The organism is Streptomyces umbrinus (assembly GCF_030817415.1).
Taxonomy (GTDB): Bacteria; Actinomycetota; Actinomycetes; order Streptomycetales; family Streptomycetaceae; genus Streptomyces; species Streptomyces umbrinus_A.
Genome location: NZ_JAUSZI010000002.1, coordinates 11370507 through 11426644, shown reverse-complemented (window position 1 = coordinate 11426644; position 56138 = coordinate 11370507). Strand labels below are relative to the sequence as shown.

General features: G+C 69.7%; 55 protein-coding genes and 2 pseudogenes (2 of these 57 cut by a window edge). 31 read left to right on the top strand and 26 right to left on the bottom strand.

Annotated elements, in window-relative coordinates; genetic code table 11:
* Positions 1-55: the 3' portion of a hypothetical protein gene (locus QF035_RS50685; RefSeq protein ID WP_307529466.1), read on the top strand. 566 nt of this gene lie to the left of the window's left edge; 55 of the gene's 621 nt are visible here — the last part of the coding sequence; its start codon lies beyond the left edge, outside the window; it ends in the stop codon at positions 53-55.
* A 24-nt stretch (positions 56-79) separates the two neighbouring features.
* On the opposite strand, the gene QF035_RS50680 is transcribed toward QF035_RS50685, so the two are convergent.
* Complete coding sequence (locus QF035_RS50680; protein ID WP_307529463.1) at positions 80-226, bottom strand: hypothetical protein; 147 nt, start codon at positions 224-226, stop codon at positions 80-82.
* A gap of 76 nt (positions 227-302) precedes the next feature.
* The gene (locus tag QF035_RS50675; RefSeq protein WP_307529461.1) at positions 303-479 is read right to left on the bottom strand and encodes a hypothetical protein; all 177 of its coding nucleotides are present in this window, start codon (positions 477-479) and stop codon (positions 303-305) included.
* A gap of 842 nt (positions 480-1321) precedes the next feature.
* On the opposite strand from QF035_RS50675, the gene QF035_RS50670 reads away from it, so the two are divergent.
* Positions 1322-1849 carry a hypothetical protein gene (locus QF035_RS50670; protein WP_307529459.1) on the top strand — a complete coding sequence of 176 codons (528 nt, stop codon included), beginning with the start codon at positions 1322-1324 and terminating at the stop codon, positions 1847-1849.
* A gap of 135 nt (positions 1850-1984) precedes the next feature.
* Here QF035_RS50670 and QF035_RS50665 read toward each other — a convergent pair whose 3' ends face one another.
* Positions 1985-2467: a DUF6069 family protein gene (locus tag QF035_RS50665; protein WP_307529457.1), complete on the bottom strand. Its 483-nt coding sequence runs from the start codon at positions 2465-2467 to the stop codon at positions 1985-1987.
* A 186-nt stretch (positions 2468-2653) separates the two neighbouring features.
* On the opposite strand from QF035_RS50665, the gene QF035_RS50660 reads away from it, so the two are divergent.
* The gene (locus QF035_RS50660; RefSeq protein WP_307529455.1) at positions 2654-3505 is read left to right on the top strand and encodes a class I SAM-dependent methyltransferase; all 852 of its coding nucleotides are present in this window, start codon (positions 2654-2656) and stop codon (positions 3503-3505) included.
* A 95-nt stretch (positions 3506-3600) separates the two neighbouring features.
* A complete protein-coding gene (locus QF035_RS50655; protein ID WP_307529453.1) occupies positions 3601-4146 on the top strand; it encodes a hypothetical protein in 546 nt (181 codons plus the stop codon).
* 29 nt (positions 4147-4175) lie between these two features.
* On the opposite strand, the gene QF035_RS50650 is transcribed toward QF035_RS50655, so the two are convergent.
* Genes QF035_RS50650 through QF035_RS50640 form a run of 3 tightly spaced genes read right to left on the bottom strand, consistent with a single transcriptional unit; the run spans position 4176 to position 7594 of the window.
* A complete protein-coding gene (locus QF035_RS50650; RefSeq protein ID WP_307529451.1) occupies positions 4176-4898 on the bottom strand; it encodes an ABC transporter ATP-binding protein in 723 nt (240 codons plus the stop codon).
* Positions 4895-6283 (bottom strand): ABC transporter permease, encoded by a 1389-nt coding sequence (locus tag QF035_RS50645; RefSeq protein ID WP_307529449.1) that lies wholly within the window; start codon positions 6281-6283, stop codon positions 4895-4897. The genes QF035_RS50650 and QF035_RS50645 overlap by 4 nt, the downstream gene beginning before the upstream one ends.
* A gap of 36 nt (positions 6284-6319) precedes the next feature.
* Positions 6320-7594, bottom strand: coding sequence for an ABC transporter permease (locus QF035_RS50640; RefSeq protein WP_307529448.1), 1275 nt, complete (start codon positions 7592-7594; stop codon positions 6320-6322).
* A 144-nt stretch (positions 7595-7738) separates the two neighbouring features.
* Between QF035_RS50640 and QF035_RS50635 the strand changes: the two genes are divergently transcribed.
* Positions 7739-8401: a response regulator transcription factor gene (locus QF035_RS50635; RefSeq protein ID WP_307529446.1), complete on the top strand. Its 663-nt coding sequence runs from the start codon at positions 7739-7741 to the stop codon at positions 8399-8401.
* A complete protein-coding gene (locus QF035_RS50630) occupies positions 8392-9594 on the top strand; it encodes a sensor histidine kinase (protein ID WP_307529444.1) in 1203 nt (400 codons plus the stop codon). The genes QF035_RS50635 and QF035_RS50630 overlap by 10 nt, the downstream gene beginning before the upstream one ends.
* Before the next feature lie 157 nt (positions 9595-9751).
* Here the strand turns inward: QF035_RS50630 and QF035_RS50625 are convergent, their stop codons facing one another.
* Positions 9752-12352: a PA14 domain-containing protein gene (locus QF035_RS50625; RefSeq protein WP_307529442.1), complete on the bottom strand. Its 2601-nt coding sequence runs from the start codon at positions 12350-12352 to the stop codon at positions 9752-9754.
* A gap of 158 nt (positions 12353-12510) precedes the next feature.
* Here QF035_RS50625 and QF035_RS50620 point away from each other — a divergent pair, with 158 nt between their 5' ends.
* The 5 genes from QF035_RS50620 (at position 12511) to QF035_RS50600 (ending at position 18289) form a co-directional block, all read left to right on the top strand.
* A complete protein-coding gene (locus tag QF035_RS50620; RefSeq protein ID WP_190231241.1) occupies positions 12511-13524 on the top strand; it encodes a LacI family DNA-binding transcriptional regulator in 1014 nt (337 codons plus the stop codon).
* Between the two features lie 165 nt (positions 13525-13689).
* Positions 13690-14787, top strand: a complete 1098-nt coding sequence (locus tag QF035_RS50615) for an ABC transporter substrate-binding protein (RefSeq protein WP_307529439.1) — start codon at positions 13690-13692, stop codon at positions 14785-14787.
* Between the two features lies 1 nt (position 14788).
* The gene (locus QF035_RS50610; RefSeq protein WP_307529437.1) at positions 14789-16306 is read left to right on the top strand and encodes a sugar ABC transporter ATP-binding protein; all 1518 of its coding nucleotides are present in this window, start codon (positions 14789-14791) and stop codon (positions 16304-16306) included.
* The gene (locus tag QF035_RS50605; RefSeq protein WP_307529435.1) at positions 16299-17261 is read left to right on the top strand and encodes an ABC transporter permease; all 963 of its coding nucleotides are present in this window, start codon (positions 16299-16301) and stop codon (positions 17259-17261) included. The genes QF035_RS50610 and QF035_RS50605 overlap by 8 nt, the downstream gene beginning before the upstream one ends.
* The gene (locus tag QF035_RS50600) at positions 17258-18289 is read left to right on the top strand and encodes an ABC transporter permease (protein WP_373466873.1); all 1032 of its coding nucleotides are present in this window, start codon (positions 17258-17260) and stop codon (positions 18287-18289) included. Before QF035_RS50605 ends, QF035_RS50600 begins: the two co-directional genes overlap by 4 nt.
* Positions 18290-18402: 113 nt before the next feature.
* On the opposite strand, the gene QF035_RS50595 is transcribed toward QF035_RS50600, so the two are convergent.
* Positions 18403-21612, bottom strand: a complete 3210-nt coding sequence (locus QF035_RS50595; RefSeq protein WP_307529433.1) for an alpha-L-rhamnosidase — start codon at positions 21610-21612, stop codon at positions 18403-18405.
* A gap of 287 nt (positions 21613-21899) precedes the next feature.
* Here QF035_RS50595 and QF035_RS50590 point away from each other — a divergent pair, with 287 nt between their 5' ends.
* Positions 21900-22388: a carboxymuconolactone decarboxylase family protein gene (locus QF035_RS50590; protein ID WP_307529431.1), complete on the top strand. Its 489-nt coding sequence runs from the start codon at positions 21900-21902 to the stop codon at positions 22386-22388.
* Here the strand turns inward: QF035_RS50590 and QF035_RS50585 are convergent.
* Positions 22348-23316: pseudogene (locus tag QF035_RS50585) on the bottom strand (ion transporter). The gene QF035_RS50590 and the pseudogene QF035_RS50585 sit on opposite strands and share 41 nt — an antisense overlap.
* Positions 23317-23494: 178 nt before the next feature.
* Here QF035_RS50585 and QF035_RS50580 point away from each other — a divergent pair.
* Positions 23495-24361, top strand: a complete 867-nt coding sequence (locus QF035_RS50580; protein ID WP_307529429.1) for an AraC family transcriptional regulator — start codon at positions 23495-23497, stop codon at positions 24359-24361.
* Between the two features lie 137 nt (positions 24362-24498).
* Positions 24499-25434, top strand: coding sequence for a hydroxymethylbilane synthase (gene hemC / locus QF035_RS50575; RefSeq protein WP_307529427.1), 936 nt, complete (start codon positions 24499-24501; stop codon positions 25432-25434).
* 13 nt (positions 25435-25447) lie between these two features.
* Here hemC and QF035_RS50570 read toward each other — a convergent pair whose 3' ends face one another.
* The gene (locus QF035_RS50570) at positions 25448-26044 is read right to left on the bottom strand and encodes an MBL fold metallo-hydrolase (protein WP_307529425.1); all 597 of its coding nucleotides are present in this window, start codon (positions 26042-26044) and stop codon (positions 25448-25450) included.
* Positions 26045-26150: 106 nt separating this feature from the next.
* Positions 26151-26453: a muconolactone Delta-isomerase family protein gene (locus tag QF035_RS50565; protein ID WP_307529423.1), complete on the bottom strand. Its 303-nt coding sequence runs from the start codon at positions 26451-26453 to the stop codon at positions 26151-26153.
* Between the two features lie 170 nt (positions 26454-26623).
* Between QF035_RS50565 and QF035_RS50560 the strand changes: the two genes are divergently transcribed.
* From QF035_RS50560 to QF035_RS50550, 3 genes are all read left to right on the top strand, one after another.
* Positions 26624-27547: a LysR family transcriptional regulator gene (locus tag QF035_RS50560; RefSeq protein WP_307529422.1), complete on the top strand. Its 924-nt coding sequence runs from the start codon at positions 26624-26626 to the stop codon at positions 27545-27547.
* Between the two features lie 223 nt (positions 27548-27770).
* Positions 27771-28484 (top strand): SDR family NAD(P)-dependent oxidoreductase, encoded by a 714-nt coding sequence (locus QF035_RS50555; protein WP_307529420.1) that lies wholly within the window; start codon positions 27771-27773, stop codon positions 28482-28484.
* 61 nt (positions 28485-28545) lie between these two features.
* The gene (locus QF035_RS50550) at positions 28546-28917 is read left to right on the top strand and encodes a YybH family protein (protein WP_307529418.1); all 372 of its coding nucleotides are present in this window, start codon (positions 28546-28548) and stop codon (positions 28915-28917) included.
* 98 nt (positions 28918-29015) lie between these two features.
* Here the strand turns inward: QF035_RS50550 and QF035_RS50545 are convergent, their stop codons facing one another.
* The 4 genes from QF035_RS50545 to QF035_RS50530 form a co-directional block, all read right to left on the bottom strand.
* The gene (locus QF035_RS50545) at positions 29016-29882 is read right to left on the bottom strand and encodes an RNA polymerase sigma-70 factor (protein ID WP_307529416.1); all 867 of its coding nucleotides are present in this window, start codon (positions 29880-29882) and stop codon (positions 29016-29018) included.
* On the bottom strand, positions 29879-30457 hold the full coding sequence (locus QF035_RS50540) for a carboxymuconolactone decarboxylase family protein (protein ID WP_307529414.1): 579 nt from the start codon (positions 30455-30457) through the stop codon (positions 29879-29881). The genes QF035_RS50545 and QF035_RS50540 overlap by 4 nt, the downstream gene beginning before the upstream one ends.
* Positions 30458-30563: 106 nt before the next feature.
* The gene (locus QF035_RS50535) at positions 30564-31541 is read right to left on the bottom strand and encodes an SMP-30/gluconolactonase/LRE family protein (protein WP_307529412.1); all 978 of its coding nucleotides are present in this window, start codon (positions 31539-31541) and stop codon (positions 30564-30566) included.
* 101 nt (positions 31542-31642) lie between these two features.
* Positions 31643-32539 carry a helix-turn-helix domain-containing protein gene (locus QF035_RS50530; protein ID WP_307529410.1) on the bottom strand — a complete coding sequence of 299 codons (897 nt, stop codon included), beginning with the start codon at positions 32537-32539 and terminating at the stop codon, positions 31643-31645.
* A gap of 116 nt (positions 32540-32655) precedes the next feature.
* On the opposite strand from QF035_RS50530, the gene QF035_RS50525 reads away from it, so the two are divergent.
* Together QF035_RS50525 and QF035_RS50520 are read left to right on the top strand one after the other, a co-directional pair.
* Complete coding sequence (locus QF035_RS50525) at positions 32656-34086, top strand: hypothetical protein (protein ID WP_307529409.1); 1431 nt, start codon at positions 32656-32658, stop codon at positions 34084-34086.
* A 93-nt stretch (positions 34087-34179) separates the two neighbouring features.
* Positions 34180-34740: a GNAT family N-acetyltransferase gene (locus QF035_RS50520; RefSeq protein ID WP_307531967.1), complete on the top strand. Its 561-nt coding sequence runs from the start codon at positions 34180-34182 to the stop codon at positions 34738-34740.
* 49 nt (positions 34741-34789) lie between these two features.
* Here the strand turns inward: QF035_RS50520 and QF035_RS50515 are convergent, their stop codons facing one another.
* The 3 genes from QF035_RS50515 to QF035_RS50505 all read right to left on the bottom strand — a co-directional run bounded on the left by QF035_RS50515 (position 34790) and on the right by QF035_RS50505 (position 36822).
* Entirely contained in the window at positions 34790-35617 is an 828-nt protein-coding gene (locus tag QF035_RS50515; protein ID WP_269647106.1) for an SAM-dependent methyltransferase, read from the bottom strand.
* 84 nt (positions 35618-35701) lie between these two features.
* Entirely contained in the window at positions 35702-35953 is a 252-nt protein-coding gene (locus QF035_RS50510; RefSeq protein WP_055614220.1) for a DUF397 domain-containing protein, read from the bottom strand.
* Positions 35950-36822, bottom strand: a complete 873-nt coding sequence (locus QF035_RS50505) for a helix-turn-helix domain-containing protein (RefSeq protein ID WP_307529405.1) — start codon at positions 36820-36822, stop codon at positions 35950-35952. The genes QF035_RS50510 and QF035_RS50505 overlap by 4 nt, the downstream gene beginning before the upstream one ends.
* A 306-nt stretch (positions 36823-37128) precedes the next feature.
* On the opposite strand from QF035_RS50505, the gene QF035_RS50500 reads away from it, so the two are divergent.
* From QF035_RS50500 to QF035_RS50490, 3 genes are all read left to right on the top strand, one after another.
* Positions 37129-37575: an ATP-binding protein gene (locus QF035_RS50500; RefSeq protein ID WP_307529403.1), complete on the top strand. Its 447-nt coding sequence runs from the start codon at positions 37129-37131 to the stop codon at positions 37573-37575.
* A 383-nt stretch (positions 37576-37958) separates the two neighbouring features.
* Positions 37959-40040, top strand: coding sequence for a SpoIIE family protein phosphatase (locus QF035_RS50495; protein ID WP_307529401.1), 2082 nt, complete (start codon positions 37959-37961; stop codon positions 40038-40040).
* A 13-nt stretch (positions 40041-40053) separates the two neighbouring features.
* Positions 40054-40596: a hypothetical protein gene (locus QF035_RS50490; RefSeq protein ID WP_307529399.1), complete on the top strand. Its 543-nt coding sequence runs from the start codon at positions 40054-40056 to the stop codon at positions 40594-40596.
* Between the two features lie 50 nt (positions 40597-40646).
* On the opposite strand, the gene QF035_RS50485 is transcribed toward QF035_RS50490, so the two are convergent.
* The gene (locus QF035_RS50485) at positions 40647-41006 is read right to left on the bottom strand and encodes a nuclear transport factor 2 family protein (protein ID WP_307529398.1); all 360 of its coding nucleotides are present in this window, start codon (positions 41004-41006) and stop codon (positions 40647-40649) included.
* Between the two features lie 38 nt (positions 41007-41044).
* The gene (locus tag QF035_RS50480) at positions 41045-41830 is read right to left on the bottom strand and encodes an SDR family oxidoreductase (protein ID WP_307529396.1); all 786 of its coding nucleotides are present in this window, start codon (positions 41828-41830) and stop codon (positions 41045-41047) included.
* Positions 41831-41958: 128 nt separating this feature from the next.
* On the opposite strand from QF035_RS50480, the gene QF035_RS50475 reads away from it, so the two are divergent.
* Complete coding sequence (locus QF035_RS50475) at positions 41959-42468, top strand: winged helix-turn-helix transcriptional regulator (RefSeq protein ID WP_307529395.1); 510 nt, start codon at positions 41959-41961, stop codon at positions 42466-42468.
* A 227-nt stretch (positions 42469-42695) separates the two neighbouring features.
* On the opposite strand, the gene QF035_RS50470 is transcribed toward QF035_RS50475, so the two are convergent.
* Both QF035_RS50470 and QF035_RS50465 read right to left on the bottom strand, forming a co-directional pair.
* Positions 42696-43478, bottom strand: a complete 783-nt coding sequence (locus tag QF035_RS50470) for an SDR family NAD(P)-dependent oxidoreductase (protein WP_307529393.1) — start codon at positions 43476-43478, stop codon at positions 42696-42698.
* Positions 43479-43547: 69 nt separating this feature from the next.
* Complete coding sequence (locus QF035_RS50465; protein ID WP_373467031.1) at positions 43548-44699, bottom strand: sigma-70 family RNA polymerase sigma factor; 1152 nt, start codon at positions 44697-44699, stop codon at positions 43548-43550.
* Between the two features lie 55 nt (positions 44700-44754).
* Between QF035_RS50465 and ligA the strand changes: the two genes are divergently transcribed.
* The 3 genes from ligA to QF035_RS50450 are packed head-to-tail and all read left to right on the top strand — an operon-like array spanning position 44755 to position 47929.
* On the top strand, positions 44755-46881 hold the full coding sequence (gene ligA, locus QF035_RS50460) for an NAD-dependent DNA ligase LigA (RefSeq protein WP_307529391.1): 2127 nt from the start codon (positions 44755-44757) through the stop codon (positions 46879-46881).
* Between the two features lie 57 nt (positions 46882-46938).
* Positions 46939-47445 (top strand): hypothetical protein, encoded by a 507-nt coding sequence (locus QF035_RS50455; protein WP_307529389.1) that lies wholly within the window; start codon positions 46939-46941, stop codon positions 47443-47445.
* A gap of 1 nt (position 47446) precedes the next feature.
* Entirely contained in the window at positions 47447-47929 is a 483-nt protein-coding gene (locus tag QF035_RS50450; protein WP_307529386.1) for a pyridoxamine 5'-phosphate oxidase family protein, read from the top strand.
* Between the two features lie 15 nt (positions 47930-47944).
* Here the strand turns inward: QF035_RS50450 and QF035_RS50445 are convergent, their stop codons facing one another.
* Complete coding sequence (locus QF035_RS50445; protein ID WP_307531965.1) at positions 47945-48817, bottom strand: endonuclease/exonuclease/phosphatase family protein; 873 nt, start codon at positions 48815-48817, stop codon at positions 47945-47947.
* 423 nt (positions 48818-49240) lie between these two features.
* Between QF035_RS50445 and QF035_RS50440 the strand changes: the two genes are divergently transcribed.
* On the top strand, positions 49241-49531 hold the full coding sequence (locus QF035_RS50440; RefSeq protein ID WP_189841982.1) for a zinc-ribbon domain-containing protein: 291 nt from the start codon (positions 49241-49243) through the stop codon (positions 49529-49531).
* A gap of 442 nt (positions 49532-49973) precedes the next feature.
* On the opposite strand, the gene QF035_RS50435 is transcribed toward QF035_RS50440, so the two are convergent.
* Positions 49974-50150 (bottom strand): hypothetical protein, encoded by a 177-nt coding sequence (locus tag QF035_RS50435; RefSeq protein WP_014182178.1) that lies wholly within the window; start codon positions 50148-50150, stop codon positions 49974-49976.
* Between the two features lie 466 nt (positions 50151-50616).
* On the opposite strand from QF035_RS50435, the gene QF035_RS50430 reads away from it, so the two are divergent.
* Together QF035_RS50430 and QF035_RS50425 are read left to right on the top strand one after the other, a co-directional pair.
* On the top strand, positions 50617-51309 hold the full coding sequence (locus QF035_RS50430) for a response regulator transcription factor (RefSeq protein WP_307529382.1): 693 nt from the start codon (positions 50617-50619) through the stop codon (positions 51307-51309).
* Complete coding sequence (locus QF035_RS50425) at positions 51306-52757, top strand: HAMP domain-containing sensor histidine kinase (protein ID WP_307529380.1); 1452 nt, start codon at positions 51306-51308, stop codon at positions 52755-52757. The genes QF035_RS50430 and QF035_RS50425 overlap by 4 nt, the downstream gene beginning before the upstream one ends.
* A gap of 229 nt (positions 52758-52986) precedes the next feature.
* Here the strand turns inward: QF035_RS50425 and QF035_RS50420 are convergent.
* Positions 52987-55138 (bottom strand): annotated as a pseudogene (locus QF035_RS50420) (MMPL family transporter).
* A gap of 81 nt (positions 55139-55219) precedes the next feature.
* The gene (locus QF035_RS50415) at positions 55220-55675 is read right to left on the bottom strand and encodes an aromatic-ring hydroxylase C-terminal domain-containing protein (RefSeq protein ID WP_307529378.1); all 456 of its coding nucleotides are present in this window, start codon (positions 55673-55675) and stop codon (positions 55220-55222) included.
* 5 nt (positions 55676-55680) lie between these two features.
* On the opposite strand from QF035_RS50415, the gene QF035_RS50410 reads away from it, so the two are divergent.
* Together QF035_RS50410 and QF035_RS50405 are read left to right on the top strand one after the other, a co-directional pair.
* A complete protein-coding gene (locus tag QF035_RS50410; RefSeq protein WP_307529377.1) occupies positions 55681-55920 on the top strand; it encodes a DUF2568 domain-containing protein in 240 nt (79 codons plus the stop codon).
* Between the two features lie 34 nt (positions 55921-55954).
* Positions 55955-56138, top strand: the 5' end (the start) of a protein-coding gene (locus tag QF035_RS50405) for a hypothetical protein (RefSeq protein WP_307529375.1). The gene runs 188 nt beyond the window's last position; only the first 184 of its 372 coding nucleotides appear in the window; it begins with the start codon at positions 55955-55957; the stop codon falls past the right edge of the window.

The window sequence follows — 56138 nt, the reverse complement described above, 5'->3', positions numbered from 1 at the left end:
GCGCATGGCACGGGAGGCCCAACACCCCACGGCCCAGGCCCGGGTGGCGGTCTGAAGACGCAGACCACCGTGGTCGCCGTCACGCGCAGGGCCGTCCCGGCCGGCTCGGTGAGGTCAGGCCACGCTCAGGGCGGCGCTCCAACAGCAGCAGTCGCACATTCGCGAAGTCCGCGGTGCGTACCGTACGGAACTCCTCCCGCAGCAGTCCCGACTTCGGTTGCCCCATCCCGGAGAACGGGTCCTTGCTCCGACCGGCGGACACGAGCCGGATCCGCCGGTATCCGGCGGCGCACGGGCGGGGGTCAGGGCACTCCCCGGCCTCGTGGTGGGCGCGCTGCTGCGGGGTTGTCGTGCAGGAGGACGTCCTTGGGCCTGGGACCTTCGCGCAGTTCGAAGTCCAGGGCGCGGCGCGGCTTGAGGCGATGGGTGTAGGCGATGCCGTCGCCTGGGCGCTGGTCGGCGAGAACCCTGAGGGCCACAGTGGTAGTCCGGTTCGCGAGGGGTGTTGCGGGTGACCGTGCTCCGGACGAACGGGGCGAACGCGGCGATGACGGCGACGAGCGCGGCGGCGACGCGACGGGCCGACCGGGGCCGGGCGGTGAGCCGGTGAATGCCGATCGTCGCCAGCAGGATCCAGGCCGGGACGGTGAACAGCAGATAGCGGTCGAGGAAGAGATGCAGCCAGCGTGCCGTTGCCACGGTGAGCAGGAACGGCGCCAGGGCCCACAGCGCGAGTGGCGCGAGACGGGTCCGCGGGCCCGCGTCGGGGCCGGGCTCGAATCTGGGTCGTGGCCCGAACCGGGGCCGGGAGCAGGCTCGTTGCCCCGCCGCCGGCGAAACGCCGCGACCAGCGCCACGGTCGCACCGCCGAGCACGACGGCGGTGGCCACCGGGGACCGGAACAGCATGCATGGCATGGCGGCGATGTCGTTCCGGGCCGGCGCGTTCCAGGCGATCTGCTGAGCCTGAGTGCGGGCCGGGACGACCAACGGCACGACCAGCGCCAGCCCTCCGCCCGCCGCGATCGACCGAAACTGTCGTCGCGTCGCACGCGGGGGTGCTCCTTCAGCGGCGCACGACGCATCCGGTATCCGCCATTACCGCCACGCCGCCCCCTTCCCATCCAGGGAGCCGTCCGGCATGGCGAACCGCGCTCATCGGGCCCTCGATCCCGCATTGCCGTGCGCGAATGCAGGAAGTGGCCATTCATGGAGGCGCCTTCACGACGGCATCACCGGACACACGCTTCCGGCCGAGGGTCGCCTCTGGTGTGTCCGTTGGGGAAGACGGTGCGTTCACGGTTTGCCTAGCCTCCCGGGTCATGCGATCAACACAGACGAGACGCATCGGTCTCGCCGGCATCCTCGCCCTCGTCCTCGCACTGTTCGGTCTCGCACCCACCGCGAGTGCGGCCGAACCGGGCCCGGCCGATCTGACCTTCACCACCGACAGCGCCACCACGACCCCGGGCGGCACGGTGAATCTGTCGATGACGCTCACCAACAACAGGACCTACGACGTCTGGTTCATCCACCAGACGATCGAGCCGACCTGGCTGACCACCCAACGGCCCGATCTCAAGTACGGCTTCACCGGTTGCAGCCTGGCCACGGCGGCCGGCAGCGTTCCGTGTACCGGCACCGGTCCCGCCGACCTCGGCACCAACTACGGCGCCACCATCCCGCCCGGTCAGAGCCGGACCGTCACGCTCACCCTGCAGGTCGCCGCCGACTCCGGCTGCAACGGGAACATCGGCTTCTACTCGTACTTCTACGCGGAGTTCAGCGACAGCTCGAACACCAGCGGCGGTCCGGTCTACACGCCCGAGACCCGCGTCCTCTGCGCCTGACCGCGTAGCCGGCGCCACCTCGGGGTGAGCCCGCCCGAGGCTGAGCCTTGGCACACCGCCGGCACCACACGACATCAATGGCGGCCGGCCCACATGGGCCGGCCGCCACAGCTGCTGCACGTCTTCCGACGCGGGTCACGGGCGCCGGTGGGAGAGCCGACGCGCCACCACGGGAATGATCACGGCGGCGGCGACCAGATGGGACACCGCCAGGACGATCTGGGTGGAGGTCGCGGTGTGCGGGGCCACCGCGGGACCGGCCATCGACAGGGCGGTGAGCACGACGGTGGTCACCACGAAGATGCGGGCGGGCCGCTTCGCCCAGCGGGCCAGGGCCACCGCGAGGACGATGCCGACGACCGACCAGAACAGCACACCTCCGAAGAAGCCGCCCACTGGGATCTCCGCCGCTTCCGTGGCGCCGGGACTTGCCACCTCCATCGGTACCCCGACGCCTCGGGCGATGAGCCCGAACGCCTCGGTCACGACGGCGCCGGCGAGCGTGGCGAGTACGCCGACCAGCCACACGGGGCGCGTGTCGAGCAGCCGCGCGGACCGGGTGGACCGGGCGGAGGACAGGGACGAGGTGGGACGGGTCTGGGGCGTGGTTGCGCTCATGGCACTGACTCCTGCTTCGTTGTGGGGTGTTGATGCCTTTCGCAGGGGTAGACCGCGGCCCGCCCGACAACTCATCGGTCGCCGGGAAACTTCTTTCGCGGTGCGTGCCAAGGGACTTCGCGAAGGGGCTTGTCGAGATCCACTGAGATGCTTCGGCAGGAACGGATTTCAGGGTTGGATGGCTCCATGACTGAGGCTGCCGAGCGGTTCGATCCCGTGGTCCGGGAGATGATGCAGGCCAACCGGGCGAACTGGGACGCGCGGACTCCCGTACACCTGGCCAGCCGTTTCTACGGCGTGGAGGAGCAACCCGATCCGTTCCGCTGGTTCGCTCCCTTCGAATGGGAGGACCTCGGCGAGTTGGCCGGGCGGGAGGTCGCGCATCTGCAGTGCCATCTGGGCACGGAGACCCTCGCGTTCGCGAGGCGTGGAGCGCGCACGGTCGGCCTGGACATCTCCGGGGCGTCGGTGGCGGCGGCCCGGGACCTCGCGGCGAAGGCGGACTGCGCCGTCGACTACGTACGCGCCAATGTGTACGACGCGGTGGACGCGCTCGGCGAGGGACGCTTCGACATGGTCTACACCGGCAAGGGGGCGCTGTGCTATCTGCCGGATCTGGACCGCTGGGCGGAGGTGATCGCCCGTCTCCTCAAGCCGGGCGGACGGCTGTACCTCGTCGAGTTCCACCCCCTGCTCAACGCCCTCGGCCCCAAGCCCGCCCCCGACGAGGGCCCGGACCTTCTGCTGCGTCACGACTACCTCCAGGGGCGCGGTGCCATCCGCGGCAACTCCACCCACACGTACACCGACGGCCCGGCGGTCGACGGCGCGACGGAGAGCTTCGAGTGGAGGCACGGCCTGGACGAGGTGATCAACGCGTTGGCCGGAGCCGGCCTGCGCATCGTCCGGCTCCGTGAGAGCGAGGAACTCCCCTGGCCGCGCTTCCCGCAGATGATCCGCACCCCGTCCGGCTGGTGGCGACTGCCGGACAGCGCGCCGCGCATCCCTCTCCTCTACGGGCTGCTCGCCTCCCACTAGGCGGGTTCGGCCCCGCGGAGACGGTCGGTTCGCTGCCGAGAGGCACCGGGACCTCCCGGCCGACGTGCGATCCGGTCCACCTACACTGTCCGCCCATGATGCCTTTGGACGACCCGCGCTGGCCCGCCCTCGACCACCGGGGTTGGTCCAAGGGGCAGGGCAGTGCGCCCGATTCCCCCTTCGTGCCCGACGAGTTGCGCCATCTGATGGCCGACCCCACGAACGGCGGGCACTTCAACGATCTGTGGCCGTATCTGTGTTCCGAGGGCACCGCCTGGCCCGCCGCCTACGCGGCCGTGCCGTACATCGTCACGATCGCGCGCGGGCTCCCTCCGGCCAAACGGGACGACTACCTGTACGTCGTCGGCCTCGTGGCCATGTGTTCCGGCGAACTCGGCGACACTCCCGCCGACCTGCCCGACGACATCGCGGACGCCTATCGTCAGGCCCTCCCCGAGGCCATGACCCTGCTGGCGGACACGTTGGCCACGGCGGAGCACGACCAGATCACCACCCGCTACCTGCTCGCCGCCGCGGCGGCCCTCAAGGGTCACCCCGAGTACGCCGAGATACTCAACGATCTCGATGTCTTCGCCGAATGCCAGTCCTGCGGTGAACCCATGCTGGAGCTTCCGGAGTAGCCGCACACGGAGAGCGAGCCGCCCAGGAGTCACTCCGTCAACTTGCCCTTGCGCAGGGTGAGGACGCGATCCGACTGGGACGCCAGGCGCTGGGAGTGGGTGACGACCACCACGCACTTGTCCTGCTCATGGGCCAGTTCGCGGAAGGTGTCGATGATGCCCTGGGCGGTGTCCTCGTCGAGGTTTCCGGTGGGTTCGTCGGCGAAGAGGATGTCGACGTCGCAGGCCAGGGCTCGGGTGATGGCGACGCGCTGCTGCTGGCCGCCGGAGAGCCGCATGACGTTGCGCGTCGCCATGTGCTTGTCCAGGCCGACCCGCTCCAGGAGTTCCAGTGCGCGCGCCCTGCGGCCGCCACTGCCCGGCTTCACTCCAGTGATCTCCATGGCGGTGGTGACGTTCTGAAGGGCGGTCATATAGGTGAGCAGGTTGTAATGCTGGAAGATCGTGGCGGAGTGCTTGTTGCGGTAGCGGCCGAGGCCGAGCTTCGTCAGGTCCTGGCCGTTGAAGCTGATGGTGCCCCGGGTGGGTGCGTCGAGGCCGCTCGCGAGGCTGAGCAGGGTGGTCTTGCCGCTGCCCGAGGGTCCTAGGACCGTGTAGAAGGTGCCGCGCCGGAAGCTGTAGTCGATGTTCTTGAGCACGGTGGTCCGGCGACGCTGGCCGATGTAGGTGTGGCTGACGCCGTCGAGCCGGAGGACGGGCGGGGGTTCGGGGGCGGTCGCGGTGCTGGTGGCGGTGGTCATGGTGGCTGTCACTTGCCCTTCGTGAGGATGGTCCGCGGGCTGAGCCGCACTACGGAGGCGGCCGGGATGGCGGTGGCGAGCAGTCCGAGGCCGAGGCCGACCGCGCCCACGGTGGCGAGGGCCGCGGGGTCGAGGCGTATGTCGATCCTGTCGATGGGGTCGGCGTTCTCCACCGGCTGGTCGTCCGGGTCGATGCCCTGGTCGATGCCGGTGGTGCCGGGAGCCGGGGGCTGCCAGGATTCGAGCTTGTGCCGGGCTTCGGCGGCCTCTTCGCCGAGCAGCGACCGGCTCGCGCTCTGGGTCAGGTTCTGGGTGAACAGGGAGCTCAGGCCGATGGCGAGGGCCGCGACCGCGACGATCTCCAGGGCCTGCTGGGCGACGAGTTTCCACTTCTTCTCGCCCATGGCCAGCAGTACGCCGTACTCCTTGCGGCGCTGCTTGACCGCGAGGTTGACGAGGAGGACGAGTACGGCGGCGCCCGCGATGCCGATCAGCCACATCGCGAGGGTGGCGGTGGAACCGATGCTGTCCAGAGGGCCCGTCATCTGCCGGATCGCCTTGTCGTTCGCGTCCAGTTCGAAGCCGTCGAGCTCGGACCCCGCGATCCGCTCGGCCACCGCCTTGAACCGCTCCAGGTCTCCGGCGTCCTGGAGGAGGAACATCGCATTCCTGGCCTGGAGAGACGTGCCCTTGGTGGAGTTGAGCCCGGCGAAGCCGCCGATGGACGCGTACAGCATGTTGGCCGGGTCGACGAAGTACTCGGGCTCGGGCTCGGAGCTGGGACGCGGGTCGCGGTAGATCCCGGCCACCGTGAACTCTGCCGTGGCCTTGCCTTCGTTCGCCCCCAGGGTGATCTTGCCGCCAATCTTGAGTCCGTTCTTCCGGGCCAGCCTCTCCTCGATCAGCAGCAGGTGCTTGTCCTTGTCGGCGGCGGTGAGGTGCGCTCCGGACAGGAGTTGGAACTTGCCGCTGCGGAAGTCGGACAGGAGCGCGGTGTCGAGGACTCCGATGGTCGGGGTGCCGTCGGGACCCATGCCGGAGGCCTTGGTGTCCACTCCCCCGGTGACCAGCTCGGTGCCGCCCTTGACGACGCCCCGGTCGAACATGGAGTAGTTGTACTTCTGGACCAGCTTGGACGTGCCCAGCTTCTCCACCGTTGCGGCACTGATCTGAGGGGCCACCACGCCACCGGCGGCGTTCTGGCCGCTCAGGTCCATCACCAGGTTGACCTCGGCGCCCACGGAGCGCTTGGCCTCGTTCTTGGCCTGGGCGGTCGCGTCCTGGATCAGTACCCCGGCCAGCACCATCACGGAGATGACGAGGAAGGTGCACAGGGTGATCAGGGTCCTGCCCCTGCGGGACCACAGGCTGAACCCTGCACGTTTGACGAAGTTCATGTCGGTCGGCTCTCCCGGTCTGTGTCGGTGCGGTGCTTATTCGCTGTCGATGAGGATGGAGCGGGGGTGGAGGCGGAGAATCCCGATGCCGGGGACGACGGTGGAGACCAGCGAGATGCCGAGACCCATGCCGGCGACCTTGCCGAGGTCGGACGGCTGGACACGCATCTCCGGCGGGTCGGCCGGCGTGTCCGGGGCACGGGGTCGCGGAGGCGCTGCGGACTCCTGATGTCCCAACAGCGCGTCGCCCGCCTGCTGGGCGGCGATCTGACCGGCCAGGGCGGCGACGGCCACCGCGGGCAGGGCGACGGCGGCAACTTCCACGGTGTGCTGGCCGATGAGCTTCCACTTCTTCTCGCCCAACGACAGCAGCATCCCGAGTTCGTCGCGGCGTTCCCGGATCTGCAGCATCACGATGAGCCCGAGAATGAGCGCCCCCGCCAAGGCGATGAGCTGGACGATCAGCCGGGCGAAGGTACCGACCCGCTGGATCGGACGGACCTGGTCCTTGTACGCCTTGTCGTTGACGCGGAAGTCGAACGACCCCGTGCCGAGGAGCCGCCGGGCCTCGGCATGCAGTTGCTCGGCCTGTTCCGGGGAGCCGATCCTCAAGACCGCTTCGGCCAAGTCCGCGGCGCCGGGGCTCAGTTGCTGAACCGTGCGGACAGGTACGTACAGTGTGTTGCCGGGCAGCTGATGCGGCGGCGTCCATCTCGTCGGGTCGGGCGTCGAGTCGCGGAAGATACCGACGACCGTGAGTGGCACGGTGCGCCTGCCGTCGGCGGACTTCGCGCGGAGGGTGTCGCCGACCCTGAGCCCGTTCTTCTCGGCCAGCCGTCGCTCGACCATGGCGACCCGACGGTCGGCGTCCTCAGAGGTGATGCCACGCCCGGCTGTGATCTTGTTCGAGCCGTACGAGAAGGGCAGCAGCAGCCCCGAGTCCCGCACGCCGTTCAGTACCAGGGGACCCTGGCTCTTCGCCCCGGTGCGGCTGCCGCCAGGCCTCGGGACGTCGGACTCCAGCGGCTCGATGCCGCGGGCCCCGGCCTCGATCGGGAGCCGCGGGTTGTACCGGTGGACCTGCGGGGACGACCCGAGCCGGTCCGCCAGCGCCGGGGTGAGGGACTTGCCCTTCAGCGTCACGTCGACGCCGATCGTCCGCTGTGCGTCCGCCTCCTGACGGGCGGTGGCGCCTTGCAGCAGGAAGCCGCCCAGCAGCAGGGTGCAGATCACGACGAAGATCCCCAGCAGGACGGCGGTCCTGATTTTCCTGGCACGCAGGCTCAGCCCGGCGCGCTTGACGAAGTTCATGGCCACGACAGAAGCAGGGCGCACTTTGCAGCGGGATAAGCGCGTTACAGGAGCGTAAGAGCGCAGTCCGTGCGATGCCGGGGCGTGCCGCCGCAGCCGCTGTCCTTACTCCGCCGCAATGCCGCGCCGGGTTTCATGGGGCGCATGAGAGTTCTGGTAGCCGAGGACCATCGGGTTCTCGCCCGTACGATCGCCACGGGTCTGCGTCGGCAGGCGATGGCCGTCGATCTCGCCGTCTCCGGTGACGAGGCCGAGCGGATGTGTCTGCTCACCGACTACGACGTGCTGGTCCTCGACCGCGACCTGCCGGTCATGACGGGCGACGAGGTGTGCCGACGGCTGCGCGAACTCACCGACCCGCCAAGGATCCTGATGCTCACCGCGGCCGGCGAGCTCACGGACAAGGTCTACGGGCTCACGACGCTCGGCGCCGACGACTACCTGGCCAAGCCCTTCGACTTCGCCGAGTTGGTCGCCCGGATCCGGACGCTCGGCCGCCGAGTGCCCAAGTCGCCACCGGCCGCGCTGCGGCACGAGGGCATCACCCTGGACCGGGCGCGGCACGAGGTGTCCGTGGAGGGTCGGCCGCTGGAACTGACACCCAAGGAGTTCGCGGTCCTGCGGCTGCTGATGGAGGCCCAGGGGGTGGCGGTGCCGCACGACGAACTCGTACGCACTCTCTGGGACGAGAACCTCGATCCGCGCACCAGCGTGGTACGGGCCGTCGTCAGCCGGCTGCGCCGCAAACTCGGCGACCCCGGCCTCATCACCGCCGACAAGGGGCAGGGATACCGGTTGTGCGACTGAACCCGCGGGCGCTGCTGCGAGGCATGCCGTTCCGCGCCCGGCTGACCGCGGCCTTCTCCGTGCTCTTCCTGCTCGCGGGCGCGGCGCTGCTGGCCTTCGTCGTGGTGCTCGCGCGCTATGGAACGGCCCAGCAGGTCAAGGGAATCGAGATCTGGAAGGGCGAAGTGCCGAGCGGTGGCGGGTTCGCCACAGTGGGCGCGCAACCCACGGATCCCCAGGGGACCGTTCCGCCGCTGGTCAGGCCTCGCGACGACTTCGCCATGATCCGGCAGATGGACCAGACCGTACAGGCCGTGCAGGACACCGCCCTGCGGCAGATGGTCCTCTGGTCGGCCGTCGGGCTGCTCGTCATGGCAGTGCTGGCCGGACTGCTCGGCCGGTGGCTGGCCGGGCGGGCGCTCGGGCCGGTCGCCGCGATGACGGAGGCCACCCGTCGGATCAGTGAGCAGAACCTGCATCAGCGGCTGGCGCTCACCGGTCCCGACGACGAACTCCACCGCCTGGCCGACACGTTCGACACCATGCTCGACCGGCTGGAGAAGTCGTTCGAGAGCCAGCGGCGCTTCGTCGCCAACGCCTCCCACGAACTCAGGACTCCCCTCGCGGTCCAGCGCACCAGCCTGGAGGTCGGCCTCGCCGATCCCCTCCCCGAGGGTCTCGCCGACGTACGCGAGGACCTGCTCACCGCCAACCGTGAGGCCGAGCGGCTGATCAACGCGCTGCTGCTGCTCGCCCGCAGCGATCGCGGCCTGGATGAGACCGAGACCGTGGACCTGTCGGCCGCGGCCCGGCTGGTGGTGGCCGAGCTCGCCCCGCAGGCCAAGAGCGAGCAGGTGGACGTAGAGGTGTCGGCAGACCGGCAGTTGACCGTCCTTGGTGATCCGGTGCTGCTGCGTCACCTGCTGACCAACCTCGTCCGCAACGCCATTCAGTACAACCACCCCGGCGGCCGGGTCCGAGTACTGATCGACGGCCGCACGCTGACCGTGGCCAACACCGGGCCTCCGGTGCCCGCCCACCGGGTACCGGACCTCTTCGAGCCGTTCCGCCGCCTCGCCCAGGACCGCATCGGAACCATGGGCCACGGGCTGGGCCTCGCCATCGTCCGCTCCATCGCCGAGGCCCATGGAACCGAGGCAACGGCCGAGCCCGGCCCGTCGGGCGGCCTCGTCGTCACCGTCCGTTTCCCGTGATCCGTGAGTCTTGGCCGGCGCTTCTCAGCTCCGGCGCCCGGTGATCCGTACGCCTCCTATCCCCCTCTCCGACGAGGCCCGATACCGCGTCAGGTCCGCGGTGTGGGGCCGGAGCCGCCCGGCGAGCGGGGGTGAGCCGTTCGCCGGGCGGTCCGGGTCAGGCGCAGCCGGCGGGAGTCGGCCGCGACACGTCGTTGATCAGTGCCTCGTGGGCCGCCTTGACCCGTGGCACATCGGGCTTGACGACCTTGCGGTCGTATGTGATCAGCCCGTTGAGCTCACCCTCGACGTCCGCGATCTGGGTGTAGACCGCGCCGTTGCCGCCCTTGCAGGCCAGGGCGTGCACCTCGGCGAGCTTGGTGAGGTAGTCGTCGGTGTACGTGGCCGGGTCGACGTCGACGTAGGACTGCTGCACCGACCAGGCGTGTCCGGGTACGGCGAGGCCGAGGCCGCCGTACTCGCCCATGACCGTGGCCCGTTTGCCGTCCGGGCGTGGTGGCAGCGCGGGGCTCGGGTAGCCGTGCTCGTCCATGATGTCGCCGGTGCCGCCGTCGGCGCCGAGGTTGAGGCCCGACTGGTTGTTGACCAGGCGGGTCGGGTCCCAGGCCTTGGCCTGTGTGGCGATACGGCCCACGTCGTACTGGCCCCACCCTTCGTTGAAGGTGACCCACATGACGATGGACGGGCTGCTGATGTGCTCGTCGATCATCTGCTTCATCTCTAGTTCGTACTCGGCGCGGGCCGCGGTGGACGGGTTCACGCCTGCCGTCATGGCCGGCATGTCCTGCCACACCAGCAGGCCGAGCCGGTCGGCCCAGTAGAACCAGCGGTCGGGTTCGACCTTGATGTGCTTGCGGACCGAGTTGAAGCCCATCGCCTTGTGCATCTTCAGGTCATAGGCCAGGGCCTTGTCGCTGGGAGCGGTGTGCAGGCCGTCCGGCCAGAACCCCTGGTCGAGGGTGGCCATCATGAAGACCGGTTTGCCGTTGAGGACGGTTCGGGGAGTTCCGTTCACGTTCTCCACGGTGATGGACCGCAGGCCGAAGTAGCTGTTGACGCGGTCGGAGCCGACGCTGACCTTCAGGTCGTACAGGAAGGGGTCGTCGGGCGACCACAGCCGGGGATTCTTGATCTTCAGGGTGAGCGGGCTCCCGGTGCGTCCGGTGACGGTGGCGACCTTCCGCTTGCCGTCGTACGCGGTCGCGGTGACGGCGAGTCCGGGGCGTACGCCCTGAGGCTCGACGGTGAGGGTGCCCGCACCGGCGTCCGGGGTGAGCTTCAGCGAGTCGACGTGGTCGGTGGCGACGGGCTCCATCCACACGGTCTGCCAGATACCGGAGGACGGGGTGTACCAGATGCCGCTGGGGTCGAGGCGCTGCTTGCCGATGGGCGGGTTCTCGCCGCTCGCGGCGTCGGTCGGGTCGTAGACGCCGACGATCAGCTCCTGGGTGCGGCCGGGCTTGAGGGCATCGGTGACGTCGGCGCTGAACTTGTCGTAGCCACCCTTGTGTTCGGCGACCTTGGTGCCGTTGACGTAGACCTCGGAGCGCCAGTCGACCGCGCCGAAGTTGAGCTGCAGGCGCTTGGCGGAGCCGATCCTCCAGTCGGACGGGACGGTGAAGGTGCGCCGGTACCACATCCGGTCCTCGTGCCGCTCGATGCCCGACAGCTGGGACTCGACGGGGTACGGGACGAGGATCTTCTCGGCGAGTTTCCGGCCCACCGGGGGCTGTTCGCCCGCCTTCGCCGCGGCGAACTGCCAACTGCCGTTGAGGTTCTTCCAGTCGCTGCGGGTGAGCTGCGGCCTCGGGTACTCGCGGTGGGCGTTGGCCGGAGTGACCTTCTCGCCCCACGGGGTGCTCAGCTGGTAGGTGGATTTGTTGGAGCCGCTGCTCCAGAAGGCCTTGACAACGTTGCCGTCCTTGCCGGAGAGGCCCCCCGATCCGTCGTAGCGCACATCGGCGGCGCCGCGCGCGGTGCCGGTCTTGTTGCCGACCACGGGTTCCTTGAGCGCGACCAGCAGCGATCTCGGGTTGGCCGGATCCAGTCGCGTCCGGCCGAGCGGCCAGGTGGCTCCGCCGATCACCGCGTCCAGGTGCTCGGTGAGACCGGCCGGGGCTGCCGCGAGTGCCTGAACGAAGTCGAGCCGCAGGGTGCGGCCGTCCTTGAGGACCGTGGCGGCGATGGCCCCGTTGTAGTCGTAGCCCTCGGGCAGCAGGAAGGCCGACTGCGGGATGGCGGTCTTGGTGCCGCCGGGCGGCGTCCAGCGCACGTGGAGGTTGGATCCTCCGTAGTGCTCGAAGTACTCGATCTTGATGTCGTAGGCCTTGCCGGCGGTCAACTCCACCGGTTGGCCGGTCTGTTCGCGGTCCCAGTCGTCGACCCAGTGGTCGATGACGGGTTTCCCGTCCACCCAGAGGCGGAAGCCGTTGTCGCCGATGATCGAGAAGGTGGTGGGGCCGGTTTTCTCCGGCACGATCCGGCCGGTCCAGCGGACGGAGACGTCGTCCGACCGTCCGGTCGCCGAACGCAGACGAGGTTCCAGGTTGTCGAAGTCGAGTTGCGGGTCGAATCCGGTGGCTTTGAGTTCGTGGAAGTCGAAGGCGCCGGGGGCGGACTGGGTGTAGTACTCACCCTTGAGGCCGTGGATCTCGGGATCCTCCGCGGCCGTCGCGGCAGGTGCTGCGGCCAGTCCCGCGGCACCCAGCACTGCTGCGACGAGCAGGGCGAGGCTGTGTGTGAACGGTCTGATGCGCACGAATCCTCCTTGGTTGAGGAAGGGTGGCGGCTCGGTGCTTCAGTCTGTACAACGTTGGAAGCAGAGGCAGTTGGCATGAGAGCACGGGCTCTCGGCCGCTGTCCAGGTCCATGACAAAGCTCCGGTCGCGGAGCTCCTGTCGATGCCGAGGAGATTCCTTGCGGGTCAGCCTGAAGGACGTGGCCGAGCGGGCCGGCGTCTCGATCAAGACCGTTTCCAACGTCGTGAACAACTATCCGCACGTCACACCGGCGATGCGCGCCAAGGTGCAGGAGGCGATCGACGAGCTCGGCTACCGGCCGAACCTCACCGCGCGCCATCTGCGCAAGGGCCGTACGGGGATCATCGCGCTCGCCGTTCCCGAGCTCGGAAATCCCTACTTCGCCGAGCTCGCCGGCGCGGTGATCGACGCGGCGGCCCAGCACGAGTTCACGGTTCTGCTCGACCACACGCGCGGCGACCGTGAGCAGGAGCTGCTGGTCAGCCAGGGTTTCCGGGCCCGGGTGATCGACGGGCTGATCCTGAGCCCGCTGGAACTGGAGGCCGAGGACCTGCACGGCCGGGCCGACGACGTCCCGCTGGTGCTGCTCGGCGAGCGCGAGTACGACCTGCCCTTCGACCACATCGCGATCGACAACGTGGCTGCCTCGCGAGAGGCGGTGCGTCATCTGATCGGCCGCGGCCGGACCCGGATCGCCTATCTCGGCGCGCGCACCGACTCAGCGAACCGCCCGGCCCATCTGCGACTCGACGGCTGGCGGGCGGAGTTGACGGCGGCGGGCCTGCCGACCACGGACGACATGGTCGTGCCCGTCGACGGCTGGGACCGGGACGACGGGGCCCGGGCCATGGCCCGGTTGCTGGACTCGGGTATTCGGCCCGACGCCGTCTTCGCCTACAACGACCTCATCGCGATCGGCGCCATGCGAGTGCTGCACGAGCGCGGGCTCAGGGTGCCGTGGGACGTCGCCGTGGTGGGTTTCGACGACATCGCCGAGAGCCGTTTCGGAGCCGTCTCGCTCACCACGATCGCGCCGGACAAGCAGGCCATCGCCCGCCTCGCGATGGGCTCACTGCTGCGCAGTCTGTCGGGCCGTCAGGATCCCGGAGGACGTGAACTGACCGCGGAATACCGGCTGGTGGAGCGCGAGAGCACCCTCGGGCGACGCTGACCACGGTCCGGACCAATTGGCCGAGATTTCGGACGGAAGGGTTTACAGCCTCCTTCCAACGATGTAAAAAACTCCCCTGAACGACGTGCACGCCATGTTGACCGCAAGTGCCGAAACTCCCCGGGAGCGCTCTCAGCGCCGGGGCCGCGCCGTTTGGGGACTCCCATGAAGCCCACCGCTCTTCTTCGTCGTACCTCCGCTCGAACCCTCCTCGCCACCGGCCTCCTCACAAGCCTCGTTCTCACCACCGGATGCACCAAGTCCGAGGACTCCTCCGACAGCGACAAGTCCGCACCCCAGCAGGGTGACGCCGGCCAGCAGGTCGCCTCGCCCAGCACCGGATCCGGGCCCACCTGCACCATCGACGCGTACGGGGGCGAGAAGCTCGACCTCAAGAGCGCCACCGTCGGTTTCTCCCAGTCCGAGAAGGCCGCCAACCCCTTCCGCATCGCGGAGACCGCCTCCATCAGGGCGGAGGCGAAGAAGCGGGGCGTCAATCTCCTCACCGCCAACGCCCAGTCGCAGTTCTCCAAGCAGATCAGCGACGTCCAGGACCTCATCGCCAAGGGCGCCGACGTGCTCGTCATCGCGCCGCTCAACTCTGACGGCTGGGAACCCGTGCTGCGCACGGCGGCGGCCAAGCACATCCCGATCGTCACGGTGGACCGCAAGATCAACGCCACCGCCTGCAAGGACTATGTGAGCTTCATCGGCTCCGACTTCGTGGAGCAGGGCAAGCGGGCCGCCGACGAGATGATCGAGGCGACCGGAGGCAAGGGCGACATCGCCATCCTGCTCGGTTCGGCGGGCAACAACGTCACGACGGAACGCACCAAGGGCTTCGTCGACCGGATCAAGGACAAGGCCCCCGGCCTGAAGGTGGTGTTCCAGCAGACCGGCGAATTCGCCCGCGAGAAGGGCCAGTCGGTCACCGAGAACCTCATCCAGTCCAAGCCCGGGATCAAGGGCATCTACGCCGAGAACGACGAGATGGGCCTCGGCGCCGTCAACGCCCTCAAGGGCGCCGGCAAGAAGCCGGGCGCCGTGAAGATCGTGACCATCGACGGCACGCGCAACGCCGTGCAGGCCATCGTGGACGGCTGGATCCACGGCGTCATCGAGTCCAATCCGCGCTTCGGGCCGCTCGCCTTCCAGACCCTCGACACCTTCACCAAGGGCTCCGAAGTGGCTCAGGACATCGTTATCAAGGACAGCGCCTACACCGAGTCCAACGCCAAGTCGGACCTCACCAAGGCGTACTGAGATGCTCGCTGTCACCGGCGTGTCCAAGGTCTTCCCCGGCGTGAAGGCGCTGTCCGACGTGGACTTCACCGCCCACGCCGGGGAGGTCCACGCCCTCGTCGGCGAGAACGGCGCGGGCAAGTCGACCCTGATCAAGGTACTCACCGGCGTCTACCGGCCGGACGCGGGCGAGATCGTCCACGACGGCACGCCGGTCCGCTTCACCACACCCCTGCAGGCCCAGCAGGCGGGCATCTCGACCATCTACCAGGAGGTCAACCTCGTTCCGCTGATGAGCGTGGCCCGCAACCTCCTCCTCGGCCGCGAGCCCCGCGGCCGGCTCGGCCTGATCGACTTCCGGCGCATGCACCGGGAGGCGGACGAGGCGCTGCGCGGCCTGGGCATCCGCGTCGACGTGCGCCGCCCGCTGCGCGAACTCGGCGTCGGCGCCCAGCAGATGGTGGCGCTCGCCCGTGCCGTCGCCATCGACGCACGTGTGGTGATCATGGACGAGCCCACCTCCTCGCTCGAACCGCGTGAGGTGCGCACCCTGTTCGACGTGATCCGCATGCTGCGCGAGCGCGGTATCGCCGTGGTCTACGTCAGCCACCGCATGGACGAGCTGTACGAGATCTGCGACTCGGTCACCGTACTGCGTGACGGCCGCGTGGTGCACACCGGCCGCCTCGCCGACCTCGACCGGCTGCGTCTGGTCTCGCTCATGCTGGACCGGGAGATCGGTGAGGTCCGCAGCGAGGGCCTGACCAAGTTCACCGGATCCCACCACGCGTCGGCCGAACCCATGCTGCGCGCCGAGGGGTTGACGGTCCGTCACCAGTTGCGGAACGTGTCGCTGTCCATCCGTCCGGGCGAGGTGGTGGGCCTGGGCGGGCTGCTCGGCTCGGGCCGCAGCGAGACGGCCAGGGCCGTCGCCGGGGCACTGCCCACGGACTCGGGCCGGGTCTCGGTCGGCGGCGCCGCCGTGCGCACCGGTTCGACACCGGCCGCGATCCGCGCCGGCATCAGCCTGCTGCCGGAGGACCGCAAGGCCGAGGGGATCGTCCCCGGTCTTTCGGTACGGGAGAACATCGCGCTCGCCGCCCTGCCCTCGCTCTCACGGTTCGGCCTGGTGGACGACGCCCGTATCGACCGGATCGTCGACACCTTCGTGAAGCGGCTGCGCATCAAGTCATCCGGCCCGCACCAGAAGGTGGGCGAACTCTCCGGCGGCAACCAGCAGAAGGTGCTGCTGGCCCGCTGGCTCGCCCTGCACCCGAAGGTACTGCTGCTGGACGAGCCGACCCGCGGGATCGACGTCGGCGCCAAGGCGGAGGTACAGGCACTCATCGACGAACTCGCCGACGACGGACTCGCCGTGCTGCTGATCTCCTCCGACACCGAGGAGCTGATCGAGGGCAGCGACCGGATCCTCGTACTCAAGGACGGAGCGGTGGTGGACGAGTTGACCGGCGACGCCGTCACCGAGGACGCGTTGATGCGGGCCATCGCGGCCGAACCCGCCGGGAGCCACCATGACTGAACTCGCGCTCGCGCAGGGCCGGGTGGGCCGCGACCGGCTGCTGCGCCTGCTCCAGGAGTACGGCGTCTACGCGGGCGTCGCCGCACTCCTGCTCTTCAACTTCGCCTTCACCGATCACTTCGTCTCCGCGGAGAACTTCCGCACCCAGGCCGTCCAGGTCGCACCCGTGCTCATCGTCGCGCTGGGCATGGCGCTGGCGATCGGCACCGAGGGCGTCGACCTGTCGGTGGGTTCCGTGATGGCCCTGTCCACTTCCCTGCTGTCCCTCTATCTCGGCTACGGGCCGTGGGCCGCCGTGCTCGTGGCGGTGGCGGGCGGCACTCTGATCGGGCTCGCGAACGGAACGCTGGTCGCCCACCTGGGAGTTCAGCCGATCGTCGCCACGCTCGCCCTCATGGTCGCCTGTCGCGGCCTGGCCCTGGTTCTGCTCCCCCAGCTCAAGGACGTACGCGATCCGGGCATGACGGCGCTCGGCTCCGGCGACGTGCTGGGCGTGCCGTATCTCGTCCTCATCGCCGTCGGCCTCGCCCTGTTGGTGGCCTTCGTGGTGCGTCGCACGACCTTCGGGCGGCAGTTGCTCGCCATCGGCGACAGCCGGCCGGCGGCCCGCCTCGCCGGTCTGCCAGTCCGCCGGGTCCTCATCGTGGTGTACGCCTGCTCCGGCGCCCTGGCCGCGGTGGCGGGCGTCCTCGCCACCGCCCGGCTGACGGCCAGTGACCCGACCTCGCTGGGCACTCTGATGGAACTGTCGGCGATCACCGCCGTGGTCGTCGGCGGCACGCCCCTGTCCGGCGGCCGGGTCCGGATCGGCGGCACGGTCGCCGGTGCCGTCCTCATCCAGTTGCTGACCACCACGCTCGTCAAGCACGACCTGCCGCCGTCGTGGACGCAGATGGCCCAGGCCGTGGTGATCGTCGGTGCCGTCTACGCGGCCCGCGAACGGGGGAAGCGATGACGACCGAGACCACGGAAGCCGACATGCAGCCCGACGCCGTCCGAAAGGTCACCGACGAGGACCCGGGACCGAGCCGCGCCGACCGCTTCAGCGCCCTCGCCCAGCAGCACGGAGCCCTGGTCACCCTCCTGGTGGCCATGGTCGTGGCATCGCTGAGCTTCGACACCTTCCTGACCGGCGACAACCTGGAGAACATGGCGCTGTCCTCGGCCTTCCTCGCAGTGGTCGCGCTCGGCATGACGTTCGTCATCGTCACCGGCGGGATCGACCTGTCGGTCGGCTCGCTCTTCGCCCTCGGCGGAGTGGTGGCGGCCTGGGGCTCGCAGTACGGCTCGGCGGTGGCCCTGCTGCTCCCGCTCGCGGTGTGCGGGCTGATCGGCCTGGTCAACGGGCTGCTCATCGCCCGGTCCGGACTGGCCCCGTTCATCGTCACCCTCGCCGCCATGCTCGGTGCGCGCGGCATCCTGCTGGCGATCACCGACGAGGGCTCACGGACCTACCTCGTGGACAAGGACTCGTTCCTCGCGACGCTCGGCCAGGGCTCGCTGCTCGGGATCGGCGTGCCCGTGTGGATCACGGTGGCGCTGTTCGTACTGGGAGCCGTCGTACTGCGGCACACCAGATTCGGCCAGTACGTGTACGCGGTCGGCGGCAACGAGGACGCGGCAGCCCTGATGGGTGCCCCCGTGGCACGTACGAAGATCGCGGTGTACGCCGTTTCAGGTCTGTGCGCCGGCCTCGCGGGCGCGCTCAATGCCGCCTGGCTGCTGTCCGGCGTGACGATTCTGGGCACGGGCATGGAGCTGGAGGCCATCGCGGCGGTCGTCATCGGCGGCACCCTGCTGTCCGGCGGTTTCGGCTTCGTCAGCGGTTCGCTGGTCGGGGTGCTCCTGCTGAAGGTGATCCAGAACGTCATCAACCAGATCGGCTCCCTCGACTCCGCCTACCAGCAGGTCGTCAGCGGCGCCTTCCTCGCCGTCGTGGTGGTGGCCCAGACCTGGCTCGGCCGGAGACGCCGGGTTCTGTGACCGCGGAACCGCGGCCCACCTCTGCGAATCCGTGACGACGATCTCGACGTGCGGCGCGGGCTGCCTCAGGGCAGCCCGCGCCGACGTGTTCAGCCGTCCCGGGCAGGCCCGCGTTACGTGGTGAAGCGGTGGCTGCCGGAGCCCGCCCGGTACACCACGCAGCCGTCCTCCTCACGCAGGAACGTCGCGCGGGTGTGGGTGACCGCGTCCGGACCGTCCGCGGGGATCCATACCTCGGCGGTCGTGTTGGCGGGCACGGCGCACGTCAGGACGAAGCCGCCGGACCGCTGTTGCCACCGCGTCGAGATCGGACCGTGGACCGAGGTGAACGTGGCGCGTGCGGACGTGACATCACCGCCCGGGCGGGGACGGATGACGATCTCCCGGTAGCCCGGCCGGCCCGCCGAGATGCCGGCGATGTTCGTGTACATCCACTCGCCCACCGAGCCGTAGGCGTAGTGGTTGAAGGAGTTCATGTCCGGTGTCTGGAAGTCGCCGTCGGGCTCGATGGAGTCCCAGCGCTCCCACATCGTGGTGGCGCCCTTGTCGATCTGGTAGCCCCAGCTGGGGAAGGAGCGCTGCTGGAGCAGCCGGTAGGCGACATCGGTGTGCCCGGACTCGGTGAGGACGGGCAGCAGCCGGGGCGTGCCCAGGAAGCCCGTCGACAGGTGCCAGTCCTTGGCCTCGATCAGCGCGACGAGCCGGTCGGCCGCCGCTTTCCGCAGGGCGTCCGGCAGCAGGTTCATCGACAGGGAGAGGACGTACGCCGTCTGCGTGTCGCCCTTCACCTTGCCGTCGGCGGTGACGTAGGCGTCCTGGAACGCCTTGCGGACGCGCTCGAAGAGGTCGCGGTAGGGGGCGGGGTCCTTGTCGAGTTCCTCGGCCGTCCGGGCCGCGAGGTCGGCACTGTGCGCGAAGTACGCGGTGGCGATGACGTCCTTCGGTGTCTCGTCGGAGATGTTGAGCCAGTCTCCGTACCCGCTGGCCGGCCGCAGCAGGCCGGTGCTGTTCTTCTCCAGGTACTTCAACCAGGCCTGGATGGACGGCCAGGCGTCCTCCAGCACCTGCCGGTCGCCGTACGCCCGGTACAGGGACCAGGGGACCGTGACGCCCGCATCGCCCCATCCTGCGACCCCGTTGCCGACCGTCCCGACCATGGGCGCCACATCGGTGAAGGCACCCTCGGCGGTCTGTGCGTCACGCAGGTCCACGAGCCACTTGGTGAGGAAGCGGGCCGATTCCATGGTGTACGCGGCCGTGGGCGCGAAGACGTTGATGTCGCCCGTCCATCCCAGGCGTTCGTCGCGCGCGGGTGTGTCGGTCGGGATGGAGAGGAAGTTGCCGCGCTGCCCCCAAGTGATGTTGCTGTGCAGCTTGTTGAGCATCGGGACGTTCGTCTCGAACTCGAAGGTGAAGGGCGCGGCCGTGTGCATGACGCGGCCGGTCATGGCCTTCGCCGAGGGAGTGCCCGGGAACCCGGTCACCTCCACATAGCGGAACCCGTGGAAGGTGAAGCGCGGCTCGTACGTCTCCTCGCCACGGCCTTTCAGGATGTACGTGTCGGTGGCCGCGGCGGTGCGCAGGTTCGCGGTGTAGAGGGTGCCGTCCGGGTTGAGGACCTCGGCATGTCTCAGCCGCACGGTCGTTCCCGCAGGGCCCGCGACCCGCAGCCGGACCGAGCCGACCATGTTCTGGCCCAGATCGAAGACGAAGACCCCCGGCTTGGGTTCCGTCACCTTCTTGACCGGGAGTTCCCTGGCCACACGGACCGCGCCGTCCACCTGGGCGACGATCAGGTCGGGAGCGGCCTCTCCCGCGGCGCGCGCGGTGAGCCACGCCCGGTCGTCGAAGCCGGGCGAGGTCCAGCCGGCGGTCTCCTTGCGCGCGTCGTACGTCTCGCCGCCCAGCAGGTCGGCGGAGACGATGGGTCCGGAAGCGGCCCGCCATTGAGTGCCCGAGGTGATGCGCTCGCTCGTGCCGTCGGCGTACTCGACCTCCAACTGCGCCAGCAGCGCCGGGCGTTCACCGTACTGGTGGGGCCCGAACATGCCGACATTGCCCGCGTACCAGCCCGGTGCCACGTAGGCGCCGATGGCGTTTGCGCCCTGCCGCACGAGCCCTGTGACGTCGTACGTCTGGTACTGGACGCGTTCGCGGTAGTCGGTCCAGCCGGGGGCGAGCTCGTCGCGGCCCACGCGGCGGCCGTTGAGGTGCGCCTCGTACAGGCCGAGGGCCGTGGCGTACAGACGTGCCCGTGACACCTTCTTGCGCGGCAGCCGGAACTCGTGCCGCAGTTGGTTGGCGGCGTACACGACCGGGACGACCCTGCCCCATGGCCCGGCTCCCCACGCGGCTGCCTTCTTCGCCGCCGGCCAGCCGCTGTCGTCGAAGCCGGCGTCGCGCCAGCCGTCGGCGGGTTCCTTGTCCGTCGACTTCCAGGAGGTGTCGGTGACGATCCTCTGCTCGCCGGCAGGCGTCCGCACGGTCAGGACGGCGACCAGGCCGGCGGGTCCCACGGTCGCGTTGGTCACCGACACCGCGAGGACGTTCCCGCCGGAACGCACCTGGGCGAGTACGTCGACGACGGCCGGTCGACGCCAGCCGTCGTGGTCCGTCTCCAGATCGGTACGGGCCACCTCGGCGCCGTTCACGGAGACGGAGTACACGTTGTCGGCGGTGAGGGCGAGGGTCGCCGCCGTGACTCCGGCCGGGAGGTCGAGGGTGCGACGGAACCAACGGGTCGCCGCCGGCGCACTGTTGGCCGGTTCGCCTTCGGGGAACCAGATCCAGTCGGCGCCTTCGAGCGACGGCGCGTCCGTGAGGGCCGCGGGAGCGGAGATCCAGTCCGCGGACCACTGCGCGGCGCCCATGAGGCCCGTTTCCCACCAGGAGGGCGCGCTCCAGCCGGATGCCCCGCCGTCGCCGTCCCACACACGTACCGACCAGAAGTAGCGTGTCCGCGGCTTGAGTTGAGGGCCCGTGTACGGGACGAGGGACGAATCGCCGGAGACGACCTTCCCACTGTCCCAGACATCCGGGCGCGACAGGCGCGACTCGCTGGAGGCGACGCGGACCTGATAGGCGCTCTGGCGCGCACCCGGCTTCTCCGAGGCCATCGGCCAACTCAGGCGCGGGCGTTGTGCGTCGAGGCCCAGAGGGTGCTGAACGTACTCGACGGTCGGCGCGGTGACGCGCAGGGCGCCGCGTAGCGCGGACGCCTGAGCGGATGCGGACGCCGGCGCGGCGACGGCCGGCCCGGCTCCGGCGGCCACACCTGCCACCGTGGCCGCCGCGCTCGCCAGGATGTTCCTCCTACTTATCACTATGGGCCCCTAACGCAGGATGATGAATCGATTCACGGCGCTGGACGTAGGTGAACGTAGGGGCGCCCGAGACAAGGGTCAATGAGTGTGCAGGGATTTCTTGACGGATAGTCGAATGGGGGTGCGCCTTCGACGGGATCGGTTGCAGCCACGGCACGGCGTGATTGAACGGTTTCAATTCCTGGGGGACAGGCGTCGCATGAGGCCTGGCACGATGATCTCGACACGTACGCGACTCACGCGACGGAACGATCAGGGCCGGGGACGGCCCGCCGAAGGAGTCCAGCTTGAGCGACACGACGACGGGCACCGCGGGCAGGCGGGTCTTCATCGACAAGCAGAGCCCCAAGGCCTATTACGCGCTGGTCCAGGCCTCCGAAGCCGTCCGTGCGACCGCCGCCGACGCGGGTCTTGACCGCATCCTCGTGGAGCTGGTGAACCTCCGCGTGTCCCAGATCAACGGCTGCGCCTTCTGCCTCGATGTGCACACCAAGGCCGCGCTGCGCGCCGGCGAGACCACGCAACGCCTGGGTGTGCTGCCCGCTTGGCGTGACACGGAACTGTTCGCACCACGGGAGCGGGCAGCGCTCGCCCTGGCGGAGGCGGCCACCGACATCGCGAACGCGAACGCCCAGGAGGACGCCTACGCGGACGCCCGCCAGGCCCTGACCGAGGACGAGATATCCGCCGTGATCTGGGTGGCCCTCACCATCAACGCCTTCAACCGCGTCTCGATCATGAGCAAGCATCCGGTGCGCGGGCTCCCTCAGCAGTGACGGGTACGCGCTCGTCGGGGCCGGCGTCGTCCCCGCCGGGCGCGGGCCCGGGGAACCGTCGCAGGCTCGATTCGAGGTCGTCGAGAGCCCGGCGCGCGGCCATGATCCGCTCGCGCAGTTCACGTCCGGCCTCCTCCCCCGTCACGGCGGGCAACGGTCCGGCCGGCCTGCGCGCCTCCTCATCCAGCAGCTCCTGCTCCCGCTCCAGTTCGCGGGCCTCGTCCAGCGAGCTGATGACGACTCCGATGAGGACGTTGACGAGAACGAAGGAGGCGAGCAGGACGTAGGAGGCGGATGCTCCAGCGGGAGATCTCCAGACCGGCGCGGACCGCGTCACCGAGGCCGTCCAACGTCATCAGAAGGAAGAGCGTGAGCAGGCGCGGCCGAGGGAGCCGAAGTGTCCGGGGTCGTTGTCGGCGAAGAAGACCCAGCCCACCATCGCGTAGACGTACAGCAGCAGCGCGCCGATGAGGAGGAAGCTGAAGGTGCCGGGCAGGCTGCGGCCGACGGCGACGAGGAAGACGCGCAGTTGGGGCAGGAACCTGGCCGTGCGCAGGACACGGGCCAGGCGCAGCAGCCGCAGGATGGTGCCGTTCTCCCGGACGACGGGCAGGAACACGGAGACCACGACGGCCAGGTCGAAAAGGTTCCACGGGTCGCGGAAGAAGTCCCGCGGACGGTCGGCGTGCGCACAGACCCGCAGGAGTATCTCTACCGTGAAGGCCACCAGGAAGCTGTGCTCGACGAGCTTGAGCGCCTCGTGCCAGCGGTGGACGACACCTGCGTAGGTCTCGACGCCCAGGACGGCCGCGTTGGCGAGGATCAGCGCGAAGACCAGGATGGCGAACCAGCGGGCCTCGGTGAGGGCGCGGCAGCGTTCGGCCAGGGCCTGGCGCGTGGTTGAGCCCGTGGTTGTGGCATCCGTCATCGCGCTTCCCGGTTCCCTTTCCTCAATGCGTCATCCTCCGCCGATGCGTCATCCGCGTGCCGCTCGTAGAAGTGGATCTTAGAAACCCTGTCGTGCCCGACCGAACCGGGCACAGGATGTCGGGTCCGGCAGGGTGGGTCCTTCCTAACGTTGGTGATCGAAAGGGAAGGGGACCGGGGTGCTGGAGCGGCTCAACCAGGCCATGGAACACATCGAGAGCCACCTCGATCAGCGCATCGAGGTGTCCGAACTGGCGCGGATCGCGGTGACGTCGGAGTACCACTTCCGGCGGCTGTTCTCGGCGCTGGCGGGGATTCCGCTTTCGGAGTACATCCGCCGCAGACGCCTGACGATCGCGGGCGCCGAGGTGCTGGCGGGTGAACGGACACTGCTGGAGATCGCGGTGCGCTACGGCTACACCTCGGGAGAGGCGTTCGCGCGTGCGTTCCGCACGATGCACGGCGTCGGCCCCGGCGAGGCCAGGCGGATCGGTGCGAGCCTGCAGTCCCAGCCCCGGATGTCCTTCCGACTCATCGTCGAAGGGAGCAGCAGCATGCAATACAAGGTCGTGGAGAAGGAGGAATTCCGTGTGGTGGGCAAGAAGGCACGTGTCCCCCTCGTGCATGAGGGGATGAATCCGGCGATCGCCGACTTCATCCGGGGCATCGGGCAGGAGACGATCCAGCGCATCGAGCAACTGTCCGACCAGCAGCCGGAGGGCATCATCTCGGTCAGCGACAATCTGGACGAGAGCCGCGCGGAGGGAACCGAACTCGACTACTACCACGGCGTGGTGACGCACGCCGCCGTGCCAAAGGACATGGACGCGCTCACCGTCCGGGCCGGGACCTGGGCCGTGTTCGAGAACTCCGGGCCGTTCCCGCAGGCGCTCCAGTACCTGTGGCGGGACGTGTTCACCCAGTGGTTCCCGTCCAATCCGTACCAGAGCCGGCCCGGGCCCGAGATCCTGTGGACCCGGCTGTCACAGGACGCCACGCACGCTGAGGCGGAGCTGTGGATCCCGGTGGAGCGGACCGCGGTCTGAGAGCCGGCGTGCGGCCTGGGCCGAGGGGCCGGGCCGCACGCCGGCACGCCGGCTGTTTCCGCAGGCGACGAGTCCGACGCCGTCCGCACGTTCGGGTGGATGACGGACCGGCGGCTCGAAGGGTCTATCGTGTCGGCATGTCCGTCCCTGAACTGATCCGTATCGTCTCCCGCGACTCGCCCATGGCGCTGGCCCAGGTGAAGCGCGTCCAAGGCGAACTCGCCGCGCTCTACCCGCACTTGCGCACCGAAGTGGTGCCCGTGAAGACGACCGGCGACAAGTGGATGGGCGATCTCGCCCAGGTCGAGGGCAAGGGGGCGTTCACCAAGGAGGTCGACGCCGCGCTCCTGGCCGGCGAGGCGGATCTGGCGGTGCACTGCGTCAAGGACGTGCCCGCCGACCGGCCGCTGCCGGCAGGCACCATGTTCGCCGCGTTCCTCAAGCGGGACGACATCCGCGACGCCCTCATCCACCCCGACGGACTCACCCTCGACGAGCTCCCGGACGGAACCCGGATCGGCACCTCCTCGGTGCGCCGCATCGCCCAGTTGGCCGCTTCTCACCCGCATCTTCAGTGCGTGCCGTTCCGCGGGAACGCCAACCGGCGCCTGGCCAAGCTCACGGCCGGCGAGGCGGACGCGCTGCTGCTCGCGGTCTCCGGTCTGGAGCGCATCGACCGCACCGATGTGATCAGCGAGATCCTCTCCCCCGAGACGATGATGCCGCCGATCGGCGCGGGCATCCTCGCGCTGCAGTGCCGCGAGGGCGACACGACGGTCATCGACACCGTCAGCGCGCTCGGCGACCCGGACACCCACCGCGAGGCCACCGCGGAGCGCATGTTCCTCCACGTCCTCCAGGGCCACTGCAACTCCCCGATCGCCGGCTACGCCACGGCTGAGCGAAGCGGCGAACTCTCCCTGCGCGCCTGCGTGTTCACCCCGGACGGCAAGACCCAGCTCAACGCCCACGAGTGGGCCGGACCCCTCGACCCGGCCACCCTCGGCACCTCCGTCGCCGTCGCTCTGCTGCGCCAGGGCGCGCGGGATCTGATCGACGGCATCGCCCACTGACGGTTCGGAGCGGTCAGAGCGATTCGCCGGGCGCCAGATAGCGGTAGCCGCTGTCGGTCGACTCGGCGAGCCAGACATTGACGCTGTTGAGGCCGCGATCGTTGATCTGGGCGTCGTGTATCGGGAACGCCCTCTGCGGTTCGATCGCCTTGACGAAGTCGATCACCTCCGCCGTCTTCATCCACGATCCCTGGGCCGGAACCAGGAGCGTCTCTACCGGCTGCTCAGGGACGTGGAGCGAGTCACCGGGATGGTAGACCGACTCGTCGACGACGTAGCCGAGGTTCGCGCAGTCCGGCTCGCCGTCGTAGATGAACGCGTGACGCCCGCCGACGGCTCGTACGCGGAAGCCGGCGGCGGTGAACTCGGTCCCGGAGGACACCCCGATGGTCTCCAGCCGTGGAATGTCCGCGTCGGCCGGGGCGTACACCGGCACGCCGAGCCCGGCCAGACGAAGAACGTCGATGTGATCGGCGTGCTCGTGCGTCACCAGCACGGCGTCCGCGCCGTCCAGAGACGCAGGCTCGCTCCACGTCCCGGGATCGATGACCAGCACCCGGCCATCCTGTTCGAGCCGCACACATGCATGGGTGTACTTCGTGATCCGCATGGAGTCCCAACGTACGCCGCATGCCTGCCGGTTCCACGATCGCTGGGCAGGCGGGTGCCTGAGGGCTGAAGGTGTGCGAACGGGAGTCGTAAGGCGGGGTGCGCCGTCACGGCGTGGCGTCGGGCCCGCCCGGGTCGTTGGGGTGGGGCTGGAGTGCGGTGACGGAGAAGGTCATCCACGGCCCAAGTGGCAGCGTGCCGAGCACCTTCGCGTGGAGTTCCTCCTCGTCGGAGGCCCGCCAGATGCCGATGCTGCGCACTTCGCCGACCGGGCGCCACAGCCGCGCCAGGTTGCCGGTGGCGGCGAGTTCCCGGGCGCGGACGGCTTCGGCCGCGCGCCGCCGGTCGACCTCGTCCTGGCTGGTTCCCTCGGGGACAGTGGTCGTGATCTCGACCAGGAACTCTCGCATGGTCCTGCTCCGCTCGATGGGGTGTCCGGCGCTCGACGGGGTGTCCGCCGGGCACCGAACGCCGCGATGGTGATCGCGTCCTGTGGTCGTCATCGTCCGCCCGCCACCAGGCCCGACGCCACGATCGGCTTCCTCGCTGCTGGTAGGTACAGCCTCCTACCGGACGTAGAATGGCGGGTGTGGAGTTGCGCCAACTGCGGTACTTCGTGGCGGTGGCCGAGGAGCTGAACTTCGGCCGGGCCGCCGAGCGGCTGCTCATCGCCGGCCCGTCCCTGTCCCAGCAGATCAAGGCGCTCGAGCGCGATCTCGGGGTGCGTCTCTTCGACCGTGACCGCCGGTCGGTGTCGCTCACTCCGGCCGGTTCGGCCCTGCTCCCCCACACCCGCGCGCTGCTGGAACGGGCCGACGATCTCCAGCACCGCGCCCGCCGCCTGTCCGGATCGGACCCGGTACGGCTGGGTTACGTCAACTGGCTGCCGGCAGACGTGACCGCACGCACCTCCGCCGTGGCCCAGCTGCACATCGACGCGTGGATCGCACCCTCCCACACCCAGGCCGCCCGGGTCGCCGACGGCAGCCTGGATCTCGCCGTGTGCTGGGTGCGGTCCGAGGATCTGGAGCGGCACGGTCTGGAGGCCCGGCTCATCGGCGCCGACCGGCTCTACGCCGTCGCGGCCGGCGACGACACCGGCGATGTGGCCGCCGAGGACACCGTCGTCCTCCTCGACGACGACACCACCTCGTGGTCCTCCTGGAACACCTACGCCGAGCAACTGGCGCACGACACCGGCGCCCACGCGGCACGCATCTTCGACGGCGGCATCACAGGCCCGGCCTTCTTCGACCACGTACGCCGCAGCGGCCGCCCGGTCATCAACTCCCCCAAGGGCCAGACCACCCCACTGCCGCCCGACCTCGTCCAACGCCCTGTCGTCGCACCGGAGGTCTATTGGACCTGGTCCCTGGTCCGGCGAGCCGGCGAGGTCCGTACCGCCGTACTCGCCGTCGTCGACGCCCTCTGTGAGGAGGTCGGAGACCTCGGGATCCACGACCCGGGTGCCTGGCTGCCCGACGGCGACCCGCACAAGCTCTGACCGACGCCGACGCCGACGCCGAGACCAGGCGTCGTCCCGAACGTCGTCCCGCCGACCTGCGCTGGGAGCCCAGCCCTACCAACTGGGAGAAAGCCGGTCCTGGCCGTCATCCCTCTGACCTTTGACTTCTCCTCCTGAGGCCGCCTAGTTTCCAAATAGTCGACCGGTTGGCTAGTAGCAAATCGGTCGAGGAATTCGCACCCCACAACCGGAGAAGGTCACCATGAGCACCCAGCACCAGAAGGTCGCCGTCATCACCGGGGCATCGCAGGGCATCGGCGCCGGACTGGTCGAGGCCTACCGCAAGCTCGGCCACGCCGTCGTCGCCACCTCACGCACCATCGCCCCCGCAGACGACGCGGACATCCTGACCGTCCAGGGCGACATCGCCGATCCCGCGACCGCCGAGCGAGTCATCGCCGCCGGGGTGGAGAGGTTCGGCCGCATCGACACCCTGGTCAACAACGCGGGCGTCTTCGTCGCCAAGCCCTTCACGGACTACACGCTGGACGAGTACGCCACCATCGCGGGCGTGAACCTCACCGGGTTCTTCCGCATCACCCAGCTGGCCGTCGAACACATGCTCGTCCAGGGCGGCGGCCACATCGTCAACATCACCACCAGCCTGGTCGACAACGCCGACGCCAACGTGCCGTCCGTGCTGGCCTCGCTGACCAAGGGCGGACTGCAGTCCGCCACCAAGTCCCTCGCCATCGAGTACGCCACCCGCGGCATCCGCACCAACGCCGTCGCCCCGGGCACCATCAAGACCCCCATGCACCCCGAGGAGACCCATGCGGTCCTCGCGGCCCTGCACCCGGTCGGCCGGATGGGCGAGCAGAGCGACATCGTCGACGCCGTGATCTACCTGGAGAACGCGCCGTTCGTCACCGGCGAGATCCTCCACGTCGACGGCGGCATGAGCGCGGGTCACTGACGGTCCCGTCGGGCCTGCCAGTCCCATCAGTGCCATCAGCCCCATCGGCAAGGAGAACCCGATGAACAGCACCACAGACACCGCGCCGGTCCTGCGCGGCGTCCTAGACCGGTGGAAGGCCGCCGTCGACAGCCACGAACCGCAGAAGGTCGCCTCCCTGTTCACCGAGGACGCGATCTTCCAGGGACTGCGCCCCTACAGCGTGGGGCGCCAGGGCGTCGCGGACTACTACGACTCCCAGCCCCTGGGTCTGACGGCCGCGTACCGGATCGTCGAGACCAGACACCTCGCCGACGACCTCGTACTGGGCTATCTGAGCGTGGACTTCTCGTTCTCCGACCGGCCCACGCTCACCGTCAGCCTCGGCGTGGTGGTGAAGCGGGCGGAGGACGACTGGTACATAAGCCATTACCAGGTCTCGCGCCTCGACTAGGTGCCGTTCACCTCGTTGCCGTTCACCGAGGCGGTCGTGGGTGTTCCGGACGGTCGGCAACCGTCCGGAACACCCACGGCGCCAGAACCGCAGCGGGCCTACCTGGTGAGTTCGGAGTGCACGTCCAGCCGTGTCAGCTTCTGCGGGTTTCTCACCAGGTAGATCCGGGTGACCCGCCCGCCGTCCACCACGAGGCTGACCGCGGCCGACTCGCCGTCGACCTCGACCCGGCCCGCAGGGGCTCCGTTGAGCCACACCGCCGTCGTCTCGAACGGGGTGACCAACCGGTCCGTGCGCGCGAGCAGCTTCGCCACCAGTTCGACACCGTGGATCGGTGCCTGAACAGCGGCCACCACTCCGCCGCCATCGGCGATCAGGACCACGTCCGGCGCCATGACCTCCATCAGCTCCTGCAACCGACCGGTGCGCAACGCGAGCAGGAAGCGCTCCACCACGGCCTCCTGCTCCGACCGGCTCACCCGCACCCGTGGCCGTCGAGCCGCCACATGTTCGCGGGCCCGCCGCCCGATCTGCCGTACCGTGGCCGCGGACTTCCCTACGACCTCGGCTATCTCGCCGTACGACATCTCGAAGACCTCTCGGAGCACGAACACGGCCCGCTCCGTCGGCCCGAGCGTTTCGAGGACGGTCAGCATCGCGATCGAGACGCTCTCCGCGAGTTCGACGTCCTCGGCGACATCGGGGCTCGTCAGCAGCGGCTCGGGGAGCCACTCGCCGACGTACTCCTCTCGGCTGCGCGCCAACGTCCGCAGCCGGTTGAGCGCCTGGCGTGTGACGACCCGGACGAGATACGCCCGTGCGTCACGCACCTGCGACTGGTCGACGTCGGCCCACCGCAGCCAGGACTCCTGCAGTACGTCCTCCGCGTCGGCCGCCGAGCCGAGCATCTCGTAGGCGACCGTGAACAACAGGCTGCGATGGGCGACGAACGGATCCTCCGTCATGCCGTCGATGCCACGCGGGACTTTTCGGGGCGTGCGGCCAGCGGAACTCCGCATGCGCCGGAGAAGCCCTGCGAAGTGATCCCGTGCGCCGTGTTGTTCCTGGTCGACATGTTGGCGAAGCCGATGACCGCGGTCAGCTCCACCATCGCCGCCGGGCCGAGCCGGTCGAGCAGGCTCGTGTACAGCTCGTCGGTGACGGTCGTCGGTGTGCCCGTCATCGCCTCGGCGTACTCCAGTACGTCCCGCTCCAGCGGCGTGAACACGTCCGACTCCCGCCAGCGCGGCACCTGGCTCGCCTTGGTCAGGTCGAGGTTCTTGTTCAGTGCCTGGAAGTAGTTGATGTCGAGGCACCAACTGCAGCCGACCTGTGCCGCGACCGCCATGTGCGCGAACGTCTTGAGAGACTCGTCGGCCATGTCCCACTGGCTTATCTTCCCACCCAACTCCGTGGCGTCCTGGGCGACCTTGGGATTGTGCGCCGTCACCTCGAAGGGTTCGGGCACGGCACCGAACTGCTTGATCGTGGTCTCGCGGAGCTCGGTGGGAAGCTCCGCCTTCGGAATGCGCAGTGTCACGATGTTCTCCTTGTCCGTCGGCCTGTCGGCCTGTTCGGCCTGTCGGCCTGTTCGGCATGAAGACACCGCCGGGGCCGCGAGTGTGACACCCTCGTCACTGCCGCGCTCAGTGGCCGTGACGGTTCAGGCGGGCGTGGAGCAGGTTGGGGTCGGTGGCGGTGAGGTAGGCGGCGCTGGGCACGTAGACGTCCTTTCCGCGGATCGCCACGGAGGTGGGGTTCTGCAGTCCGTCGGCGGAGTCCAGGACGGTGGTGTGCGTGCCGTCGTCGGCGATGCGCACGACCGTGCCGGGCCCGTTGAGCGCGGCGAGGATCTCGTTGCCCCGGCCGGTGAAGGCAAAGTCGTCGATGCCTTCAAAGCCGGTGGCCCTGACGGTCGGTGTGCTCGCGCGGTGGCCGCCGCGGAGGGGGAGGCTCAGCACAGTGCCCTGGTCGAGGTTGGTCACCCACAGAGCGCCTTCGTGCACGCGTGCGCCATTGGCTCCGAGGAATCCCTGTGCGGCGAGCTCCGGTGCGGTCGACCAGGCGGTCGCTCGTCCGCCGTTCGCGGGGACTCGCCATACGGTGCCCAGGACCGAGTCCGTGATGTAGAAGGCGCGCGAGCGGGGATCGAAGGCGAGGCCGTTGGGCAGGCCGTCGGCGGGGAGGGCGGCGATGCGTTCCGGCGCCTTGCGCCCCGGCTTGAGCCGCCACAGGCCGGTCAGGTCCTCGGTCCCGGTGGCGTAGAGGACGTACAGGGTCCCGTCGTCGGTACGGACGAGCCCGGTGGTCAGCGGGAAGCCGAGCACCGGGGTGTGGACGCCGCCGTCAGAGGGAGCCGGCAGGGTTGCCAGGACCTGCGTCGCGCCACCCCGGTCGATGCGCGCCACTTGGCGGGCGGCGGCGAAGGTGACGTCCACGGAGCCGTTCGGCTCGATGACGGCGTTCTCCGGCATCTGCCCCTGGGCCAGGTCGAAGTGGTTGACGATCCGAGCCTGGGACAGCGGTGCGGTGGCAGCCACCGCCTCCGTCGCCGTGGCGACGGTCACGAGGGAAAGGCCGGCCGCGGCGGCGGCAAGAACAGCGCTTTTGAGGTTCTTCTTCATGATTCCTTCAGGTTTTCGGGCATGACAAGGAACGCAGCGACGAAAGTGTTTCTGCGCGGGGCGACTGATGCCGGATCAGAAAAGGGTTCTCCGGCGTGAAGTCACCGAGGAGCTGGACCCGCTGTCGGGACCGGAATGTGCGGTGCGCGTAGGGAATGCGCGGTGCGGGAAAGGAGGGCGAGTGCGTGGGCGGAGGCCGAGCCGGGCGCCGCGGTGACCATGACGATCCGCTGGTCCGATTCGGCCTGGAGGGTCTGCTGGGTCACCTCGATCGAGCCCACCAACGGATGCCGCATGGTGTAGACCGCGACCGGGCAGGCACGAACGCGGTGGTCGGCCCACAGTGATTCGAATTCAGGGCTTTTCAGCAGGAGATGACCGACGAGTGAGGCCATTTTCGGGTCGTCCGGATGACGGCCGGCCGCCAGACGCACCGTTCCGACCACATCGCGTGCCTTCTGCTGCCAGTCGGCGTACAGATCCCGCGTATGGCCGTCGCAGAAAACCAGCTCCGCCATGTTCGGCCGATCCGCGGGCCGGTCCGGGCTCTCCGGGTCGAGATGCCCCGCGAACAGCAGATGCCCCGTCCGGTTCCAGGCCAGGACGTCGCAGCGGCGGCCGAGGACGACCACGGGCACATCGGTCAGGGCCGACACCAACTGACGAACCGACGCCGCCACCTGCTCGGGCGGCACCCTGCGTGGCTTCGCCGGGCGGCGCTGCGCCATCGCGAGATCGTGCAGGTGGAGGCGGTCGGCGTCGTCCAGATCCAGGGCCCGGGCGATCGCGTCGAGGACCTCCGGTGAGGCGTTCGAGGAGTGCCCCTGTTCGAGCCTGGTGTAGTACGAGGAACTCACACCGGCCAGGAGCGCCAGCTCCTCGCGCCGCAGACCGGGCACCCGCCGTCGTTCCCCGTACGTGGAGAGCCCCACGTCGTCCGGCCGCACCTGGGACCGGCGTTTCTGCAGAAACTCCCCGAGGGGCCGCTTTCCGTTCATGGCTCATAGTCTGCGGCGCCGCTTCAGGACCAACCATCCCCTGCCATGGATAGGCAGGGGATGGTGAGGCAGCCGCCTCGACCGACGGACTCACGACTGGAGGAGGACAACTGACCATGGCAAGGGTCGTCGTACTCGGTGCCGCACTTGGCGGACTGCAGACAGCGTTGCTTCTCGCTCAGGACGGTCACGGGGTGACCGTCCTGGAACGCGATCCGCAGCCCCCGCCGTCCGGCGCGGAACCCGCCTGGTCCCAGTGGCCGCGCCCCGGGATCGCACAGCTGCGCCAAACACACCTCCCGCTCGCGCGGTGGCTCCAGCTCGCCGAGGCCCATCTCCCGGACCTGGTCCGGGAGATGACCGGGGCGGGGGCCGTCCGGATGAACGTGCTGACGCCCGAACCGGGCTTCCGCGGTCCGCCGACGGCCGGGGACGAACGGTTCGACACCCTCGCCGCCCGGCGTTCCCTGCTCGAGTCCGCCGCGACACGCGTCGCCGAGGGGGCGGGCATCCGCATCGGGCTGGGCACCGTCTGCCGGGGACTGCGCAGCTCGCCGGGCCCGCGGACCTCGTACGGCGGTGCGTCCGGCGAACGCGTTCCCCAGGTCACCGGAGTCGAGACCGACGCGGGCTTCACGGCGGCCGATCTGGTGGTCGACTGCACCGGTCGCAGGTCCCAACTCCCCTCCTGGCTACGGGACATCGGCGTGCCGTGTCCGGTCGACGAGTCCCGCCGGCGCGGCTTCACCTACTACAGCCAGTACTTCCGGTCCGCCGACGGCGAGATGCCGACGGACCGGTTTCCCCTGGTGGTGGAGCACGGATCGCTCGGCCTCCTGCGCATCCCGGCCGACCACGGCACGTACTCGCTCTGTCTCATCGGCCGCAGCGACGACCAGCAGCTGCGGCGGGCGCTGCGGAACGAACACGCCTGGTCCGCCGCCGTACGTCTGTTCCCCGGCGCGGACCGCTGGCTCGACGGGCAGCCCGTCACCGACGGCATCCAGATCATGGCCGGCCTCACGGACCGCAAACGGCCCCTGTACGACACCCGACAGCCCCTCGTCACCGGGCTGGTGGCCGTCGGGGACGCCTGGGCCATCACCACGCCGACCGTGGGACGCGGGCTGGCCATGAGCCTGCAGCACAGCCTGCTCCTGCGGGACGCCCTGAGGCGGACGGGCACCACCCACCCCTTCGAACTCGTCACCCGGTTCGCCGAGGCGACCAGGGACAGCCTCGGACGGATCTACGAGCAGACGGCCGCCTACACCCGCCACCGACTCGCCGAGATGGACGCGCACACGGCCGGGACGCCCTACCGGAACCCGGATTGGAGCCGCGCCAAAGCACTCGCTCTGCTCGCCCAGCGCGACACCGACGCACTGCGCGCGGAACGAGCCGCGGCCCACCTCCTGCCCGGCGCCCGCGAGGTGCTTCGCGCTCCGGCCCTCGCCGACGCGGTCGCCCGGCTCGTCCCCGAGGTGGGGCAGCGGATGCCACCCGGACCCTCACGGGCCGACCTTCTCAAGGTCGTCGACGGATGAGGCCCCCTCTGCCCAGCCCCGCGGGCCGCCTTTCAGCCCCACGTTTCCTGAAATCCGGTGGCGGCCCCGTCCGACGGCGGTGACCATCACGGCATGGGCATCTTCCTGGAGACCGACCGGCTCGTGCTGCGGCCGTTCACCGCCGCCGACGTCGACCACCTGCTCGCGCTGGACGGCGACCCCGATGTCATGCGCTTCATCAACGGTGGCCGTCCGGTGAACCGCGAGGAGATCCGCGCGAAGACCCTGCCGCGGCTCCTGCACGACCATCCGGGCCTCGGGACCCGCGGCTACTGGGCCACCGAGGGGAAAGCCACCGGGCTGTTCCTGGGCTGGTTCGAGTTCCGGCCACTGGAAGAGGACAGCCCGGCCGTGGTCGAACTCGGCTATCGGCTCAACAAGGCCGCCTGGGGCCACGGTTACGCCACCGAGGGGTCGCGGGCCCTCATCGACAAGGGCTTCACCGACCTCGGAGTCGAGCGGGTCACCGCGAACACCATGACGGTCAACACGGGATCCCGGCGGGTGATGGAGAAGGCAGGCCTGTCCTTCGTCCGTACCTTCACCCAGGACTGGCCGGACGCACTCGCGGGCTCCGAGCACGGCGAGGTCGAGTACGAACTCACCCGGGCCGAGTGGCAGCGACAGCGGTAGGCGGCCGTGGGCCGTGGAGGCCCACCGACCCATCCGTCACACCGCCCCGCTACGGCTTGACACCCACCCCGGTCCACAGGCTGACCTCGGCGTCCGTCGGCTGCTGCTCCGTGGCAGCGTTGTCATCCTGTGCGTCGGGCCGCCAGCGGTGGCCGACAGTGATGCCGGGGTCGAGGAGGTCGAGGCCGTCGAAGAAGCGGGCCACGTCCTTCTGGGAACGGAACTGCACGGGGGTGCCGGCGCCCGTGTAGATCGCGGTGACCTTCTCCCAGGTGGGCGGGTCGAAGTCGGGCGTGCAGTGGCTCAGGGCCAGGGCGCTGCCGGAGGGCAGGGCGTCCAGCAGGCGGCCGACGATCCCGTACGGGTCCTGGGCATCGGTGACGAAGTGCATCAGGGCGTTCAGGGACAGCGCCACGGGTCGGCCCAGGTCCAGCACCTCGGCCAACTCTGGGGCGTTCAGGAGCGATTCGGGGTCGTTGGCGTCCGCCTCGATGTACGTGGTGCGGCCCTGGGGGGTGCTGCGCATCAGGCGCTCGGCGTACTTGAGGACGAGAGGGTCGTTGTCGGCGTAGACGACCCTGGCCTCGGGGACCACGGACTGGGCGACCTGGTGGAGGTTCGGCTCGGTGGGGATACCGGTGCCGATGTCGAGCCACTGGCGGATGCCGTGCTCCCGTGCGAGGACCCGGGTGGCGCGGTGCATGAAGGCCCGGTTCTCACGGGCGCACACGAAGATGCCGGGGTAGGCCGCCGCGACCGTCTCCGCCGCCTGCTTGTCGATGTCGAAGTGGTCCTTGCCGCCCAGGTAGTAGTCGTACATTCGGGCGGAGTGCGGCCTGCTGGTGTCGATGTCCCGCGCGGCCTGGGAGTTGCTCATTCTTGCCCCTTCAGTGGTGTACGTCGGTGTGCCGGGCGGGTCGTAGCCAGGGCCGGCCCGGGTTCCTCCCGTTCGTGGTGCGGTTCAGCCGGCCGCCAGATGATCGGCGAGGCCCTTCTTGACGCCGGCGACGAACGCGGCGATCTCCTGCGGTGTGTAGATCAGCGCGGGACCGGCGGGATCGTTCGACTGCCGCAACGCCACGCGGCCGTCGGCGAGTTGCTTCGTCTCCACGCACTGCCCCCCGTTGGGGCCGCTCCACGGACGCTCCCAGCCCTGCTCGCCGAGTTCCGACGCGGGCATTCCGTTGTACACACTTCCGTCGGTCGTGGTCATGAGTACTCCTTGCGCATGCGGTTCAACAGGGCCTTGCTGTCCGCGGACGAGGTGAGCAAGGACATCCGGTTGTGCGCCTCCAGATGACCCGCGACGTCGGAGCGCTGGTCCAGGTACACGGAGGCGGAGAGGATCTCGCTGTAGACGATGTCCGGCAGTTCCCGCTCCTCGAACCGGAAGTAGGTGAAAGGCGCGCAGGCCCCGACGTGGGCCCCGGCAGTGAACGGCACTACGTCGACGCTCACATGGTCCAGCTCCGAGACCTCCAGGAGCCGCTCGATCTGCTCCCGCATCACCTCGGCACCGCCCACCATCCGGTGCAGTACGGTCTCCTCCATCACGACCCATAACGTGGGCGCGTCGGGTCTCTCCAGCAGGCCCTGCCGGCGCAGCCGCAGATCGACCCGCCGCCCCAGGTCCTCGTCGCTCTCGTTGGGAAAGCCCCCGCGCAGCACGGCACGCGCGTAGTTGTACGTCTGCAGCAGCCCGGTCACGTAGTGCGGCTCATAGGTGCGCAGTGTCTTGGCACCGGTCTCCAGGCTCACGTACGCGCTGAACCAGTCGGGCACCACATCGCGGTAGGCATGCCACCAGCCGGGCTCGTTGGCCCGCTCGGCCAGGGTGACGAACTCGTCGACCTCCTGCTGCTCGGCCCCGTAGGTCTGCAGCAGTTTCTCGACGTAGAGGGTCTTGAGCGCGACCTCCGCCTTCTCCAGGCGGCGGATGGTCAGCGGCTTCACGTGCAGGGCCTTCGCCGCGTCCTCCAGCGACACTCCCGCGGCCTGCCGCAGCTCCTGCAGCCGCTTGCCCAGGATCATGCGGAGAACAGTGGGTGCACTGGTGCCGACGCCCGACCGAGCTTCGCTCACGCCCTACCTCCTGAGGAACTGTCACCGGTACGAGTCTGACAGCGACTTGCTGATGACACCAGACAGATACCGCCTTCCTGAAATTATCAGGGAGACGGTTGCAGCGTGAACTGAGCTACCACCATAGTTAGTTCTGTGAGCGATCCCACCGAACGCGCGCGCACCACCGTCAACACCCGCCACGCCCCGTGGAGTTGGCGAACCCCAGCGTTCGGACCGCAGGCCGCCGGAACACCCCGCCGGACGGAGCCGAAGGTCGTGATCCCCAACTCTCCCAGCGCTCCTCCTTGTTGGAAGGCAATCACCGTGTCCCCCCACACGACTCCCTCCCTTCGGCTCTTAGGTTCCACGAGCCCGGACACAGCCCACTGGCTCGAACTCCCGGCACACCGGACCAGCGTCAAGGTCGCCCGCAACACGATGGGCGAGCGGCTCACCGCGTGGCGCCTGCCCGACGAGTTGTGTGCGGACGCCGTACTGCTCGTGTCCGAGCTGGCCACGAACGCCGTACTGCACACGGTCAGTACGCGGATTCTGTGCGGCGTCGGCCTCATGCGCGAAGGGGGCCTGCGCCTGGAGGTGCACGACCAGGACCGCACGGGCCGCCTGCTCCCCCGATGCGATCCCGGACCCGACGACGAGAACGGCCGCGGGCTGCTTCTCGTGCAGCACATAGCCGACACCTGGGGAGTCGACCGCTCCGCGCTCACCGGGGGGCACGCGGTCTGGGCGACCCTGACCGACAAAGTCTGAACCCACCGGGTTCGACGACACTCCCGGATGTCGGCGCGCAGGGCGCCCGTCGGCATCCGCTTCGCGCCCGCGGCAGCGGACCCATCGGAAGCGCGCCCCGAGGTCCGCACTGCCCGCGACAGTCCAATCGCGGTCAGTAACCACTGTGACGCCTGAGGCCCCTGATCACGCTGTCGGAGTGGTGGCCCGCGCCGAGGCGCGGTGAGCCGCGACCGGATCTCCCCGTCATTTCCGTGACGTCTTCGCCGGACAACCACTGCTGTGTTGGGAGATGGTGAAGGCAGACGAGAACGGCACCGGAGGAAACGGTGGGCACGATAGAACAGGGGACAGTCGGCACAGGGAACGGCGTGCCGCGTAAACGGGCGAAAGCGGTGCCTGAAATGAGCGCAGCCGGAATTCCCGTGTCCGACGACGACGAGCGGGTCCGCGGGCCGTTACGGCCGAGCGCGCTGCTGGACGTGCTGGGCGTGGCCTCGGTGGTGCTGGACACCGAGGGACGCGTCGTGCTGTGGAGCCCGCAGGCCGAGGAACTGTTCGGCTACACGGCACGGGAGGCGCTGGGCGAGTACGCGGCCCGCCTGATGGTGCACGAGCAGCACGTCGACCTGGCCGTGAAGCTGTTCACCGACGTCATGGACACCGGTCGGGGCTGGGCCGGCGGCTTTCCCGTCCGGCACAAGGACGGGACCACGCGGCTCGTGGAGTTCCGGAACATGCGGCTCCTGGACGACCGCGGTGGCGTCTACGCCCTGGGACTCGCGGCCGATCAGTCGACCGTGCACCGCCTGGAACGGGATGTCGCGCTGTCCGTACAGATGGTCTCGCAGTCCCCTATCGGTCTTGCGGTCCTGGACAGGGACCTGCGGTACGTGTCGGTCAACCCGGCCCTGGAGCGGATCAACGGCATCTCGGCCGCGGAGCACGTCGGCCGGACGATCCGCGAGGCCCTGCCGTTCCTGGACGCCGAGGCCATAGAGTCCGCGGCCCGCCAGGTCCTCGACACGGGCCTCCCTCTCGTCGAGCAGTCCACGATCGGCCGGACCCCGGCCGATCCGAACGAGGATCATGCCTGGTCGGCCTCGTACTACCGGCTGGAGGACTCCCTGCAGTCCGTGCTGGGTGTCGCCGTCTCGGTCGTCGACGTGACCGAGCGGCACCGCTCGGCGATCGAGGCGGAGACCGCGCGACGACGCCTCACGGTCATCGCCGACGCCTCCGCGCGCATCGGCACCACGCTGGAGCTGGACCGCACCGCCTGTGAACTCGCCGACGTCGCCGTGCCGGAGCTCGCCGACATCGCGTCCGTGGACCTGCTGGAGGCGGTGGTGGAAGGCCGCCGCAGCGACCTCGGCCCCACGGAGACCACCCTGATCCGCACTCTGGCCGTCCGGGCCGATCACACCGCCACCGAGGCCCCCGACGAGGCCGCGCCTCGCGGACAGGTGACCCGGTACGGCTCCGACCGTCTCGTCACCCAGTGCATACGCACGGGCAGCCCGGTCATGGTGCCGCAGGTGAAGGACGAGGACCTGCTCCGTATCGCCCAGGATCCCCAGGCGGCCGTACTCCTGGGCCGGGCGGGTGTCCACTCGTACCTGGCGGTGCCGTTGGTCGCGCGCGGCGAGGTGCTCGGCGCGCTGGATCTCAAGCGGACCCGCAACCCGCGGCCCTTCAGCAACGACGACCTCGTGCTCGCCCGCGAGCTGGCCTCCCGTGCGGCCGTTCAGATCGACAACGCCCGCTGGTACCAGAACGCCCGCAACACCGCCGTCGCCCTGCAGCGCAGCCTGCTGCCCAGCCACCCACGCATGACCGCCGGGCTCGAGGTCGCCTCCCGCTACCAGCCCGCGGGGGCGGCAGGTGAGGTGGGCGGCGACTGGTTCGACGTCCTCCCCCTGGACGGCGACAAGACCGCGCTCGTCGTGGGCGACGTGATGGGCAGCGGCATCAACGCGGCCGCGACCATGGGCCGGCTGCGCACGGCGACGAGCACCCTGGCCTCGCTCGACCTCGATCCCGCCCGGCTCCTGGAACACCTCGACAAGACCACAGGGGGCCTGGACGAGTCCATCGCCACCTGCGTGTACGCCGTCTACGACCCCCACCGACACCAGTGCACGATCGCCAACGCCGGGCACCTGCCGCCGGCCCGTATCCGCGCCGGCCATCCTCCCGAACTGCTCGACCTGCCCACCGGGGCGCCGCTGGGCGTGGGCGGTGTCGCCTTCTCCACGACCACCTTCGATCTCCGTCCCGGTGACCAGCTCGTGTTCTACACCGACGGGCTCGTCGAAACGCGCCAGCACGACCTAGACGACCGCCTGAACACGTTCCTGGGCCTCCTCGACGACCCCACGCGCCCTCTGGAGGACGTCTGCGACCTGCTCCTGAGCACCCTGCACCACCCCGACAACCACGACGACGTGGCCCTGCTCATCGCCCGCGCCCAGCCACAGGCGTAAGGATCCCTCGCTCATGACCAGCCTCGCCCAGCTTCGCAGGACGGCTCTCTCGCTCCCCGGGACGGCGGAGCGAGGCACCGGCTCCGGCACGAAGTCGTTCTCCGTGCGCGACAAGCGGTTCGCCTCGTTGGGCGAGGACGACTACGTGCAGCTGCACCTCCCCACGGCGGACGCCGACGAGGTTCTCGCCGCGCACCCGACCGCCGAGCGGCTGACCCGCGGCGCGACGCCCATCGGCGTACGCCTTCCGATCGGGGACATCAACGGTCAGCTGCTCAACCACTGGGTGCGTCGCGCCTGGCTCGCGCACGCGCCCGAGCGACTGGCGGCGCAGGCACAAGCAGCGGAGACGGCGGCTGCCGGTGAGGTCGGTGACCTGCCCCGGGCCATCGGAAGTCCCGCCACCCGGGCACTCGCCGACGTCGGCATCACCACGCTCGCCCAGGTCGCCGAGGTGAGCGAGGCCGAGCTGCTGGCCATGCACGGCGTCGGCCCGAAGGCGGTTGGCCTGCTCGGCGAGGCGCTCAGCGCGACGGGACACCGCCCCAAGGGCTGACGCGACGGCTCCCCTCCGGGCAAGGGGTGGTACGCGGCGAGTACGCGGGCTCAGGGTTCGATGACGAGGCGTTCGACGAGCCCGTCGCGGAGCGTGAACCGGTTGTGCAGATCGACGGTGCCGCCGGGGAAGTCGCCTTCGAGGTGCTGGGTGGCGATGTAGTGGTCCGCGTCGGTCTGCCGGGCGTCGGTGAGCTGGACGGTGAAGGTGAATTCGGTGGCGGCCCGGCCCAGCCATCCCCCGATCGCCGCGACGCCCTCGTAGGTGTGGCCGTCGTCGACCACCGTGGCGTCGTCGGTGAACGCCGTTACCGCGGTGGCGGTGTCGTGGTCGCGGTGCGCCGTCAGATAGCGGGTGATCGCCTCGGGCAGGGCGTCCAGGGCAATGGTCCGGGGCTGGTTGTCGGGCATGACGCTCCTCGTACAGGGGGTGAAGGGTGGTGACGGGGTCAGACGGTGGGGGTGGTGCCGCCGTCGATGACGTGTTCGGCGCCGACGATGGCCGAGGCGCGGTCGGAGACGAGGAAGGCGACGAGTTCGGCGACTTCCTCGGGCCGGTTGGGACGACCGAGCGGGATGCCGCCGAGGGAGTCCATGAGCCGGCCCAGTGCCGCTTCCTCGGTGATGCCTGCCTCGTGGGCGATCCGGGCGACGAGGTCGTCGGCGGCGGACGTCTGGACGAAGCCGGGCGATACGGCGTTGACTCGGACGCCCCGAGGGGCGACCTCGTTGGCCAGGCCCTTGCTGTAGGTGGTCAAGGCGGCCTTGGCGGCTGCGTAGGCCAGGGTTCCGTTCCACAGCGGCATGCGGCGCTGGATCGAGGTGACGTGCACGATCGCACCCTTGCCGCCGGCGATCATGTGCGGCAGGAGAGCACGGTCCAGACGGACGGCGGCCAGCAGGTTCGTGTTCAGTTCCCTGGTCCAGTCGTCCTCGCCGAGCGCCGCGAAGCCACCGGCCGGTGCCTCGGATCCGCCGAGGGCGTTGACGAGGATGTCGACGCCTCCCAGACGGGCCTCCACCTCCGCGACGACGTGGGCGGCGCCCTCCGCGGTGGACAGGTCGGCTCCGACGAAGGTCTTCTCCTCGACGTCGTCGGGGCGGCTGCGGGCGGTGACGAGCACGGTCGCACCGGCTTCGGCCAGGCGTCGGGCGATCGCGGCGCCGGTGCCTTTGGTGCCGCCGGTGACCAAGGCGCGCCGGTCTTCGAGGGATTCGCTGAGGGTTGTCGTCACGGTGTCCCATTTCCTGGTTGGGGCATACGGGGTCCGGGTGCGGGCATGGTGCACCACTGCTCCCGGCTAAACTGCTAAAATAGAAGCTACTAACTTCGACTTTAGCAGTAACTGAAGGGACGGTCGCCGTGGCAAGCCGGATCAGGCTGGAGGACCGGGAGTGCCCCCTGTCCACGACGGTGCAGCACGTCGGTGAGTGGTGGACTCTGCTGATCCTCCACGACGCCTTCGACGGCTACACCCGCTTCGACCAGTTCCAGGAGAGCCTCGGCATCTCCTCCAGCATGCTCACCACCCGGCTCAAGACCCTGGTGGAGGACGGGCTGCTGGAGCGCCGGCCGTACCAGACCAACCCCGTCCGCCACGAGTACGTACTGACCGAACTCGGGCACTCCCTGCGACCGGTGATCGTCACCCTGGCCGCGTGGGGCAACTCCCGTCTCCCGGCGGCGGAGCGCAGCATGATCCTCGTCGACGCGCACAGCGGCCAGGAGGTCGAGCCCGTCGTCGTCGACGCCAGGACCGGCCGTCGGCTCGACGACAGCGACGACTACGTCTTCGCGGCAGGGCCCGCGGCCGGCGACGCCATGCGCAGCCGCTACGCGACGCGGCCGGGGAGCCCGGCGGTGGAGGCGTAGGGCGAGGGCGCCCGGCCGGAGCTCTCGTGTGGGCGCGGCGCGCGACCGGTGGGGGCGGGCCGCGCAGTTCCCCGCACTCCTTAAGGGCGTCTCTTCACGCAACCCGAAGCCCGCGCCCCGCAGGGAGCAGCTCCGCGCGCCCCGATGGGGCGCGGGGAACTGCGCGATCAGCTCCCACCGGCCGTTTCGTCCTCGGATGCCGGGCGCCGCCTTACGTGCCCGCTGTCTCAGCTCGTGAACGTCGCGGTCCCGTTGACCCACGTTCCGGTGACCGCTCCGGCCCGCTCCGAGGCGAGGAACGCGGCCAGTTCCGCGACCTCCCGCAGCCGCGGCGACGCCGGGAGCATGCGCAGGCCGTCCAGCATGTCGAGGATGCCCCGCAGCGCCTCGGGGCTCGCCATCGCGGGGTCCACGGCTCCGAGCTTCTCCGGTGTCAGGGTCTCCGGCACTCCGGCCACCCACAGCCCGAGCGCCCGTACGCCCTTCGGGCCGAGCTCCTGTGCCAGCGCGCGGATCAGCGTGTCGATCGCCGCGTCCGCGGGGCACGTACCGCCCATCATCGGACTGGCGTGCGCGGAGCCGCTGTTGAGGGCGAGGATCACGCCGGAGCCCTGCTCCGCCATACGGCGGCCCGCGGCTCGGGCGGTGATGAAGTTGGTGGTGATGCCGGTGGTCACCGGGGCGATGTAGTCGGCCAGCGACATGTCGACCACGGGCGTGCCCTGCACGTCGTTGCGGGTGATGAGGTTGAACGAGATGTCGACCGAGCCCGCTTCCGCCAGCACGGTGTCGGCGTGCTCCTCCACCGACCGCTCGTCGAGCGCGTCGACCACGGCCGCGTACGCCCGGCCGCCTGCCGCCTCGATGTCCTTGGCCACCGCCTCCAGCTTGGCGGCCGTCCGCCCGGCGAGGAAGACACGGGCGCCCTCGCGGGCGAAGGTGCGGGCGACGGCACCGCCGATGTGCCCGCCGGCGCCGTAGATGATCGCGTTCTTGTCCTGCAGCAGCATGACGGCTCCTGGTCCGCAGCTGTGTGATCCGAAGATGTCGGCCATACAGACGCACGGCGAGCGCGTCAGTCATCGCTCCTGGTCGGAAATTCTCAGCGGCAGCCCGAAAGCCGGGAGCAGGTGCGGCTCGAACGTGGTGATCTCCGCGATGCGGCCGTCCTCGATTCGCAGGACGTCCAGGGTCTGGGCGCGGTACACGGTCGTCCCCGGCCTCTGGACGTAACCGCCAACCGCGGGCAGCCCGTTGGCCCAGGTCGGCAGGTGCCGCCACCGGCCGAAGTACATCGGGGAGGCCGGGTCGAGAGTCTGGCCGACGAAGGCGAGAATCGCCTCGCGTCCGACGAACCAGAACGGGTTCGGCGGCATGGTGAGCTTGGCGTCGGCTGCCAGCAGCTCCGCCATCGCGGACAGGTCGAGCCGCTCGGCCGCGTCCCGGTAGCGCTCGACCACCTCGCGCTCTTCGCGGGTCGGCGCGGCCGACGGGGCCCATTCCGTACGGCGGCCCGCGGGGAGGTGCTCGCGCAGTGCGGGCCGGGCGCGTTGCAGGGCACTGTTGACGGATGCGGTGGACAGCTCCAGCAGGCCCGCGGTCTCCGTGGCGGGCAGGCCCACCACGTCCCGCAGGATCAGCACCGCCCGCTGCCTCGGCGGCAGATGCTGCAGCGCGGCGAGGAAGACGAGTTCGACCGTCTCCCGCGACAGCGCCTGCGACTCGGGGCCCGCCTCCTCGGCGGGGATGTCGGCGAGCAGTTCGTCGGGGTACGGCTGCAGCCACTCGATCCGTGTCGGCGGCTCGCCCTTGCCGTGTTCCATGCCGGGCAGCCGCTCGTACGGGTGCGGGGTGCGCTGGTGGCGACGCAGGTGGTCCAGGCAGGTGTTGGTGGCGATGCGGTACAGCCAGGTGCGCATGCTCGCCCGGCCCTCGTACGCCTCCCGGCTCCGCCAGGCCTTCAGGAACGTCTCCTGGACCAGGTCCTCGGCCTCGTCGTACGAGCCGGTCATGCGATAGCAGTGCACCTGCAGTTCGCGGCGGTACGGCTCCAGGAGCTCGGCGAAGCCTGCGTCGGTGTCGGTCTGCTGCGGCACGACGGAGCCTTTCGGGCGGCGACTCGGGGCTGATGCGCCGTCATTGTGCCAGCCGGGAGGCGGCGCAAGCCGCGTCGGGCCATGGCGCGGTGGGCCCACCGCGCGCGTCGGGCCCACCGAGGCGGCGGAATGCATGGACGGGTACGCCGCCACCGGGGCGTTGTCAGTGGTGGCAGGCAAGATGACGGGCATGACAACACCAGCTGCAGTGATCGTGGATGCCGCCGCCTACGCGCAGGCGGTCGAGGACGCGGTGAAGGCTTCGGCCGCCTACTACGCGGGCGGCACCTCGGTGCTGGACGACGACTCCTACGACCGGTTGGTGCGCGGTATCGCGGCGTGGGAGGCCGGCCATCCCGACGAGGTGCTGCCCGATTCCCCGACGGGGAAGGTCGCCGGCGGCGCGGTGGAGGGGGATGTGCCGCACACGGTGGTGATGCTGAGCCTGGACAACGTGTTCTCGGCCGAGGATTTCACCGCTTGGACCGCGTCGCTGGCCCGGCGCATCGGCCACGAGGCGGAGCGGTTCAGTGTCGAGCCGAAGCTGGACGGTCTGGCGATCGCGGCCCGCTACACGCACGGCCGCCTGGAGCGGTTGATCACTCGGGGCGACGGGACGGCCGGGGAGGACGTGTCGCACGCGATCGGCACCATCGAGGGACTGCCGCAGGAGCTGGCCGAGCCGGTGACCGTGGAGGTGCGCGGTGAAGTCCTGATGACCACCGCTCAGTTCGAGCACGCGAACGAGGTGCGGACCGCGCACGGCGGGCAGCCGTTCGCGAACCCGCGCGGCGCCTCGGCGGGCACGCTGCGGGCCAAGGAGCGTGCCTACACGGTGCCGATGACGTTCTTCGGCTACGGCCTGCTGCCTCTCGCCGACACCGAGGTGGAGCTCGCGGAGCGGCTGGGCGAGAGCGCGCACAGCGACCTCATGGTGCGGGCCGCCGGGCTCGGGGTGAACACCACCGCGACCACTGCCGTGCCCGGCATTGTCGCGGAGACGGCCGAGCAGGTACTGGACCGGGTGCGGGAGATCGCCGCGCTGCGGGCCGAGTTGCCGTTCGGGATCGACGGCATCGTCATCAAGGCGGACCTGGCCGCCGACCAGCAGGCCGCCGGTTCCGGTTCGCGCGCTCCGCGCTGGGCGATCGCCTACAAGCTGCCCGCCGTGGAGAAGATCACCCGGCTGCTGGAGGTGGAGTGGAACGTCGGCCGCACCGGCATCATCGCCCCGCGCGCGGTGCTGGAGCCCGTGGAGATCGACGGCGCCACCATCACGTACGCCACTCTGCACAACCCGGCCGACATCACCCGACGCGATCTGCGCCTGGGTGACCACGTCATGGTTCACCGGGCCGGCGACGTCATCCCGCGTATCGAGGCCCCCGTCGCCCATCTGCGCACCGGTGCCGAACAGGCCATCGTCTTCCCCGAGGTGTGCCCGCGCTGCGGGGCCGGCATCGACACCAGCGAGCAGCGCTGGCGCTGTGAGAACGGCCGCAACTGCCATCTGGTCGCCGCCCTCTCGTACGCCGCGGGCCGCGACCAGCTCGACATCGAAGGCCTTGGCCACACGCGGGTCGTCCAGCTCGTCGAGGCGGAGCTGGTCAAGGATCTCGCCGACCTCTTCTCCCTCACCCGCGACCAGTTGCTGGGTCTGGAGCGGATGGGCGAGACCAGTACCGACAACCTCCTTACCGCGCTCGACACGGCGAAGGGGAGACCGCTGTCCCGGGTGCTGTGCGCGCTCGGGGTCCGTGGCACCGGCCGGTCCATGTCCCGGCGTATCGCCCGGTACTTCGCCACGATGGACCTCATCCGCGCCGCCGACGCCGAAACGATGCAGCAGGTCGAGGGCATCGGCACCGAGAAGGCCCCGTCGATCGTCGCCGAGCTGGCCGAACTGGCCCCGCTGATCGACAAACTCGCCGCGGCCGGGGTGAACATGACCGAGCCCGGCGCCACCCCGCCCCAGCCGCCCCAGCCGCCCGCCGAGAGCAGCGAGGACAACGGCGAGGGGAGCATCGCGGAGAAGGGCGAGGAGAGCGGTGCGGGCGAGGCGGCCGGTCCGCTCGCGGGGATGACCGTGGTCGTCACCGGTGCGATGACCGGGCCGCTGGAGAAGCTCAGCCGCAACCAGATGAACGAACTCATCGAACGCGCCGGTGGCCGCTCCTCCTCCAGCGTCTCCAAGAAGACCACTATGGTCGTCGCCGGTGAGGGCGCCGGATCCAAGCGTGCCAAGGCCGGATCCCTCGGCGTCCGGCTGGCCACGCCCGACGAGTTCGCCGCCCTCGTCACCGACTTCGTCGACTGATTCCACCCCGAGCGGTGGGACCGATGAGTTTCTCCCGCCGAGGTCGTCCTACATCCGATGGGCGTCGACGATCGACGGGCGATCGACGAGGAGGAGATGTTCACCATGGACGGATCGGCACGGCAGGAAGCCTTGGAGAGGCTGGACGTTCTGGCGGGCGAGTGGGTGGTGGAGGCCGACTTTCCCGGCCTGGACACGCCTGCCGCGCGCTGCGTGTTCGAGTGGACCCTGGACCGACGGTTCCTGGTCCAGCGCACCGAGATCTCGCTGGCCGAGGCACCGGACAGCATGGCGATCATCGCGACCGACCCGGAGACGGGCGCGTACACACAGCACTACTTCGACTCACGGGGTGTCGCCCGGTTGTACGCGATGAGCTTTGCCGGCGGAGTATGGCGACTGCTGCGCGAGGCGCCGGACTTCTCGCCGCTGGACTTCCGGCAGCGGTTCACCGGACAGGTCAGCGATGACGGCACCACCATCCACGGCAGCTGGGAGACCTCGCACGACGACTCGACGACCTGGGAGCACGACTTCACACTCACCTACCGCAGGAGTCGTTGAGATGACAGTCAGCGGATCACCGGGCGAGGTCGCACGCGACATCGTCGACGCGAACAGGTACATGGTACTGGCCACCGCCGACCACGTCGGAACGCCGTGGAGTTCCCCGGTGTACTTCGCCCACCGGGGATACCGCGAGTTCTTCTGGGTGTCCTCGCCGCAGGCGACCCACTCGCGCAACATCGCGGTACGCCCTCAGGTGGGCATCGTGGTCTTCGACTCCTCGGTGGCGATCGGTACCGGGCAGGGTGTGTACATGTCCGCCGTCGCTACTGCGGTGGAGGCTGCGGATGCGGAGGAGGCGCTGGCAGTCTTCTCGCGCCGGTCGGTCACGCACGGCGGCCGGGTATGGACGGCGGAGGACATCCAAGACGCGCGAGGCGTCTCCGGTATCGCCCTCTACCGCGCGGTTGCTGATGAGCATTCGATGCTCGCCAAGGACGGACAGCCGGATCATCGCGTGCCCGTCCAGCTCACCGACTGATCGATTGCGGCAGGCTCAGGGCTCGAACTTGATGCCGGCGGCGACCGGGAGGTGGTCGCTGCCGGTGGCGGGCAGGGTGCCGATGTCGGTGACCAGCATCGAGCGGGTCATGACGTGGTCGATCCGGGAGACGGGGAAGCTCGCGGGCCAACTGAAGGCGAAGACTCGCCCTGTCGAGTCCATCTGGTCGGTGACCGGGTCCAGCCCGCGGTCGTCCACGGTGCTGTTGAGGTCGCCCAGCAGGATCACCTTGGCCAGCTTCTCGGCGGCCAGGACCTCACCCAGCAGGCCGGCGCTCTCGTCCCGCCAACCGGAACTGAGGCCGTTCCATCGGATGCGGACCGAGGGCAAGTGGGCGACGTACACCGCGATATCGCCCTGTGGCGTGCGTGCCGTGGTCCGCAGGCCGCGGTTCCAGCCCTCCGGGATCCCGGTCGGTTTGATGTCCACCGGCCGGACGTCCGACAGCGGATACCTCGACCAGAGTCCGACGGTTCCTTCGACCGCGTGGTGGGGGTATTCCGCCGCCAGGGCCGACTCGTAGGCCGGCAGTGCGGATGGCGTCAGCTCTTCCAGAGCGATGACATCCGGTGCGGCCTCGATCAGGTCGCTCGCGGTGCCCTCGGGGTCGCTGTTCTCGTCACTGACGTTGTGCTGGACTGCCACGATGTCGTGCGGGCCACTGTCCCCATCGGCCAGCACCAGCCCGCCGAAGAGGTTCCCCCAGACCGCCACGGGCAACAGCAGGGCCACCAGAGCGATGGCCGAGCGACGCAGCAACGCCAGGACGAGCAACAACGGAACGGCCAGCCCGAGCCAGGGCAGAAACGTCTCCAGCAGGCTGCCGAGTCGCCCCACCGCGTTGGGCACGACGGAATGGAACGCCATCAGCCCGGCGGCCAGCACGGCAAGCAACGCGAGAACACGCCCACGCGCCCAGGCCGACCGGCCTCCCGTGCCCTTCCCCCACCGCCGCCATTCAACGGCCCTCAGCCACCGCCGGACCGCCACAGCCCTCTCCCCCGACTCCACCCGACTGTCCGCCTGCTCCCCCACGTCCCACCCATCTGCCCCAGCCCCGTCCCCGCGCCACCTCCATGAGCACGACGTGCCCTGTACGACGCACGGTCCGAAGATCAGGTTCCAGCCGGCGAAGGTGAGCACCTCGCAACAGGCGGCACCTTCCGCGCAGCGAGAATGTGGACGCCCACCGCCGAACAGATCGGCGTGCACGAGACTGTCCTTCGTGAGCGCGCCTCGCTGCTCGTCGACGGTGTGTCGGCGGGCGTTGACCCGGGAGGAAACGACAGCATGATCATCTTTGGTACCAAGGGATATCTGTACCAGCTCGCGATACTGACGCTGGTGTGCGGGCACTGCGGTAATCCCTCCGCGCACACGCTCAGGAAGCGGGTCACGAAGTTCACGTTGTTCTTCGTGCCGCTGTTCCCGTTCTCGACGAAGTACCAGACGCAGTGCACCTTCTGCGGTGCGGAGCAGAAGGTGACCAAGGAGCAGGCGGAGCAGCTGCAGGCTCAGGGTGCGGGCGGCCAGGGCGGTCAGCCCTACGGGCAGCCGCAGCAGCAGCCGTACCAGTCCTGAACCGGGCCGGGAGCGAGGGCGGAGGCAGGTCGTCGGCCTGGGCGAATGGCGCCCAGGCCCGGTGCGGGTCTGGAGCTACGGCCCGATCGGGCGGCCGGACAGTTGGGCGAGCCTGGTGAAGTAGGCACGGTAGAAGGGCTCGTCGGTGGTCGGGATCTCGATGGTGACGAGCAGGCGTCCCGGGCGAGTCCTGGATGCGAACCCACGGCCGACGGATTATGAGTCCTTTGTGGATCTTGGCGACCCTTGCCGATCAATGCTCATCCATGAAGTTTTGGCGGATTCCCCTTCCAACGCATGATGGCTCCACCCCAGCAGTCGGGGCAGAGCCTTCTACGACCGATATCGTTGGCCAAGATGTCTTCAGAGGGCGGTAGAGAGCCGATGCCCGATTCTTCGTTTCGTGCGGGACGAGCGGGCAGGTCGTGGCGACGTCGGTCGGCTACGGCCGAGGCTGGGTGAACAAGCCTGGCTCGGTCTCGGTCAGGATCCCGCGGCCGGCCAGCCGCTTGAGCTTGAGGCGGACGTTGTTGATGTTGTTGGGCGCGACCGCCAGGTCCATGGCCTCGCACACCTGCCGGGCCCGCAGCGGGTGGTCGGCCGCGGTGAACACCGCCATGATCTGCTGGTAGGCCGGATGATCCGGCAGCTTCGGTGCCGGCGGCGCGGGCGGCCCGGGGTCGGGCAGCCCCAGCAGTGTCTTGTGGGTGATCCGGACTTCCTCGGCGGCCCGGCCGGGTTCGTCGAGCTATGCGGTCAGCTGATCTGTTCCCGCACCGTCTCGGCCTGTGCGGTGATCTCGCGTTCCCGCTCCTCCAGCCGCGCCGGCACCGCGCCGAGCGTCAGCTCCCCGCCGGTCATGCGGTGCTCCAGGCCGATGTGGTCGCCCCGGTCAGCCGACGCGGTATCACCGCGGTCATCGCCCAGTACACCCGCGACTCCGAACTGCGGGGCAGATGCTCGTAGTAGGTTCCATTTCTTAGGTATCCGTAAGAGCGCGGTCCCCAGCGACGCTCTAATCCTGGCCTCAGGTTGATCGGGGACAATGAGCGGCAAAAACATCGACTGGAAGGGGGCGGGCCGGCGTGCGGATCATGATCGCGGATGATGAAGTGGCCATCCGTGAGTCGCTGGAGCGGGTGCTCCAGGTCGAGGGTTACGACACCAGCACCGTCGCCAACGGTCTCGCCGTGCTCGACGGGTTCGGTGGGGCCGACGGTGACACGCTGGATCTGCTGATCCTCGACGTGATGATGCCCCGCCTCGGCGGGCTGGAGACCTGCCGGCGGTTGCGGGCCGCGGGTCGGGATCTGCCGGTGCTGATGCTGACCGCCCGTGACCAGGTCTCCGACCGGGTCGCGGGGCTGGACGCGGGCGCCGACGACTACCTGCCCAAGCCGTTCGCCATGGAGGAGTTGCTGGCCCGGGTGCGGGCCCTGCTGCGCCGGCGCGCGCCGGCCGACGAGGAGTCGCAGATCCTGTCGTTCGCCGACGTCCGGCTCGATCCCGACAGGTTCGAGGCGTGGCGGGGCGGGCGGCCGCTGCGCCTGACCCGGACCGAGTTCTCCCTCCTGCAGGTCCTCGTGAGCAACGCGACCCGAATCTTGACCCGCGACACGCTGTTCGAGGCGATCTGGGGCTTCGGCCTGAGCTCCACCGCCAACAACCTCCAGGTGTACGTGAGCTACCTGCGCCGCAAGATGGAGGCCGAGGGTGAGCCGCGGTTGATCTACACGCTGCGCGGCCTGGGATACACGTTGCGGGAGACTCCTCCGTGAGCAGGCCCGCCGGCCGGGAACCGCGCCGGCTGACCCGATGGTGGCGCCGGCGGTCCCTGCGGACCAGGCTGACGGTGATCGCGGCGACGGCCATCGCGGTCAGCGTGTTCGTGGCCTTCCAGGTGGCCAGCGAGCTACTGGGCTGGGAGCTGCGGGACGCCGCCAAGAACGAGCTGCGCGCCGACTCCCGCGTCCTGGCGACGAACGCGGAGCGCGCCGGTCTGGCGCAGGTCCAGCTACCGCCGTACCCCGGATCCGGTCGGCTGGTGCGGGTCATCCTGCCCGACGGCTCGGTCCGGACGCCGGCCGGCCAACCCTCGCTGCCTCCGGTCAGCGAGCACGCCGGGCGCGTGGCACAGGGCGCGTCGGCCGACCTGATGGAGTCGAACGGCGGCGACGAAGAAGGCTACGTCATCTACACGCTGAGGGCGGGCGACGGCGCGGTCCAGGTGGCCCGCGCCGTCGACGACGGCCCGATCAACCAGTTCGGGTTGGGCATGCTGCTGATCGGGCTGCTCTGCGTGGTCGGCGGGGCCTTTGTCGGGCGGACCGTGGCGCGGACCGCGCTGGCACCGATCGACCGGCTGACCGCCGCCGCGGTACGTGTCGCGCACACCCGGGAGCTCGACGCCGACATCCCGGATGAGGGTGGTGGGGAGATCCGTCGGCTGATCCAGTCGATCAACGACATGCTCGCCGCGCTCCGGGACTCCCGGCGGGCACAGCGGCTGCTCGCCGAGGACGCCGCCCACGAGCTCAAGACCCCGCTCACCAGCCTGCGCCTCAACGTCGAGCTGCTGATCCGGCTCGATCGGCGCGGCACCCTGGACAGCGCACTGCCGGCGGAGAGCCGGACCCGGCTGCTCAACGACCTCGGCGCCCAGGTAACCGAGTTGAGCAACCTTGTCGCCGAGCTGACCGACCTGGCGCGCGGTGACGTCAGCGACGAGAGCACCGAGGTGCTCGACCTCGCCGACGTGGTGGCGGCCGCCGCGACCCGGGCGGATTCCCGCGTGCCCGACATCGAGGTGGCGCTCGACGTGACCTCTGTGTGGGTGAGCGGGCGTCCCGCCGCGCTCGAGCGAGCGGTGCTCAACCTCATCGACAACGCCGCCAAGTGGTCCCCCGCGGACCAGCCGGTCCAGGTCCGGCTTCGTGCCGAGGGCGCGTCGGTGGTGCTCGAGGTCGACGACGCCGGGCCGGGCATCGACGCAGCCGACGTACCGCGGGTGTTCGACCGGTTCTACCGTGCCGACAGCGCACGGGCGTTGCCGGGATCCGGTCTGGGGCTGTCGATCGTGCAGCGGGTCGTCGACGCCCACGGCGGCCGGGCCACCGTCGCCCGCTCCGCACGCGGTGGCGCGCTGCTTCGGGTCGACCTTCCGGCCGCGGCCCCGCCCGCCCCGATCGCGCGGCTCACCGCCGGGGAGGACACCGCGGTGCGCTGACCCGCCCCGGCGGCGCGGCGCAGGACAAGGGACGGCGGCCCTCGGGCATGGCCCCGCGCGGCTCACCGTCGGGGCAGGACACCGCGGTGCGCCGACCCCAGCCCCGGCGCGTGGCGCAGGACCAAAGCGGCGCGTGGCGCAGGACCAAAGGGCGGCGACCGTCGGGCCCATGAAAAAGATCCGGGACGGGCCTGGGGCCCCGTCCCGGATCTCGTCCGTGCCGCCGCGCTCACCGTTGCAGCGCGGGCTCCTCGTCGGCGGTGAGCGGCTGTTGACTGTCCGGCAGCTCCGCCGCTGGATGGGACAGCCGGCTCGGCCACCACATCCGCCGGCCGATCAGCAAGGTGAGGGCGGGCACCAGGACCGACCGCACCAGCAGGGCGTCGAGCAGCACGCCGAAGGCGACCAGGAACCCGACCTCGACCAGCATCACCAGCGGAAGTGTGGCGAGGACCGCGAACGTGGCCGCCAGGACCAGGCCTGCCGAGGTGATGACGCCACCGGTGGCCGAGAGGGCTTTGAGCATGCCCTCTCTGGTGCCGAGACGCATGGTCTCCTCCCGGGCCCGGCTGGCCAGGAAGATGTTGTAGTCGACGCCGAGCGCCACCAGGAACAGGAATGCCAGCAGCGGCACCGAAGAGTCGATGCCCTTGAACCCGAGAATCGTGTCGAAGACGAACACGCTGCCGCCGAAGGCCGCGGCGAATGAGACGACCACGGTGGTCATCAGGACCAGCGGGGCCAGGATCGCGCGCAGCAGCAGCCCGAGGATGATCAGGACGACGACGAGCACCAGCGGGATCACCAGCTTCTCGTCGCGCACGGTGGTCACCTCGGTGTCGAGGTTCTCCGCACTCGGCCCGCCGACGATCGCCTCAGCCCCGCTCACCGCGTGCACGGCGGTGCGCACCCGCTTGATCGTGTCGTACTCTGCGGCGGTGTCCGGCGCGTCCTTCGGGGTCACGGAGATGTTGGCCCAGCCACCGCTGGTCTGCTCCGGGACGGCCTCGGCCACACCGCGAGTGTCCTTGACGATGTCGAGCACCCGCTCCTGGTGCGCCGGCCGCGTGAAGATCGTCATCGGCTGGCCGCCGAGCTCCGGGAAGTGCTGGCGGAGAACGGTGAAGCCGTTGACCGACTCCGGCGCGGACAGGAACTGGTCCTGCTCCCGCAGGGCGCCGGTGTTGCCCGCCAGCCCGAGGGCGAGCACGCCGAGGACTCCGAGCGAGCCGAGCGTCGCCACCCACCGGCGGCGGCTGATGGCGGTGCCGAGCCGCCCCCACAGCCCCGGCTTCTCCTCCACGGCCGTGCTGAACCGCGGGATGGTCGGCCAGAAGATCCGCCTGCCGAGCACCACGAGCACCGCCGGGAAGAGCGTCAGCATGGCCACCAGCGCGCACAGGATGCCGGCCCGCACCGATCGGGCCCAGCCCGCTGGTGCTGTTCAGGTCCGCGACGAGCAGGCAGAGCAGGCCGGCGACCACGGTGGCCGCGGACGCGACGATGGCCGGCGCCGCGCCGCGCAGCGCGTGGACCATCGCGACCCGGACGTTCTCATGGTGGTGCAGTGCCTCCCGATATCGAGCGATGAGCAACAGCGCGTAGTCCGTGCCGACGCCGAACACCAAAATCGTCAGCAGCGCCGAGTTCTGGTCGTTGACCACGATGCCGAAGCCCTTGACGAGCAGGTAGACGGTCCCCATCGAGGTCAGTGCGGCCGCGCCGACGGCCATCAGCGGGATGATCCACAGCACCGGGCTGCGGTAGGTGAGGATGAGCAGGAGCGTGACGACGACCATGGTGGTGAGGAGAACCTGCACGTCGATGCCGTCGAAGACGGCATCCATGTCACCGTCGATCGCGCCCGGGCCGGTCACGTCGAGTTCCAGGCCGGCGGGGCGGTCCTTCGCGGCGTCACGTACCGGGCCGACGAGGTCCTCCGGTGCGCCGTAGGCCGTGCTCACCTCGAGGGTGAACACCATCGCCTCGCGGTCGGTGGATCGGCTCGTCGGTGAGCCCTCGTCGTCCTCGCCAGCCGCCACCGTCCCCTTCGGCGGATACTGCTTGGTAAGGGTGTCGTAGTGGCGCTCCACCGTCGCGCGGTCGGCGTCGGTCATGCCGCCGGCGCGGTGGTACACGAAGACGAACGTGTTCTCGTCACCGCCGGGGAGACTGTCGTCCAGCACCGCCACCTTGGTGGACTCGGCACCGGCCGGCAGGGTGTCCACGGCGCTGTCGGTGGTGACCGAGCTCAGCTTTCCGCTCAGCGGCACCATGGCCACCGCCATCACCAGCCACAAGCCAATCACCAACCATGGCACCCACCGGCCTGCCAACCGACCGGCCGGCGCTTCCCCGGACGGCGCTGCGTTGACTGCCATCACTAGCCTCCTACATATGCATCGCTTATCTGGATGCCTACTTCCTACTGAGCGAACCTGAGACGACTGTTAATGCGGTGCTCAGGCCGGTTGGCCGGACCATGTGCCCAGCGCACGCACCAGCTTGGTGGCGTCGAGGTCCTGCCCGGTGGGCAAGGCCCGGGCGACACAGCCGTCGGGCCGGATCAGCAAGGCGTCGACGTCCACCCGGTCCGCGCGGGCGGTGACGGTGTCGACCCGTCCGGTCCACGCGGCCGCGGCGTCGCGGGCCTCCGCGCGGTCGACGAGGTCGAGCAGGAGCCCACGACCCTCACGCAGCAGGTCCGCCGACCGGGTCACCACGGTGACGACGTCCGGGTCGGGCCGCTCCAGCGTCAACTTCATGTCCGGGCACAGGGTGCCGACGAACCGGTGGTCGTCGCCCAGGTCGTACCGGACGTCCATGCCGGCGAGCATGTCGGCGACGTACCGGTGGGCGTCGTCGAGGGTCCTGGCGCAAGGTCCCCTCTCCGTGGCGCTGGCTGCTGGTCGTCGCACTGCCCGTGGCTGTGGGCTGGGCGTGGGGTTCCTTCGCCGTGCCGGATGACCCGTCCCGTTCTGGTGAGAGCGATATCCACACCCCCGGACCAGTGCGCCTGCTCCTCGAACTCACTGTGTTCTTCGGCGCGGTGGCCGCGCTCAACTTCGCCGGCCTGCGCCGCGCGGCCCGCTGGATCCTTGTGATCATGGTCGGCTACCAGGTCCTCGCCTACGACCGAATCGGCTGGCTGCTCAGCCACTGACCCGCCTCCGATACGTTCGCGCCGTTGGCCGAATGTGCGCCGGCGGAGCCATCCCTCCCACAGAGCCACACCCAACTTCGACTTCCTGAGGTGCGCCCGGGAGACAGACAAGCTGAGGGAGGTCATCGCCCGCACGATCACCGACCTGGCGACGGTCGGCGCCCCCGCCACCTGGGCCCTCTCCAACCACGACGAAACCCGCCACGCCACCCGCACCG

What these genes read in the sequence shown, in the direction of transcription:
- QF035_RS50510 (WP_055614220.1), bottom strand. Translation starts at nt 35,953, where the DNA reads ATGACCACGACCGACGGAAGTGTGTACAACGGAATGCCCGCGTCGGAA.
- QF035_RS50470 (WP_307529393.1), bottom strand. Translation starts at nt 43,478, where the DNA reads ATGCTGCTGCAGGACAAGAACGCGATCATCTACGGCGCCGGCGGGCAC.
- QF035_RS50640 (WP_307529448.1), bottom strand. Translation starts at nt 7,594, where the DNA reads ATGAACTTCGTCAAGCGCGCCGGGCTGAGCCTGCGTGCCAGGAAAATC.
- QF035_RS50465 (WP_373467031.1), bottom strand. Translation starts at nt 44,699, where the DNA reads ATGCATTCCGCCGCCTCGGTGGGCCCGACGCGCGCGGTGGGCCCACCG.
- QF035_RS50455 (WP_307529389.1), top strand. Translation starts at nt 46,939, where the DNA reads ATGGGCGTCGACGATCGACGGGCGATCGACGAGGAGGAGATGTTCACC.
- QF035_RS50655 (WP_307529453.1), top strand. Translation starts at nt 3,601, where the DNA reads ATGATGCCTTTGGACGACCCGCGCTGGCCCGCCCTCGACCACCGGGGT.
- QF035_RS50555 (WP_307529420.1), top strand. Translation starts at nt 27,771, where the DNA reads ATGAGCACCCAGCACCAGAAGGTCGCCGTCATCACCGGGGCATCGCAG.
- QF035_RS50535 (WP_307529412.1), bottom strand. Translation starts at nt 31,541, where the DNA reads ATGAAGAAGAACCTCAAAAGCGCTGTTCTTGCCGCCGCCGCGGCCGGC.
- QF035_RS50570 (WP_307529425.1), bottom strand. Translation starts at nt 26,044, where the DNA reads ATGCGGATCACGAAGTACACCCATGCATGTGTGCGGCTCGAACAGGAT.
- QF035_RS50605 (WP_307529435.1), top strand. Translation starts at nt 16,299, where the DNA reads ATGACTGAACTCGCGCTCGCGCAGGGCCGGGTGGGCCGCGACCGGCTG.
- QF035_RS50560 (WP_307529422.1), top strand. Translation starts at nt 26,624, where the DNA reads ATGGCGGGTGTGGAGTTGCGCCAACTGCGGTACTTCGTGGCGGTGGCC.
- QF035_RS50565 (WP_307529423.1), bottom strand. Translation starts at nt 26,453, where the DNA reads ATGCGAGAGTTCCTGGTCGAGATCACGACCACTGTCCCCGAGGGAACC.
- QF035_RS50435 (WP_014182178.1), bottom strand. Translation starts at nt 50,150, where the DNA reads ATGGCGGTGTTCACCGCGGCCGACCACCCGCTGCGGGCCCGGCAGGTG.
- QF035_RS50615 (WP_307529439.1), top strand. Translation starts at nt 13,690, where the DNA reads ATGAAGCCCACCGCTCTTCTTCGTCGTACCTCCGCTCGAACCCTCCTC.
- QF035_RS50520 (WP_307531967.1), top strand. Translation starts at nt 34,180, where the DNA reads ATGGGCATCTTCCTGGAGACCGACCGGCTCGTGCTGCGGCCGTTCACC.
- QF035_RS50485 (WP_307529398.1), bottom strand. Translation starts at nt 41,006, where the DNA reads ATGCCCGACAACCAGCCCCGGACCATTGCCCTGGACGCCCTGCCCGAG.
- QF035_RS50490 (WP_307529399.1), top strand. Translation starts at nt 40,054, where the DNA reads ATGACCAGCCTCGCCCAGCTTCGCAGGACGGCTCTCTCGCTCCCCGGG.
- QF035_RS50660 (WP_307529455.1), top strand. Translation starts at nt 2,654, where the DNA reads ATGACTGAGGCTGCCGAGCGGTTCGATCCCGTGGTCCGGGAGATGATG.
- ligA (WP_307529391.1), top strand. Translation starts at nt 44,755, where the DNA reads ATGACAACACCAGCTGCAGTGATCGTGGATGCCGCCGCCTACGCGCAG.
- QF035_RS50515 (WP_269647106.1), bottom strand. Translation starts at nt 35,617, where the DNA reads ATGAGCAACTCCCAGGCCGCGCGGGACATCGACACCAGCAGGCCGCAC.
- QF035_RS50635 (WP_307529446.1), top strand. Translation starts at nt 7,739, where the DNA reads ATGAGAGTTCTGGTAGCCGAGGACCATCGGGTTCTCGCCCGTACGATC.
- QF035_RS50495 (WP_307529401.1), top strand. Translation starts at nt 37,959, where the DNA reads ATGAGCGCAGCCGGAATTCCCGTGTCCGACGACGACGAGCGGGTCCGC.
- QF035_RS50445 (WP_307531965.1), bottom strand. Translation starts at nt 48,817, where the DNA reads ATGGCGTTCCATTCCGTCGTGCCCAACGCGGTGGGGCGACTCGGCAGC.
- QF035_RS50610 (WP_307529437.1), top strand. Translation starts at nt 14,789, where the DNA reads ATGCTCGCTGTCACCGGCGTGTCCAAGGTCTTCCCCGGCGTGAAGGCG.
- QF035_RS50600 (WP_373466873.1), top strand. Translation starts at nt 17,258, where the DNA reads ATGACGACCGAGACCACGGAAGCCGACATGCAGCCCGACGCCGTCCGA.
- hemC (WP_307529427.1), top strand. Translation starts at nt 24,499, where the DNA reads ATGTCCGTCCCTGAACTGATCCGTATCGTCTCCCGCGACTCGCCCATG.
- QF035_RS50525 (WP_307529409.1), top strand. Translation starts at nt 32,656, where the DNA reads ATGGCAAGGGTCGTCGTACTCGGTGCCGCACTTGGCGGACTGCAGACA.
- QF035_RS50550 (WP_307529418.1), top strand. Translation starts at nt 28,546, where the DNA reads ATGAACAGCACCACAGACACCGCGCCGGTCCTGCGCGGCGTCCTAGAC.
- QF035_RS50665 (WP_307529457.1), bottom strand. Translation starts at nt 2,467, where the DNA reads ATGAGCGCAACCACGCCCCAGACCCGTCCCACCTCGTCCCTGTCCTCC.
- QF035_RS50670 (WP_307529459.1), top strand. Translation starts at nt 1,322, where the DNA reads ATGCGATCAACACAGACGAGACGCATCGGTCTCGCCGGCATCCTCGCC.
- QF035_RS50450 (WP_307529386.1), top strand. Translation starts at nt 47,447, where the DNA reads ATGACAGTCAGCGGATCACCGGGCGAGGTCGCACGCGACATCGTCGAC.
- QF035_RS50645 (WP_307529449.1), bottom strand. Translation starts at nt 6,283, where the DNA reads ATGAACTTCGTCAAACGTGCAGGGTTCAGCCTGTGGTCCCGCAGGGGC.
- QF035_RS50440 (WP_189841982.1), top strand. Translation starts at nt 49,241, where the DNA reads ATGATCATCTTTGGTACCAAGGGATATCTGTACCAGCTCGCGATACTG.
- QF035_RS50545 (WP_307529416.1), bottom strand. Translation starts at nt 29,882, where the DNA reads ATGACGGAGGATCCGTTCGTCGCCCATCGCAGCCTGTTGTTCACGGTC.
- QF035_RS50680 (WP_307529463.1), bottom strand. Translation starts at nt 226, where the DNA reads ATGGGGCAACCGAAGTCGGGACTGCTGCGGGAGGAGTTCCGTACGGTA.
- QF035_RS50530 (WP_307529410.1), bottom strand. Translation starts at nt 32,539, where the DNA reads ATGAACGGAAAGCGGCCCCTCGGGGAGTTTCTGCAGAAACGCCGGTCC.